This window comes from Flavobacterium sp. K5-23 (assembly GCF_023278045.1).
Classification (GTDB): Bacteria; Bacteroidota; Bacteroidia; order Flavobacteriales; family Flavobacteriaceae; genus Flavobacterium.
Map to the genome: position 1 here is coordinate 2435585 of NZ_CP056783.1, position 57671 is coordinate 2493255.

A 57671-nucleotide genomic window follows, 5' to 3' on the forward strand; every position below is an offset into this window, starting at 1 on the left:
AATAAACAGAATTAGGAATGAGTATATCCGAACGATAATTATTAAAATTCCACAAAATTCATCAATAGGAGGAACAAAAAAAACTATTCAGAAAATGCTAAATAGTTTTGATGCTGTTGCTCAGTTTAGAGCTATTAGAGTTTCGATAAATGTAGACTTCTATTAAAAAGTATTTTTATTCATATGATAATGCTTTTACGAGGTCTTCTTTTTTATTTCTGCTTAATGGGATTTTTGTTGGTCCTATCTCAGCAAATCTACTATTAAAACGTTCTATTTTGTCAATGTTTACAATGTATGATTTATGAACCCTAACAAATTTATTTTGAGGTAAATCATTTTCAAACGACTTCATAGTCGAAAGAACGAGGTTGCTATCGTCTTCTGTAACAACACGTACATAATCTCCAAAAGCTTCAATCCATTTGATTTTTGAAGTGAATATCTTCAATTTTTTCAGATTGCTTTTGATGAAAATATGCTCTCCTTCATCCTCTTTGTTGTCTTTCTTGTACAAGTGTATGTCAACGGCTCTTTTTACTGAGGCATTAAAACGATCAACGGCAATAGGTTTTTGTAAATAATCTGTTGCATCATAATCAAAAGCCTTCATGGCATATTCTGCTTTAGAGGTGATGAATATAATTTGGGGTTTTACTTTTAAACCGTCAAGAAAATCAAAACCACTTATAACTGGCATTTCTATGTCCAGAAAAATCAAGTCTACATTTTGGATAGACATACAGCTTTTGGCTTCGATTGCGTTAGAAAAATCACCAATTAGATGTAGATTGGGATGATTATTAACTAACTTTGCGATGATCATTCTTTGAATAGAACTATCATCTACTACTACACAATTTAGTTTCATATCATTTGCATTTAAAGATTTCAGGTAAGTAAAAGTAAAGTATATTTTTTAGTTTGACTAAAATTATATCGTTTTTTTTTGCAGTACGTCGAATAAAGCGTATTTATACTTGGTCGTTTGAAAAAAATGATTACTTTTGCATCCAATTTAACAATAAAATATATTTTTATGAATCATTATGAAACTGTTTTCATTTTAAATCCCGTTTTATCTGAGGTTCAGGTAAAGGAAACAGTAAGCAAATTTGAAGATTTTCTTACTAGTAGAGGAGCTGAAATGGTATCTAAAGAGGATTGGGGCCTGAAAAAAATGGCTTACGAAATCCAAAACAAAAAAAGTGGTTTTTATCACTTATTCGAATTCAAAGTAGCAGGAGAAGTTCTTATTGCTTTTGAAACAGAATTTAGACGTGACGAGAGAATTATGCGTTTCTTGACTGTAAGTCTTGATAAACATGCTATTTCTTGGGCTGAAAGAAGAAGAACTAAACTTAAATCTACAAAAGCTTAATTATCATGGCTACATTACAACAATCTGCTTCAGGAAAAAAAGACGGGGATATCAGATATCTTACGCCTTTAAATATAGAGACTAACAAACAAAAGAAATACTGTCGTTTCAAAAAATCAGGTATCAAATATATTGATTATAAAGATGCTGATTTCTTATTGAAATTCGTTAACGAACAAGGGAAAATTCTTCCTCGTCGTTTAACTGGAACTTCATTGAAATACCAAAGAAAAGTTTCTGTTGCTGTGAAAAGAGCACGTCACTTAGCTTTTATGCCATATGTGGCTGATTTACTAAAATAATATTTTAACTCAGTTGTTGGTTTTCTGAAACATGAAACCTAACTTCTATAATAAAGGACAACAACATGGAACTTATTTTAAAACAAGACGTTCAAAATTTAGGATTTAAAGATGATATTGTATCTGTGAAAAATGGTTACGGTCGTAACTTTTTAATTCCACAAGGTCACGCTCATTTAGCTACTTCTTCTGCAAAGAAAGTGTTAGCTGAAAACCTAAAACAAAGAGCACATAAAGAAGCTAAAGTTGTAGCAGATGCACAAGCATTAGCTGAAACTATTAAAGCTATCGAAATTAAAATTACTGCAAAAGCAGGTGGAGAAAAATTATTCGGTTCAATTACTAATATTGATATCGCTGATGCATTAGCAAAAGGTGGTCAAGTAATTGATAGAAAATTCATCACTAGCGGAATTGTTAAACGTACTGGTAAATATACTGCAAACGTACGTTTACACAGAGATGTAATAGTTGAATTAGCTTACGAAATCATAGCTGAATAATAAGATTTAGTTAACGTTTTGTTAAAAAAAAATGAAAATCACTCCTCGGAGTGATTTTTTTTTGCTTAATTTTGCACCAAATTAATTCATAATCAAACAAATGAAAAAAATTATCGCTTTATTGTTTATTGTATTTGGAACCCATATTATGATGGGACAAACGACAACTTCTAGCATTAAGGGAATTGTAAAAAGTTCGGATGCTGAATTACTGCCAGGCGCAAATGTACTGGCTATTCATACACCAACAGGATCTAAATATTCCGCATTATCAAATGCTGATGGTAGATTTAATATGTTGAACATGAGAATAGGTGGGCCATACAAGGTCGTGGTTTCATTTATTGGTTTTCAAGATCAAGAATTCAACGATGTATATCTTGAATTAGGAAAAGCTTTTAGTTTAGACGTTCTTTTAAAAGATTCAAGTCAAGAACTTAAAGAAGTTAAAATTACAACTTCTAAAAACAAAGTATTTGAAAGCGGCCGTACTGGTGCAGAAACTACTATTGGAAGAAGAGAATTAGCTGCTTTGCCAACTATTTCCAGATCTGCTGAAGATTTTACACGTATGGAGCCAAGCGCAAGTGGTGGTTCTTTTGGTGGTAGAAATGATCAATACAATAGCTACTCTTTAAATGGTGCTGTTTTTAATAATCCTTTCGGATTAGATGCTGCAACTCCAGGAGGACAAACGGGGTCTCAACCTATTTCATTAGATGCTATCGACCAAATTCAGGTTGCTACTGCTCCTTATGATGTTACCTTGTCTGGTTTTACAGGTGCTTCGGTAAATGCTGTTACTAAATCAGGTACAAATGAATTTCACGGAACTGCTTATAGCTTTTTTAGAAATCAAGATTTAACTGGTAGTAAGATTAAAGGAGAAAAAATATTTGTTCCTTCATTAGAACAAACTCAAGCAGGTGTAAGTTTTGGTGGTCCAATTATCAAAGATAAATTGTTCTTTTTCGCCAATTATGAAATCGACAAAAGAAGTGATTTAGGATCTAATTTTGTTGCTAATAATAATAATGGTTCAACTGACGTAAATGAATCAAGAGTTTTAGAATCAGATTTAATGGCTGTTTCTAATGCGTTAAATTTATTAGGATACAACCCAGGTGCTTACCAAGGTTTTACTCATAACTCTGATTCTAATAAAGGAGTTATTAAGATTGACTGGAATATTAATGATGATCATAAACTAGCAGTTATTTATAATTTCTTGAATGCATCTAAAGACAAACCTGCTCACCCAACAGCTTTAGGGTTTAGAGGGCCAAATTCTTCTATTCTTCAATTTGAAAAATCGGGATATCAAATAAACAATGAATTAGATTCATTTTTAGTTGAATTAAATTCGAAATTCAGTGAAACTGTTTCGAATAAATTACAAGCAGGTTATACTCATTTTAATGACTATAGAAGACCTTTCTCAACTCCAGCTCCAATTATTAATATTCAGGATGGATCAGGTTCTAATTATATAATTGCAGGACACGAACCATTTTCTATTAACAATACATTAGATCAAAAGGTTCTTCAAATTACAAATAATTTGAATTATGTTACCGGAGATCATACTTTTACTTTTGGTACTTCATTTGAGAAATATCAATTTAAGAATTCATTTAACTTAACAGCTTTTGAAAATTTCGGAACTTTCGGAACTTTAGGAAATTATAAAGGTTTATTCAGCCCTTATTCAAGTGTTAATGAATTTTTATTAGATGCTGCAGCTCCTTTAGCTACAAGTTTTATTAAACAAAATCTTATTTATGCTCAAAACCAGTCTAATTCATTAAATTCTTTTGGAGTTGGTGAGGATAAAGGTTTTAAATTAGCTGAATTAAATGTTGGACAATTAGCATTTTATGTTCAAGACGATTGGAATATCACAGAAGATTTTAAATTATCTTTAGGTTTAAGAGCTGATAAGCCGTTGTATTTTGATACAGCTGATTTAATCCAAAAGTATATCAATACAGATAATGGTGCTTCAAGAGACAATCTAAAAGACTATTTTGATCCTGAAACTAATGCTGCGGTTAAATTAATTTCTACAACTTTACCAAGTAAAAGTATTCTATGGTCTCCAAGATTAGGATTCAATTGGGATGTTAAAGGGGATAGAACTTTACAAGTACGTGGTGGTACAGGTATCTTTACTGGGAAACTACCATTTGTATGGTTAGGTAATCAGGTAAGTGGTTCAGATGATGGTTTTTTCCAAATTATGGATAAAGATTTCAAATGGCCACAAGTTTGGAGAACAAGTTTAGGATTGGATAAAAAGTTGGCTGATAACTATATTGTTACTCTTGACTTATCATACAATAAAGATATTAACGGAGTTCACGTTCAAAACTGGGGATTAAGAGTTCCAACAAGTACTTTGGTTGGATCTGATTCAAGAGCTATTTACAGAGCTTCTGATAAAGGAACAAACAGTGCTTATGTAATGACAAATTCTAATAAAGGAAGTGTTTTCAATACTTCTGTTAAAGTTCAAAAGAACTTTGATAATGGTTTGTATGCTAGTTTAGCTTATAACTTTTTAGTTGCAAAAGATGTGAATTCTATTGAAGCTGAAATTACTGGTGATGCTTTTGCTTTTAATCCAGCTGTTGGAAATGTAAATAATGCAGTATTGTCTAATTCTAAATATGGAGACAGAAACCGTTTTATTGGTATTGCTTCTAAAAAATGGAAATACGGTACTAATGATAAATGGGCGACTACAGTTTCTACATTCTTTGAATATGCTCAAGGAGGTCGTTTTAATTATATTTATGGTGGAGACATCAATAATGATGGTTCTGGAACAAATGACTTAATTTATGTTCCAACAACTGCACAAATTGCTGGAATGACATTTACTGGAGGTCCAAGTCAAGGTGTTGCTTATGATAAATTCATTAGTCAAGATGATTATTTAAGTGGAAGAAGAGGACAGTATGCTGAGCGTTACGGAGCTTTATCTCCTTGGAGAGGAAAATGGGATTTTAAATTTATGCAAGATTATAACTTTAAAATATCTTCATCTTCTGAGAAAAAGAATACTATTCAATTCAGTATTGATGTGTTAAACTTAGGAAACTTACTTAACTCTGACTGGGGTATAGTGCAAGTACCTACAAATGTACAGCCAATAGGTGTTTCTGTTGATCCAAATACAAATATACCAACATATACATTTAACGGTACGCAGACTAAGACCTTTAATTATGACGCTAGTTTATTGTCAAGATGGCAAGCGCAATTTGGAATTAGATATATTTTCTAATCATAAAATACAATAGGGAAAGCCTTCTTGAAAAAGAAGGCTTTTTTTTGGTTAAATTTTTTTAAATTAGCGGCTTCTAAATCTTTTATTATTCAAATGGATAATATCAGGTGATAGATGAAATAAGCATTAATCAACAAATTATAATGAAATACTCAAGATTAACAAAAGAACAGTTTGAGGAATTGAATCAGGAATTCAGTAACTTTTTAGCTACTCAGGCTATTGATAAAGGGGAATGGGATAAAATTAAAGCAGAGAAACCTGAAGTTGCTGAACAAGAATTAGATGTTTTTTCAGATTTGATTTGGGAAGGTGTTTTAACAAAAACCGAATATTTAGAACATTTTTCTAAGAACCATATATTTTTGTTTCAAAGTTTTGATACACATGTTCAATCAATTGTTCTTAAATCTTTAGACACTGATGTTGACTTTTTGTCTAAGGATGGATTGCAATGGTTGAGTGATAATATGTTCACAGATACCATTGAAATGAAAGTTGGAAAAAAGGAATTTACTGAAGAACGCAATAGTTCTCTTTTTGCATTAATTCAACAAGGCGCTTTTTTAAGTGATGGTCAATTATTCAAACAAATAAATTCAATTATTGAAGCTTAAATTTAATGATCTTTCTTAAAAATTGGTTATTTTAGTACGCGAAATTCAAGTACTAAAATAGCCAATTTTTATTTTCTATGGATATTAAACAAACCATCCAAAACTTAAGAGAAGAACTTAATCTTCATAATTATAATTATTACGTCTTAGATAATCCTACGATATCTGATTATGAGTTTGATATGAAATTGAAGGAGCTTCAAGGTTTGGAATATAAGCATCCTGAATATTTTGACGCTAATTCTCCTTCACAGCGTGTTGGAGGTACTATTACTAAAAATTTTCAAACTATTCCTCATGAATACCGAATGTATTCATTGGATAATTCCTACTCTAAAGTGGATTTGCTAGATTGGGAAATAAAAATTCAAAAAGTACTGGGAGATGTTCCCTTAGAATATACCTGTGAATTAAAATACGATGGAGCATCAATTAGCATAACCTATGAAAATGGGGAGCTAAAACGTGCCCTTACTAGAGGAGATGGTTTTCAGGGTGATGATGTAACTAATAATGTAAAAACAATTAGATCCATTCCATTAAAGCTTAAGGGAAACTTTCCTGAAAAATTTGATGTGCGCGGTGAAATTATTTTGCCTTTCGCTGGATTCGAAAAAATGAATCAAGAATTAATTGAAATAGGGGAAACTCCTTATTCTAATCCAAGAAATACAGCTTCTGGAAGTTTGAAATTACAAAACAGCGCGGAGGTTTCCAAGAGACCTTTAGATTGTTTATTGTATTTTCTAGTAGGTACTAATTTGCCTTTTAATTCCCAGTTTGAAGGTTTGGATAATGCACGGAAATGGGGTTTTAAAGTTCCTAAAGAGGCTAAACTTGCTAATAATATGCAAGAAGTTTTTGAGTTTGTTGATTATTGGGATGTACATCGTCATACACTTCCTTATGAAACCGATGGTGTTGTTGTAAAAGTAAATCAGCTACAGTATCAAGATGAATTGGGATATACCGCTAAATCACCTCGATGGGCAATTGCTTATAAATTCAAATCAGAACAAGTTTCTACAAAACTTAATTCCATTTCTTATCAAGTAGGAAGAACGGGTGCTATTACTCCAGTAGCTAATTTGGAACCAGTTCAATTAGCAGGAACCATTGTTAAAAGAGCGTCTTTGCATAATGCAGACCAAATTGAGAAATTAGATATCCGAGTAGGTGATGAAGTTTTTGTAGAAAAAGGAGGTGAAATTATACCCAAAATTATTGCTGTAGATTTAACTAAACGCCCTGAGAATTCACAAAAAACCATATATATTACGCATTGTCCAGAATGCCAGTCGGAATTAATACGCAATGAAGGGGAAGCGAATCATTATTGCCCTAATTTTTACGGCTGTCCTCCACAAATTATTGGTAGGATTCAACATTATATCTCGCGTAAAGCAATGGATATAGAAGGCCTTGGCGGGGAAACTGTTGCCTTGCTTTATAATAACGGATTGGTTCAAAACTATGCTGATTTGTATGATTTAAGAGTTGAACAAATTCTTCCTTTAGAAAGAATGGCGCAAAAATCAGCCGAAAATTTAGTCAATGGTGTCGAAGTTTCTAAAAACATTCCTTTCGAACGTGTATTGTATGCCCTTGGAATTCGTTTTGTAGGGGAAACAGTTGCTAAAAAATTAGCCAAGCATTACAAAAATATTGATGCATTAAGTAAGGCTACTTTTATGGATTTAGTATTAGTTGACGAAATAGGAGAGAGGATAGCCCAAAGCTTAATCGAATTTTTCGAAAATATTGAAAACAGAATAATTATAGAAAGGTTAAAAGGTTACGGACTACAGTTTGAAGTTGTTGAAGTAATTAATTTGAATGCCACTGATAAACTTTTAGGGAAGACCCTCGTTGTTTCAGGTGTTTTTGAGCAGTATTCAAGAGATGATTTAAAAAAAGCAATCGAAGATAATGGTGGGAAAGTGGGGAGTTCTATTTCTGCTAAAACGGATTATGTTGTAGCCGGAGAAAATATGGGTCCTGCAAAATTAGAAAAAGCAAAAAAACTAAATATCCCTATTATTTCTGAAACTGAATTTATGGAACTTATTTATGAAAACTAAATATACGCTCAAATGAATATTTTGAAAAGCGAAAATGTTTTGGGAAAATGGTTGACTACCTGTTATTTTGTATTTGCTTTTGTGGAAGTAATTGCAGAATATTATTTCTGTAAACCTATTCTTTTTATTTTTAAACCATTAATGTTTGTACCATTAGTGATTCTTTATTGGAAGAATTCAAAAGAGAGAAGTTATATTTTTTTTGGAATTATTTTCTTTTTGTTAATTACAAATGTTTTTTTTATTCCCAATACAGAAGGTATGCTTTACATAGGCGCTGTTGCTTATCTGTTTCATCGTGTTTTGATGATTCTCTATATTATAAGACTAAGTAAGCTCAGGGATTATTTCCCAGTGTTAATTGGGGTTATTCCCTTTTTGTTTTTTTTCTTTTATTTATTGAGTATTTCAGGCGAATTACCTAAAGATAGCTTGGTTGTGTTAGTTCTTCAAAACATTTTAATGTCTATTCTCGGTGGCATGATTCTGTCTTTTTATATGATGAAGGGAAGTCTATATAACTCATGGATTTTGATATTTGGTTTATTATCTGTATCTGTTTATTTTGTTGTATTTGTGGAAAAAGTGTATCTCAATCATTTATCTCTTATAGTTTTTAGGCCTTTAGCAATGATTTTAAATACGATGGTATATTACACTTTTTATCGATTTGTTATGGAATTTGAAAATAAAAATGCAGGTTCTAAGGAATTATTCGTCAATTGATTTTAACTTTTGTTTTCTAATAAAAGCTATGTCGTTGTTATTTATATTGTTAATGATCTTTAGTAAGTTTGAAAACACAAATAAATGTTAAGGATATAACAAATAGTTTAAAAAATCCCTTTTACTTTTTTAGATTTACCATTTTAAATGCAACCTAAATATCTAATTTTGCAAACAATTAAATAGCTATGTTTTTAAATTATTTAAAAAATATTTCTGTAAAGAGATCTTTAAAAAACCGTTTGCATAATGTAGCTAACAACGGTCTTTCGGGGCCTGTTGAAACTATAGGTGTTCTTATTGATGAAAGTTTATTTAAAGAAAAAGAAGCTTTAGTGCAAGAGTTAATTAAATCTGGTTTTTTAGAGAGCAATATAAAAGTTATAGTTTACAGTGATAAGTTTAAAAAAAACAGGATTTATTCCCAGCCTACTTTTGGCTTGGCACATCTAAATTGGAGAGCTGAAATTACAAATGTGGCAATAAATAGTTTTATCAATGAGAATTTTGATTTATTGATTAGTTATTATGATGTTGAAAAAGCAATTTTGTTGCTAGTCACTAATAATTCCAAAGCAAAATTTAAAATTGGATTTTCATCTATAGACAAGAGATTAAATCATTTGGTAATCGATACGAATGTTGGGAATTACAAAGTTTTCGTTCATGAATTATTTAAGTATTTAAAAATATTAAACAAAATATAAATTTATTATGCAATCATTAATAGGAACTGGTGTTGCCCTTGTAACTCCATTTAAAGAAGATTTTTCAATAGATACTGAGGCATTGACAAGAATTGTTAATTTTTCAGTAGATGGTGGAATTGAATATTTGGTAATATTAGGTACAACGGCAGAAAACGCCACTTTATCACAAGCAGAAAAAGAATTAGTGATAAAGACGGTTGTAGATAGTAACAAAGGGAGATTGCCTTTAGTACTTGGGGTAGGTGGTAATAACACAATGAAAGTAGTTGAAGAACTTAAAACAAGGGATTTATCTGCATTTGAAGCAATTCTTTCAGTTTCGCCATATTATAATAAACCAACACAGGAAGGGATTTATCAACATTTTAAAGCGGTATCCGAAGCTTCTCCAATTCCAGTTATAATATACAATGTGCCTGGTAGAACAGCGAGTAATATGTTGCCTGCAACCGTTTTGCGCCTAGCTAATGATTTCAAGAATATTGTTGCTATAAAAGAAGCTGCCGGTGACATTGTACAAGCAATGCAAATTATAAAAGACAAACCAAAAGATTTTCTTGTAATTTCAGGGGATGATATGATTGCTTTACCAATGGTTTTAGCAGGTGGTTCGGGTGTTATTTCCGTAATTGGACAGGGATTTCCAAAAGAATTTTCTGAAATGATTCGTTTAGGATTAAATCACAAGGTGGTTGATGCCTATAAAATTCACTATCTTTTAGCTGATAGCATTGACATGATTTTTGAGCAGGGGAATCCTGCAGGAATCAAACAGTTGTTTCAGGCATTGGGTATAGCGGAAAACACAGTGCGTTTGCCTTTGGTAAAAGTAGATGAATCTTTGGCCAATAGATTAAGTGAATTCGTTGAGAAAATATATAAATAAGCATCAAAAACACTGCTTTTTTTTAAGCAAATAAATATTTTGTAGTAGCTAAATTAATGACTAAATTTGTCACCGAAACTTCGGTATGATTTTTTGTTGCTATTTAGTAAGCAATTAATCATAAAAAAAGAAAAAAATGAAAAAAATAATATCTCTATTGTTTGTTGTTGCCCTTTTTTGTTCTTGTAATGAATACCAAAAAGCAATTAAGAACGACGATGTTGCCGTTAAATTTGCAACAGCAACTACATTATACGAGGCAGGGAAATATTCAAAAGCGATTCGTCTTTTTGAACAAATTGCACCAAGTTATAGAGGTAAACCTCAGGCTGAAAAATTATTTTACATGTTTGCACAGTCTTACTATAATACAAAACAGTATACTTTATCAGGATACCAGTTTGAGAGTTTTGCTTCCGGTTACCCAAAAAGCGAAAAGATACAGGAAGCATCTTATTTAGGTGCCAAAAGTTACTCCATGTTATCTCCAGAATACAGTTTAGATCAAACAGACACGCACAAAGCGATTGATAAATTACAAATTTTTATTGATAAATATCCTAATTCAGAGTATTTAAAAGAAGCGAATGAGTCAGTAAAAACGCTACGTGAGAAATTAGAGAAAAAAGTGTATGAAAATGCAAAGGGATACAATACCATATCAGATTATAAATCGGCATTAGTTGCTTTTGATAATTTTATTGCTGACTATCCTGGAACACCTTTCAAAGAAGACGCTTTATATTATAAATTAGATTCAGCTTATAAACTGGCAATCAACAGTATTCCTTCAAAAATTGAAGAAAGATTGATTGTCGCTAAATCAGCACATTCGAATTTAATAAAATTTAATGAGAATTCCCAATACAAAGAAAAAGCGAGCCAAATGTTGGTTCGAATTGAAAATGATCTACAAAAAATTACTAAATAAATAAAGTCATGGATTTAAAAAAGACGAATGCTCCAGTAAACACAATAACTTACAATAAAACAGTTATTGAAGAACCTACTGGTAATGTGTATGAAGCGATAACCATTATGGCTAAAAGAGCAAATCAAATCAATTCTGAAATCAAAAAAGAATTGACTGAAAAATTAGAAGAATTTGCTACATATAATGACAGTCTTGAAGAAGTTTTTGAAAATAAAGAACAAATTGAAGTTTCAAAATTCTATGAAAAATTGCCTAAGCCTCACGCTTTAGCAGTTCAAGAATGGTTAGACGGTAAAATTTACCATAGAGATTCAAATAAATAATACTACGATGTCAGTTTTAAGCGGTAAGAAAATTTTACTTGGGGTTTCCGGTGGGATTGCCGCCTATAAAACGGCTGCATTAGTACGACTTTTTATAAAAGCAGGTGCACATGTCCAAGTGATAATGACACCTGCTTCTAAGGATTTTGTAACCCCTCTTACATTATCCACCCTTTCCAAAAACGCGGTGCATTCTTCTTTTTTTAATGAAGATGGAGAGAATGAGCAGTGGAATAACCACGTTGAATTAGGTCTTTGGGCTGATTTAATGCTAGTTGCCCCGGCTACGGCAAATACCATGTCAAAAATGGCCAATGGTACTTGCGACAATCTTTTGGTAGCAACTTATTTGTCTGCTAAATGTCCCGTGTATTTTGCTCCGGCAATGGATTTGGATATGTACAAACATCCTTCTACAATTTTAAGTTTTAACGCGCTTCAGCAATTTGGGAATACAATAATTCCTGCCGAAAGCGGTGAGCTTGCTAGTGGTCTTTCAGGTGAAGGTAGAATGGCTGAACCGGAAAACATCGTTGCTTTTATTGAAGCCGATTTAGAAAGCAAATTACCTTTAAAAGGAAAAAAAATACTAATTACGGCTGGTCCCACATACGAAGCTATAGATCCAGTACGTTTTATAGGAAATCATTCCTCTGGAAAAATGGGTTTTGATATTGCAAAAAGTGCTGCTAATTTAGGTGCTTCCGTAATATTAGTTTCAGGACCAACAAATTTTAAAGTAAATCATTCTTTAATACAAGTGATTAATGTGGTTTCGGCTCAGGATATGTATGAAGCTTGTCACGAATATTTTGATAAAGTAGATGTCGCTATAGCTGCAGCAGCAGTTGCCGATTACAGGCCTAAACATGTAGCTACTCAAAAAATTAAAAAAAACGAGGATAGTTTTAATATTGAATTAGAAAGAACAAAAGATATTTTAGCTTCTTTAGGACAAATCAAAAAAAATCAGTTTTTAATAGGGTTTGCGCTAGAAACGGAAAATGAAATTGAAAATGCAAAGCTTAAAATCCAGAAAAAAAACTTAGATTTGATAGTTCTCAATTCATTACAGGATTCGGGAGCAGGTTTTGGTAAAAAAACCAATAAGATTACTTTTATCGATAAGAACTTCAATATGGAGCCAATGGAGCTAAAATTGAAAGAAGCTGTAGCCGATGATATTTTAAACAAAGTAATAGCGCATTTTTATGAATAAGATATTTACGTTTTTATTGCTGTTTACTTTTGGGCTTTCTCAAGCGCAACAACTAAATTGTACCGTTACTGTAAATTCACAAAAACTAAGTAATTCGAATCAACAGGTTTTCAAAACCCTTGAAACGGCATTAACTGAATTTGTAAATAAGACGGACTGGACTGGACAGGCATTTAAACAACAAGAGAAAATTAATTGCTCTATGTTCATTACTATTTCATCTAATAACGCTGATCAATTTGTTGCTACTTTACAAGTGCAGTCTTCAAGACCTATTTATAATTCCTCTTATTCATCTCCGGTATTAAACTATAATGATAAAGACTTTAGTTTTAATTATTCGGAATTCGAGAATTTGACTTTTAATCCTACTGCATTCGATTCTAATCTAGTTTCTGTAATAGCTTTTTATAGTTATGTGATTTTAGGAATGGATAATGATAGTTTTGTTTTAAAATCAGGTAACACTTATTTAGAAACAGCACAAAACATTGCGAATGTAGCCCAACAGGGAAGTTATAAAGGTTGGAGTCAGATTGATGGAAATCAAAATCGTTTCTTTTTAATTAACGATTTATTGTCACCAAAATTTTCCGAAATTAGGCAAGCTATATATAATTACCATACTGGTTTAGATTTAATGTCGAAAGATTTAAAATCCGCTAAGGAAAAAATTAAAACGGCATTATTGAATTTAGGTAAACTAAATGCTTCTAGACCTAATGCTTTTTTAACTCGTGTATTTTTTGATGCTAAATCAGATGAAATTGTTTCTATATTCACGGGAGGGCCTAGTATTACTATTAGTGATCTAGTAGAAAGTCTAAGTAAAACTTCCCCTTTAAATTCTAGTAAATGGATAACGATAAAATACTAAATATTTAGTATTTTTAGATTATTACATTCTTTTCCTCATTTCAAATATTATATAAATGATAAGTTCACTTTCAATAAAAAACTATGCTCTTATAGAAAAATTGAGTATCGATTTTTCAAATGGATTTTCAATTATTACCGGAGAAACTGGTGCGGGAAAATCAATAATTTTGGGAGCTTTAGGTTTGGTTTTAGGAAAAAGAGCCGACTTATCTTCTTTAAAAAATAAAGAGGAGAAATGTGTTATCGAAGCTAATTTTGAAATCTCAAAATACAATTTACTTCCTTTTTTTGAAGCCAATGATTTAGATTATGAAAATGATACTATCATCAGGCGTGAAATTTTACCTTCGGGTAAGTCTAGGGCTTTTATAAATGACAGTCCTGTTAATCTTCAGGAACTTCAGGAATTAGGAGTCCATTTAATAGATATTCATTCGCAACATCAAACTCAGGAGCTTTCTGATGAAAATGTACAGTTTGAAATTATAGATGCAATTGCAAATAATCAATCTGCCATTTTAGATTTCCAGGCGCTATTAAAAAGCTATAAGTCTGATAAAACCAAATTGAATTCGCTTCTTAAAAAACAAAGTGATTCTGCAAAAGAGCAGGAATACAATACTTTTTTACTTGATGAATTAGTTTCGGCTCAATTAAAATCAGGGGAACAGGAATTGCTTGAATCTGATTTTGAAAAGTTAAATAATGTTGAAATAATAAAAGAATCCATTGATAAATCTTTGGCTATTGCCAATGAAGAGCAAATTGGAGTTCTGTATAATTTGAATGAGATTAAAGTCTCTTTACAAAAAATCGCCGCTTTTTCACCAGATTATCAATCCTTGTTGGAAAGAACAACAAGCTTGAAAATTGAGCTAGATGATATTTCTGAGGAGTTAAACCGTTGTTCTGAAAAGTTGGTTAATGATCCCGAACAATTAGAACTAATCAGCCAGAAACTACAGTTAATTTATAATTTACAAAAGAAACATCAGGTTTCTACAGTAGATGAATTGATCGAAATCCAAACTAATCTTGAAAATTCTGTTTTGGAATTAGGGAATATTGAAGGGGAAATTAAGGAACTGACGTTTTCAATAGTACAAAAAGGGACTGCTTTAGACTTGATTTCTGAGGAAATTCATAAAAATCGTGAGGTTTCTATTCCGGTTTTATCTAATCAATTAATCAGTATTTTAGATACATTAGGAATGCCTAATGCGCGTTTTAAGATTGCTATAAATGAAACTTCATCTTATTTTGCAAATGGTAAAGATGAACTTCAGTTTTTGTTTTCGGCCAATAAAGGGACTGATTTCGGAATACTGAAGAAAGTGGCTTCAGGAGGAGAGATGTCTAGAATTATGCTTGCCGTTAAAGCTATTTTAGCGCAATATTCAAAATTACCAACATTGATTTTTGACGAAATTGACACAGGGGTTTCCGGCGAAATTGCTAATAAAATGGGTGAAATAATGAAAGAAATGAGTCGCAATATGCAAATTTTTGCCATTACTCATTTACCCCAAATCGCAGCCAAAGGGAATGCTCATTTTAAAGTGTCTAAATCCACTGTTAATGAAGATACTCAATCTGAATTAAAGTTACTTTCAGAGGAGGAACGAGTTGTGGAAATTGCCCAAATGTTATCCGGAACTATTGTTTCGGATTCAGCCTTAAATCACGCAAAAGCCTTGCTGAACTAAAAAAATGCCTTATATTTGTCGATTAAATTGATGCTTTTTACGTATTAAAAACATTGTTTCAGTTGACTTCTTTTAGATAAAAATAAAAAATAATATTTTCAAAATTATGATCATAGAACCTAGAATGAGAGGATTTATTTGTTTGACATCACACCCAACAGGATGCGAGCAAAATGTTAAGAATCAAATCGAATATGTAAAATCAAAAGGCGCTATCAATGGAGCCAAAAAAGTATTAGTTATTGGTGCGTCAACCGGTTTTGGTTTGGCTTCAAGAATATCAAGTGCTTTTGGATCAGATGCAGCAACTATTGGTGTATTTTTTGAAAAACCCCCTACAGCTGGAAAGACAGCTTCTCCGGGTTGGTACAATTCTGCCGCTTTTGAAAAAGAAGCGAAAAATGCAGGATTATATGCAAAAAGTGTAAATGGAGATGCATTTTCGAATGAAGTAAAACAACAAACATTAGACCTTATAAAAGCTGATTTAGGTCAGGTGGATATGGTTATCTACAGTTTGGCTTCTCCTGTTCGTATGCATCCTACAACAGGTGTATTGCACCGTTCAGTATTGAAACCTATTGGAAGTACTTTTACTAATAAAACAGTTGATTTTCACACTGGAAAAGTTTCTGAAATTTCTATCGAGCCTTGTGGTGGTGATGATATTGAAAATACAGTTGCAGTAATGGGTGGTGAAGACTGGGCTATGTGGATAGATGCTTTGAAAGCTGAAAATCTATTAGCTCCTGGAGCAACGACTGTTGCTTATTCTTATATTGGGCCATCATTAACTGAGGCTGTTTATAGAAAAGGAACTATCGGTCGTGCCAAAGACCATCTTGAAGCTACTGCTTTTTCTATCACTGACAGCTTAGCTGATATTCAGGGTAAAGCGTATGTTTCTGTAAATAAAGCTTTGGTTACACAAGCAAGTTCAGCAATTCCAGTTATTCCATTGTATATTTCTTTATTGTATAAAATAATGAAAGAAGAAGGAATTCACGAAGGATGTATTGAGCAAATTCAACGTTTGTATCAAGACAGACTTTTCTCTGGTGCTGCAGTTCCTACGGATGAGAAAGGAAGAATTCGTATCGACGATTTAGAGATGCGTGCTGATGTTCAAGAAAAAATCGGCAAATTATGGCTAGAAGCTACTACTGAAAATTTAGCCGAATTAGGAGATTTAGAAGGATATAGAAGTGATTTCCATAATCTTTTTGGTTTTGGATTTGATGGAGTTGATTACAAAGCTGACACTGACGAAATGGTAAATGTAGAGAGTATCGCATAATCATATAAGGCTAAGATTAATATTTAGTTTTAGTAATGCATCTTAATTTCATAATGGTTTATTCCTTTAGAAATTAAGGTGCATTAGTTTTTTATAAAAATGAGTAAAAATTAATTTCATTTATTATGTATAACTTATTAAAAGGTAAAAGAGGAATCATATTTGGTGCCTTAGATGAAAATTCTATTGCTTGGAAAACTGCCGAACGAGTTCATGAAGAAGGTGGCGTTTTTGTATTGTCGAATGCTCCAGCGGCTATGCGATTAGGAGATATTGATGTTCTTGCCAAAAAGACAAATTCACAAATCATTCCTGCTGATGCTACTTCGGTTGCTGATTTAGAGCTTTTAGTTGATCAGGCAGTGGAGATTCTTGGAGGTAAAATTGATTTTGTTTTGCATTCCATCGGAATGTCCGTAAATGTTAGAAAAGGAAATCATTATACAAACCAAAACTATGATTATACGGAGAAAGGATGGAACGTATCCGCCCTTTCATTTCATAAAGTAATGCAAGTATTGTATAAAAAAGACGCGATGAATGAATGGGGAAGTATCGTGGCTTTGTCTTATATGGCTGCGCAACGCGTATTTCCAGATTATAATGACATGGCTGATAATAAAGCCTACTTAGAGTCAATTGCCCGTAGTTTTGGGTATTTCTTTGGAAGAGATAAAAAGGTAAGAGTAAATACAATTTCGCAATCTCCAACAGATACAAGAGCTGGTAAGGGAGTTAAAGGGTTTGGCGGTTTTATTGCCTTTTCTGAAAAAATGTCTCCTTTAGGAAATGCATCTGCTTTAGATTGCGCTAATTACACCGTGACTTTATTCTCTGATTTGACCAGAAAAGTGACGCTTCAAAATTTGTTGCATGACGGTGGATTTTCTAATATGGGAGTCAGTCAAGGTGTGATGGAAATGTTTGAATAATCAAGAAAATATATTAAGGAATACTAAGAAACATCAATTTATATTGGTGTTTTTTTTAGCGATATAGTATATCTTTGTTAATTAAAATCTTGTTATTATATAATTAATACCACTTTCAAAAATATGTTGTTTTCTTTAATTATACCCGTTTACAATCGTCCTGATGAAGTAGATGAACTTTTGGATAGTTTGTCGAAATCCGATTATAATGAAAAATTTGAAATTGTAATTGTCGAAGACGGATCTTCTCTAAAATGTGAAGATGTGGTAAACAAATACCAAGATAAATTAGATATTTCCTATTATTTCAAGGAAAATTCGGGTCCTGGTGATTCGAGAAATTACGGAATGAAGAAGGCCAAAGGTGATTATTTTATCATCTTTGATTCGGATTGTATTATTCCTGATTCTTATTTAACTGAAGTTGACAAAGCTTTAAAATTGGATTATGTAGATTGTTTTGGGGGTCCTGATAAGGCTTTAGACAGTTTTTCGGATATACAAAAAGCAATTAATTTTGCCATGACTTCTTTTCTTACAACTGGAGGTATTAGAGGAGGTTCAGAAAAAATAGGTAAGTTTCAGCCCAGAAGTTTCAATATGGGATTGTCTAGAGAAGCTTTTATAGCCTCAAATGGTTTTGGAAATATTCATCCTGGAGAAGATCCGGATTTGTCGATACGTTTGTGGAATTTAGGTTTTGAAACTAGATTGTTTTCTAATGCTTATGTGTATCATAAAAGACGTATTGATTGGGATAAATTTTCCGTTCAGGTAAATAAGTTTGGGAAAGCAAGACCAATTTTGAATAGTTGGTACCCAGAATACAACAAGCTTACATTTTTCTTTCCGTCGTTTTTTATTATAGGATTTGCTATAGCGGTGCTTCTGTTAATTTTAACATATGATTTATTACTTAAATTGTATTTTGTTTATTTCTTGGTATTGTTTTTGGTGTCCACATATCAAAATAAAAGTGTTAAAATTGGGTATTTGTCTGTAATTGCGGTTTGGAAACAATTTTATGGATATGGCATTGGTTTTATGGAATCATACATAAAAATTATTATTCAAAAACAGAAGCCAGAAATAGCTTTTCCTGAATTGTTTTTCAAAAAATAATATGACAAAAATAATAGGTTTAACGGGTGGTATTGGAAGCGGTAAAACTACTGTTGCTAATCATTTTCTATCTTTAGGGGTACCTGTGTATATTGCAGATGATCAAGCTAGAAAAATTATGCAAACGGAAGCAGTCAAGAATGCAATTAAAAATGTATTTGGAGTTGTTGTTTTTGATAATGACGTTTTAAATAGGGAAAAGCTGGCAGGAATCGTCTTTAACAATCCTGAAAAATTAGCACTTTTAAATTCCATTGTGCATCCTGCTGTTAAAGAACATTTTGAAAAATGGTTGACTAAACATAAAGATACCCCTTTTATAATATATGAAGCTGCAATATTATTTGAAAGCGGTGGTTTTAAAAATTGCGATTATATTATTACAGTTACGGCTCCCGTAGAGCTAAGAATACAGCGTGTAATGCAAAGAGACAATACAACTAGAGAACTTGTCTTAAAAAGGGTTAATGCACAATGGGATGATGAACAACGCATTACTAAAAGTGATTTTGTCATAAATAACATAAATCCAGGAATTACAAAAGAAGAAGTTGTTAAAATTCTTAAAATTTTAGAGATTAAACAAGTTGAAAGTTGAATGTTAATGTTTGGTTAATGTATTGTCATTTATATTGTTAAAATGTTAAATTTGTGCTGATGAATAAACTTTTTTTTAGGCTTTTGGTTTTGTTAATGAGTTTGTCCCTGATAGGGATAATTCTGGTTCAAGTGTATTGGTTCAATACTTCATTTAAAAATAATGACGAGCAATTTAAATTTCACGTTAAACAAGTTATAGGTAATGTAGCTGATAAACTTCAAAAAAAGGAGTTTTATAGTTTTTTTAATAAGTACAATCAAATAAAAGACAGTACTGGGAAAATCCCTAAAAAAGAGGATTTACTGGAGTTTTATTATGTTCAAAGGAATACCAAAACCAATAAAACGATTGTGTATTCTAATAGTATAATTGCTGAGGATTACAGTATTTCATCATCATCGTTTAACAAAAAATTTAACAATGACAGGTTTAAAAATTTCAGTTCAAGACGTACCACTGAAATTTATAACAATAATGCTATTGATAAATCCAATATGCAGCAAAGCTTATTACCGGATGTAACGATTGAAAAATCAGGAAATTTGGAGGTTTTAGATAAAGCGCAAATGGAAATCTCATACAAAGACCTTGCTTCGGCGACTCCTTTGGATGAGCGGGTTTCAAATGAAGATTTACAAAAATTATTAAAAAGCGAATTAGAAAGCTATGGCGTAAAGACAAAATTTGAGTTTGGTATCTATGGAAATGGTTTATCTACAAAAATTAAGTCAAACGGATTTAAATATGACAAAGAAAACACATACTCGATTCCGATATTTGCTGATAATGAAGGGAATAACAAATATGAATTATTAGTTACATTTCCACATAAAAAGAAATTTTTATTGTCTGAACTGGTTAGTATTACGATACTTTCAATAGTTTTTACTTTAATTATTTTGATTGCCTATTCTAGTGCTTTGAATCAATTGATACGTCAACGTCATATATCAGAGATTAAAACGGATTTCATTAATAATATGACTCATGAGTTTAAAACGCCTATTGCTACTATTAATTTAGCATTGGATGCTATAAAAAACCCAAAAATTATTGATGACAAAGAAAAGGTTTTTAAATACCTGCAAATGATACGGGACGAGAATAAACGGATGCATGCCCAGGTAGAAAATGTGTTGCGAATTTCTAAACTCGAGAAAAAAGAGTTAGATATAGAAAAGGAATCTAGCAATGTTGAAGAGGTAATTAATGATGCTATTGAGCATGTTAATCTTATTTTAGAAGACAGAGAAGGTACTATTACAAGTCATTTTAATGCCAATAGAACCAGTGTATTAATAAACGAAGTTCACTTTACAAATGTGATTGTGAATGTTTTAGAAAATGCCATTAAATATTCTCCGGATATTCCTGAAATTGATGTTTATACTGAGAATGTAAAAGATATGATTCTCATCAAAGTGGTCGACAAGGGTTCAGGAATGAGTAAAGTGGCTCAAAAAAGAGTGTTTGAAAAATTTTATAGAGAACATACCGGTGACCTTCACAATGTTAAAGGACATGGTTTAGGATTAGCGTACGTAAAAAGAATTGTTGAAGACCATCATGGTCAAGTATATGTAGAAAGTGAAAAAGGGAAAGGAAGTACCTTTATAATAAAAATACCACTAATAAATTAATTTATGGAAAATATAAATAAAAGAATCCTTTTAGTTGAAGATGATCTTAATTTTGGAGCAGTGCTTAAAGATTATTTAATGCTGAATGACTTTGATGTAACATTAGCTAAAAACGGAATGGAAGGTTTTGAAAAATTCAAAAAAGAAACCTACGATTTATGTATTCTAGATGTTATGATGCCTTATAAAGATGGATACACTTTAGCCAAGGAAATTAGAGAGAAAAACAGTGAAGTGCCTATCATTTTTCTAACAGCAAAATCGATGAAAGAAGATGTGCTGAAAGGGTATAAGGCAGGAGCTGATGACTACTTGAACAAGCCTTTTGACTCTGAAGTATTGTTGATGAAAATTAAAGCAATTATTCAAAGAAAATCATCTGATTCAAAATCAGAGCAAGTTCAGTTTGAATTCAATATTGGTAAATTTCACCTTAATTCAAAATTGAGATTCTTGACTTTCAATAATGAAGAACCTATCAAATTGTCTCCAAAAGAGAACGAATTGTTAAAGATGTTAATTCTTCATGAAAATGATTTAATGCCTAGAGAATTGGCTCTGACAAAAATATGGAGAGACGATAACTATTTTACTTCAAGAAGTATGGATGTGTATATCGCTAAACTTAGAAAATACCTTAAGCCAGACGAGAATGTGGAAATCCTGAATATTCACGGTGAAGGATTTAGACTGGTTGTTAAAAATAAAACCGTTTAAATATAATAAGGCTCCAAGAAATTGGAGCCTTTGTTTTTTTACTTATTTCAAATTCAATTGCAGTGCAAAACAGTTTTTGTCTTCTTTTGAAATACTAAAAATAACTGATTCTTCGGATGTATTTTCATGAATGATAACCTTGTCCTTCAAAGAAAGCTCTTTCATAAAATTCATTTCGAAACTTTGAATTTCTTGCTTTACAATGATGTTTTCATCAATTAAATCCAAACACCATTCCAGGTATTTTACGTTATTGACATGGTTGACAATATCTAAATCAGATACGAAAACTGTTTTTTCAAAAACAACTTCCTTTGCGGGATTGAGGTTTATTTTTGAAAAAGCTTCAAGTGTAGCTTTGTTTTCAGGGTACAACTCAAAATGTTCGTATGGCAAAGCCAAAGCTTCAGGACGTCTTTTTTCAGTGTTGAAGACTGCCCAAAAAGTTTCGGAACCCACAATTTTTTTTCCATTTAAATACATTTCCAAGGCACGAACAGAACGGGAATTTTCTAATGTATTAATCCAGGTTTTTACAGTAACAATATCTCTCCATTTTGGCAATGCTGTAATTTCAACACGCATTCTACTTAACACCCAAGCTTGATTGAATTCCTGCATATCCGTAAAACTAATACCACCCAGATCAGAGTGTGCAGCTGCAGTCAATTGTAAAAGATTGCATAAATCGGTGTGTTTTAAATAGCCATTAGGGGAACATTGGGTAAAGTTGATTTCCCAATCTTTGCTTAATATGGAGGTGAAATTTGGCGCTATTGGCATATAAATAATTATGAATTATGAATTTTAGTTTTTATATAATTGAAAATAGTTTGGTACGGTGTTTCATAATCAAACCATTTTGTAGATTCGTTTCGTTTGAACCAGGTAAGCTGTCTTTTGGCAAAACGTCTCGTGTTTTTCTTAATTTCTTCTATGGCAAATTCTAATGTGAAATCACCATCAAAATAACTAAACAATTCCCTATAACCCACAGTTTGCAAGGCATTCAGTTCTTTATGTTGATAAACACTTTTGGCCTCAGCTAATAAACCTTCATTCTTCATAGTATCCACACGTTGATTGATGCGGTCGTACATAATGCTTCTTTCGGCTTCAAGACCGATAAGAATAGGAGTAAAGGTTCGCTCATTTTTCTTTTGGTTTAAAAAAGAAGAATAGGGTAATCCTGTACCTATACATACTTCCACAAAACGCATCATTCGTTGTGGGTTTTGTAATGTTTGAGGATTTTCGGTTGTTATTTTTTCAAAATAACCGAAATCAAGTGCTTTCAATTGCTCTTGTAAGTAGGGTATGCCTAATTTTTCATAATTATCATTTACAGCTGTGCGAACAGCAGGATCTATTTCAGGAAATTCATCAAATCCTCTTAAAATAGCATCTACATATAATCCTGAACCACCCACGAGTACAACGTAATCGTTAGATTGATATAATTCATCCAGTTTTGCTAAGGCTTCTTTTTCAAAATCACCAACGGTATAATTTTTAAATACCGATTTGTTTTGGATAAAATGATGGGGTGCTGCGTTTAATTCATCTCGGCTGGGAACTGCCGTTCCTATTGTCATTTCCTTGAAGAATTGTCGACTGTCACAAGAGATAATCTCGCATTTAAAATGATTAGCCACAGCAATGCTTAAGGATGTTTTTCCAATTGCTGTAGGTCCGATAATGGTAATTAGATGTTTCATATTGTATTTTAGCCCTGATGGAAACGAAAACCCCGGACGATTGCAAGTTAGTATTTCTTGATGTAAAAGAGCGACAATAGAAGCTCCTTTTATGTCTTAGAAATACAAATTGAAAGAGGAGGAGTTGTAGTGTACAGCGGGATTAAGCTTCTAATTCTATTTGTTTTCTAAAGTATGTCCACACAGATGACAAAATTTAGCATCCTCAGGATAATCTTCGGTACCGCATCCTTTACACGGATTTTGTGATTCTATAGGAGGATTATTTATTGTTCTTTTTGCGATTTCGGCTGAAACAATTCCCGTTGGTACGGCAATAATTCCATACCCCAATATCATTACAAAAGAAGCGATAAACTGTCCTAAAGGTGTTTGAGGAGAAATATCCCCGTAACCTACTGTTGTCAAAGTTACAATTGTCCAATAAATCGAAGCAGGAATACTTGTAAATCCGCTTTCTTTTCCTTCAACAACATACATAACCGATCCAATAATAATGGTGCTGATAAGTACAAAATAGATAAATACAATGATTTTTCCTTTACTGGCATGTAGAGCTTGTCTAAGTTGTACGGATTGACTAGTAAACTGCGGGTGGTTTAAAATTTTAAACAAACGCAATAATCTCAGTGAACGAACAATAGTTAAAATACTGGTTCCTGTCATAAATAACGATAAATACATAGGTAGTGTGGCAAGCAGATCTATCAGTCCGTAGAAACTAAAAATGTATTTAAAAGGTTTATTGATGGTAAGGATTCTCAATATGTATTCGATGGTAAAAAATGCGGTTATTACCCATTCGAAAAAAAGCAAATAAGCGTGGTATTTTTTATCAAAACCTTCTACGGTTTCCATCATTACCAAAAAAACACTTAATAATATTAAACCTAATAGAATAAGGTCAAATAAACGGCCTGCCTTTGTAGATGTACCATAAATAATGATATATGTTTTATGCTTGAAAAGGTCGTATTTCGATCTTATTTTGTTCATAAATAAGGGATATAATTAAAATCACTCTATAAATTTATAATCTTAAAGCCTTTGTTTTTTCTAAGATGTCCTTGAATAATATTTCGAGCATCACGGTTATTTGGCATTGGGATAATAATGTTTTTTAGTACTTCGATATTATTAATCTGATAATTTAAATCATAAAAACAATAGCCTTTATAGATTCCGTCTTCAATTAATATCGCACTTCGCTCATTAATGGTCCTTCCTTTGTCTACAATGATCATACTTTTATTATCGATTCCGTTGTTATCTATAAAAGTTTGGATGCGGGAATTATATTCGGTAACAGAAATTTTTCCAACACATGCTCCATCACATTCACTGATTGTATGCTGAAAACAATGTGTTTTGGACTGGTATAAACCGGTTAATTTTTGGCAAAGTTTAAAATCAGTGGTAATTCTATATAAAGCATTTTGACCTTCCAGGGCGTTTAGATAAGACGTGATTTCTTTCTTTCTACCGTCAGATTTTTGAAGTTTTAAATTAATATAACCATTGACATCTTTTTCAGAATAAACAGACCAAGAAAAATTACTCTTGCGTGACATTCTATTATAGACAGGTTTATTGACTTTTATTTCTTCGGTTTCTTTTAAAAAGGCAATCAATTCCGTCCCAGTTTCTTCATAGGTAACCGTAAACACTTCTTTTTGAATTTTTTTGGCACTAGTTGTAATGCCGGTAAAATGTTGATTGACTCTTTTTTTTATGTTTTTACTTTTTCCTATAAATATTATTATACCTGCTTCATTATGAATATAATATGTGCCTGTTCTTGAAGGTAAACTTTCGATAATGGTAGTTAGCTTAGGTGCTATTCCCTTTTCAATTCCGGATTTAATAAGATCTGTTACAATAACTTTTTCTAAATCTTTATCAAGTAGCATTTTGAAAAGCTTTACAGTTGCCATAGCATCACCGCTAGCACGGTGTCTGTCAGCCATAGGAATTCCCAAGGCGCGAACTAACTTTCCTAAGCTGTGTGATGTTTGTTCCGGTAATAATTTTTTAGACAATTCAACAGTACACAACGTTTTTTGGCAAAAATCATAACCCAAACGACGAAATTCAGTTCGTAGAATCCTATAATCAAAATCGGCGTTGTGTGCTACAAGTACACAATCATTAGTCATTTCTATAATTCGCTTAGCTACTTCAAAAAACTTAGGAGCAGATGTTAACATAGCATTATTAATACCTGTTAGTTTTACAACGAAAGGTTGAATTGGAATTTCGGGATTAACTAAACTGATAAATTGATCCACGACTTCGTGACCATCAAATTTATAGATGGCGATTTCAGTGATTCCTTCTTCGTTGAATTGACCCCCAGTGGTTTCTATGTCAAGTATTGCGTACAAAATAAGTATTCAGTTTACAGTTTAAAGTGTTCAGTTTTTAGTTCAGTTTTCATATCTGAAATGCTTTACCAGTTCGCTATCGTTAAGATTAACAAACGTCAATCATCAATCGCTATCTCGTTCCAAAGATACTACTTCCTATTCGAACCATTGTACTGCCACATTCAATTGCTAATTTATAGTCTCCAGACATTCCCATAGATAATGTAGAGAAATGACTATTTGTATTTAAAACATTTGATTCTGTTTTTTTCGAATTAGACACGGGATAAATCGCTTCAATACGGTCAAAAATAGATTTCAAATGCATGAATTCTTTTTTAATTTGGTTTTGATTGTCGGTAAATGTCGCCATTCCCATTAATCCTATTATTCGAATGTTTTTCAATTGTTGAAATTCAGTTGATGCAAGTAACTCATTAAGTTCTTTTTCATCAAGTCCAAATTTAGATTCTTCCTCAGCAATGTATATTTGTAGCAAACAATCGATTACTCGGTTGTTTTTTAATGCCTGTTTGTTAATTTCCTGTAATAGCTTCAAACTATCCACTCCGTGAATTAAGCTCACAAATGGTGCCATAAATTTAACCTTGTTCGTTTGAACATGTCCTATCATATGCCATTGGATATTTTTGGGCATTTGTTCCCATTTCTCAACCATTTCTTGGATTTTATTTTCTCCAAAAATACGCTGACCGGCATCATAGGCTTCCATTAAATCAGGAATAGGTTTTGTTTTAGAAACGGCAACCAGGGTTACATTCTCAGTTAAAGTTAATTTTATTTCTTTTAAATTTCCTGCTATTGCCATTTTTTATTTTTTAGGCTGATTTAAAGCTCGTAAACGATAATTCCGCTTCTGAACTTTGGTTCAATATAAGTACTCTTTGGAGGCATAATTAAATTAGCATCTGCCAAAGCTTTTATTTCATTTATTGTGGAAGGGAATAGTATAAAACCAACTTCAAATTCTCCTTCATCAATTGTTTGTTTCAATTCCAGTATCGAATGTTTTCCGGAAATGTACTCAATGCGTTCGTCATTTCGTAAGTCATTAATTCCCAATAGAGGAAACAACACTGTTTGATAGAGTATTTGGGCATCTAGACTTTCTAAAGAGGTATTAAAATCACAAAATTCGCTTCTTAAAATCAAACTATAGAATTCATTATCAAGGTACATCCCAAATTGATGTTTTTCAGAAGGTTGAAAAGGCTGTTGATCCTTATTTTCGATAATAAAAACAGAATTCAATTTATGGATAAAATCATTTTTTTGAAGCCCATTTAAATCTTTTATAAGTCTGTTATACTCGTAAATCTTGATGTTATTTTCAGGAATTAAATAGCTCAACAAGAAATTTTTAGCTTTGTTTTCTGGATTGTCATTTTCTTCTAACAATTGTTTTGATGCTTCAGAACGGTGATGACCATCAGCTATATAAAGGGCGCCTATGTTTTCAAAGATTGTCTGAATCCAGCTAATTTCTTTGGGGTCTTCAATTTTCCAAAAATAATTAATTTCTTTTTTTGTTGTAGAAAACTCAAAATCAGCTAAGTTTTGTGTGCGATTAATGATCCAGTTTTCAATATCTTTATTATCAGGATAAGTCATCAATACGGGTTCCGTATTGAACTCCGAATATTTCATGTAATCCTTAAGAAGCTGTACCCTGAAATCAATTGTGTCTTCATGTTTCTTTATGACATCATTGCAATAATCGGCAATACTAGTACCAACAATTAATCCTGTAAAGGATTGCGTTTTAGTTACAATTTTATGAATGTAAATTGCTGGAATTTTATCTTTTACCAATATATTTTCAGCCTTGAAATCTTGGTATTTTTGATGAACCTGTCGGTATCTTTTTTCAGAAGAAACCTTTTCCTGATTTGTATATGCAGGTTTAAGAACATGTAAAAAAGACAAAGGATTAAAGTCTAATTGTGCTGCTAATTCAGCAGTGGTGTATTCTTCAAATGAACGACAGCTAACCAGACTGACTTTATCTCTAGTGGGACGTACTGCTTTGAAAGGAACTATTTTAGCCATATCGTTAAAGTAAGCAGTGTTCAGTTTTTAGTATTCAGTTTCAGGTACTGAACACTAAAAACTGAACACTGAACACTATTTATATAAATTGTTTGGAAACTTTTTCTGCTTTTCTGCTTTCGCTATAATCATAAAAACCTTCGCCTGATTTCACTCCAAGTTTCCCTGCACGAACCATATTAACTAACAATGGGCAAGGGGCATATTTTGGGTTTTTGAATCCGTCATACATTACATTTAAAATGGCTAAACATACATCAAGACCGATAAAATCTGCTAGTTGTAAAGGCCCCATAGGGTGTCCCATACCTAATTTCATAACAGTGTCAATTTCATAAACTCCTGCAACTCCATTGTATAATGTTTCGATAGCTTCGTTTATCATTGGCATCAAAATTCTATTAGCAACAAAACCTGGGTAGTCATTTACTTCTACCGGTGTTTTTCCTAATTTTTCAGATAATGACATAATAGTTTTCGTCACTTCATCACTCGTATTGTATCCACGAATGATTTCAACCAATTTCATAATAGGCACAGGATTCATAAAGTGCATCCCAATCACTCTTTCAGGATGTGCTACAACAGCCCCTATTTGAGTAATTGAAATTGATGAAGTATTTGTTGCCAAAATTGTATTGTGAGAACAGGCTTCGTTTAATTGTTTGAAAATATTAAGTTTTAAATCCACGTTTTCTGTAGCAGCTTCTACAACTAGATCCACTCCTACAACACCATCTTTTATGTCAGTGTAGGTGATGATATTTGTGATTGTTTTTGCTTTGTCTTCTTGAGTAATGGTTCCTTTAGCAACCATTCTGTCAAGATTAGCAGCAATTGTTGCCATTCCTTTATCTAAAGATTTTTCAGATACGTCAATTAATTTTACGGTAAAACCACTTTGAGCAAAAGTGTGAGCAATTCCATTACCCATTGTTCCTGCTCCTATTACAGCTATTATTTTCATTTTTTTTTGTTTTTTTATTTTAAAGTTTTCTCGTCTAACTTTTAAATCCGAATGCTTGTTTTACTTTTTAAAACAGTCTATAATTTGGTAAGCTACTCTTAAAGCTTCTGTTGCTTGTTCTAATGTAACAACAGGAGTTGAATTTGTATTTATAGCATCTGCAAAAGTTTCTAATTCTTCTAAGATGGCATTGTTTTGTTCAACCTCAGGATTTGAGAAATAGATTTGTTTTTTAGCACCTTCCGCGTTTTGTAGAATCATATCAAAATCACCAGGAACTTCTGGAGCATCTTTCATCTTTACAACTTCACATTTTTTCTCTAAAAAATCCACTGATATATAGGCATCTTTCTGGAAGAAACGTGTCTTACGCATATTTTTCATCGAAATTCTACTAGCTGTTAAATTAGCTACACATCCATTTTCAAATTCGATTCGGGCATTTGCAATATCTGGAGTGTCACTAATTACAGAAACGCCACTTGCACTTATATTTTTCACTTTAGATTTAACTACACTTAATATAACATCAATATCATGAATCATTAAGTCTAATACTACTGGAACATCGGTACCACGAGGATTAAACTCGGCCAAACGGTGCGTTTCAATAAACATAGGATTCTCAATCATGTTTTTAGTGGCAATGAAAGCAGGATTAAAGCGTTCTACATGGCCCACTTGCCCTTTCACATTATATTCATTAGCTAAAGCAATAATTTCTTCGGCTTCTTCAACGGTATTTGAAATGGGTTTTTCTATAAAAACATGTTTTCCAGATTTGATGGCTACTTTAGCACATTTATAATGGGAAAGAGTAGGAGTAACGATATCGATGACATCAACTGCATGAATTAGAGTTGCAATTGTACTAAAGTGTTTATAACCAAATTCCTTAGAAATCTTTTCAGCATTCTCTTGATTTGGGTCGTAAAAACCAACTAATTCATATTTTTCAGATTGTTGTAATAATCGTAAATGTATTTTCCCAAGATGACCAGCACCTAATACTCCAATTTTCAGCATAATGATGTTATTTCCACAAAAATAGGAATAAAATGATTAAATAATCAGTGTTAAGGGACAATTATTTGAGATATTAAAAATTAAAATTAGATAATTATAATTAGAATTTCTTTTCTACTTTTACCAAAATTAAATTTAAAAACATTGATAGATAAAGCCAAACATCAAGGACTTCGTAATCAATTAGTAAGTACTTTGCAGAAGAAAGGAATTACTGATTTGAATGTTCTGGATGCTATAAAAAAAATACCAAGGCACCTGTTTTTGAATTCTAGTTTTGAAGATTATGCTTATCAGGACAAAGCATTTCCTATTGGAGCAGGACAAACCATTTCACAACCCTACACTGTTGCTTTCCAATCACAATTATTGGAAATTAAGAAAGACCACAAAGTTTTGGAAATTGGAACCGGTTCCGGATATCAAACAGCTGTACTTTATATGATGGGAGCAAAAGTGTATAGTGTTGAACGTCAGAATGAGTTGTTCAAACAAACTTCTGCGTTATTACCAAAATTAAATATTCGCCCTAAACATTTATCCTTTGGAGATGGATATAAAGGGTTACCAAGTTATGCTCCTTTTGACAGTATCATTGTAACTGCTGGGGCGCCATTTATTCCGCAACCATTAATGGCTCAATTAAAAATAGGAGGTAGGCTTGTTATCCCATTAGGAGAAGATGTACAAATTATGACATTGCTGATCCGAAAAAATGAAACGCAATTTGAAAAACATGAATTGGGAGAATTTAGATTTGTCCCTTTATTAGAAGATAAAAATTAATATAAAAACCCACATTTAAGTGGGTTTTTTATTGGGCAATATTTTTTATATAATGTTGCATACTTTCTTTTACTATTTGGATTGTAAAAAGAACAAAAGCATCTTTGTTTTTAGATAGTGCTAATTCAAGAGCTTGTTTGTATTGGTTTTCATTGCTCGTTTTTATGGTTGTTATTGGATATCCATATTGCAATAAAATTAGGTTTTTTAATATACGGGAAGCTTTTTCATTACCATATAAAAAAGGATGGATTTTTATTAACCGTTCCTGCATTTCGGCAGCTAAAACAATTGGGTGCAGACTGTTTTTATTGGTTTCATACCAAATAAAATAATCACCCATTTCTTTAGTTATTTTTAAATGTTGCGGGGGGGTGTAATTGAAACCTTCTATACTTATATCTTGCTTTCTATAACGACCTGCATCTTCTGGATAAATTCCTCTTAGTATTAAATTATGAATAGATAGCAACTCCCTTTCATTTAACGGAGTGCTTTTCTTAACCATATTCTTAATATAAACAATCGCTTCCTGATGATTAATTGCTTCGAGATGTTCCCGCATACTTTTTCCGGGTATGGTAAGTCCTTTATTAATAATTAAAGTAGTTTCTTCGAGTGTAAGCGTATTTCCTTCTGCACGATTGCTTTCAAAAGTGTATTCAATTTCAAATGTTTTAGAAATAGTATTATTATCAAATTGACGAAAATGGTCTAATTTGAATTTTAAATTATTTATTTCTTCTAAAATTTTTTGTAATGATGCCGAAATGTCATTTGTTGTAGAATTTCTTAAAAGTTTAATTTCTTCTTCAGCAATTTTTAAGGCTTTTAAAGCAAATTCTTCTTGGCCAATTTCGTTAATGATTTTTTCTTTTAACCAAGTTACAATCAATGTCTCTAAATCTATTTCAAGAAGTGTCGCTAGTTTTATGATTTGTTCTCTAGTGGGTTTTCTTGTACCGCTTTCGAACTTACTCACAAGTGCCTGATCAATTCCTAATAACTGAGATACTTCTCTAGTTTTTAGGCCTTTATTTTCTCGAGCATTTTTAAGTATTTCTTTCATTAGAAAAGATTAGTTGTGATTTGTCTTGACTATAAATGTCATCAATTTGTAATAAAAAAAAGGTTAGTTGCCTAACCTTGATTTTATTTGTATTCTTTTTTTATACGGGCTAAGTCGCGTTTTGTATCTTGTTCTTTTAAAGATTCTCTTTTGTCATAGGTTTTCTTACCTCTACAAAGACCAATCTCCAGTTTAGCCATTCCCTTTTCATTTGTAAACAACTTCAAGGGAACAATGGTTAATCCTTTGGCTTGCACACTTCGTTCTAAGCTTTTTAGCTCGCGTTTATTTAAAAGAAGTTTTCTTTCACTTCGTGCTTTATGATTGAATTGATTCCCAAAAGTATACTCTTCAATATAGGTATTGATAGCAAAAAGTTCGTTGTTACTAAATTCACAAAAACTCTCCGTTATATTAGCCTTCCCTAAACGAATGGATTTAATTTCGGTTCCCGCCAAAACAATTCCAGCAGTGAATTTTTCGATTATTTCATAATCAAATCGAGCTCTCTTATTAAGTATGTTGACTGTTTTTAGCATAGGATTGCAAATGTAGGAACAATTCAATAAATCAGCACTATTTTTTGTAAAATTGATATAAATTTGCATTATGGAAAAGCAAAAATCTAAAGATCCGCTTCACGGGATCACTCTAAAAACAATTTTAGAACAATTAGTCGAATATTATGGCTTTGATACATTAGGGGAAATAGTTAAAATAAAATGTTTTAACGAAAATCCAAGTATAAAATCAAGCTTGACGTTTTTAAGAAAAACCGACTGGGCAAGGTTAAAAGTAGAGGAATTGTATATAGACTCCTTATCTAAATTTATTAAAGAATAAAAAAAGCTCAAATAGTACTATTTGAGCTTTTTAGGGCAGTCATAATTTTATTTATCTAAAAATGAATTTTGGCTCCAATATAGATATTTCTACCTGAAGCATTTATTCCAGATGCGAATGTTCTATATTGAGTATCTAGAATATTTTCAATTCCACTATATAAAGTTAGATTTTTCACAACGGTTGTAGCACCTTTCAAGTTGAAAGTTTGCCAAGCTGGCATTCCCTCAACAGGAGCATATTGTTCATTGTCTTCTCCATTTAGAAAGTAATCTGAAATGTCTTTCTTTCCATTATAGAGCATATAAAAATCAAGATTGAAATTTTTGTTTTCGTATTTCAATCCCGTTTTCCCATAAAAAGGGGGGATATGATCGAGTGGTCGATCACTATTGTTATTTACAATTCGCCCATTTGTAAAATTAAAACTACCGTAAAATTGTAACGGTTTTGTGATTGTAATTTTTAATGTTGAAGTCACACCCGTGACATTCGCCGTCCCCATATTTTGATTTGCAAAAACAGTACTAGGTTGGCCAGCGTAGTTAACTACACTTTGTCCATTAAAAAGGAATTTGTCTGTTATAATTGCGTCAAATAAACGGGTATAAAAAAGAGTGTTTTCAAACTCAATTGTTTTTCCTTTAAATAAGGTGATGCTTAATTCTGCCGAAACTGATTTTTCAGGTTTTATATTTTGATTTGGTACAATTAATATGCCACTTGCCGAGTCAAATAGTTTCCCTAAGTCATCAATATTAGGTACTCTAAAACCAGTAGCTAAATTAAAAGCAATTCTGGTGGTCGAATTATTATTGACTATTCCGGCTGCTCCGCTATAAGTAAAATTACTTTGGTTTATTTCATCAAATGGGAAACTGAAAATTGAATTATCAGCAATTGTGCTTTTTAAAGTAACATATCCCGCTCTTGCTCCAAAATTATATGCTGTTTTATCATTGATATTTGAACTATAGGTAGCAAATACATCAGTTCTTAAGGTATGATTAATGCCGTTAGGGTATCTTGAATCAGTAACAGTTACTGCTCCTGTTTTTCTATTTGAATTTGTTGCACTAGAGTTTAAATCATCATAAAACATTTCAGCACCATATAGGAAATCGCCTTTTCCAATTTTTGTTTCAAAGTCGGCATTAATAGAATAAACATTTATTTTTTCTAGTTGAGTTTTGGTGTTATCATTGTTGAATTTCCTGGTGATTCGGCTTTCTTCTACATTTTGATAGTTGAATCCTAAACTCATGTCACTATTTAAAAAAACATTTTCTTTGGTAAGTTTATAGGCTGCTAAAAACCTTTTTTGAGGACCATAATCCCATCTGACATTTTTTAATTTAGTTCCATTTTGGTCGGTTAAACGATCATATCTGGGTACATCTGAAGTAGTGGATAACTGTAAATTCAAACTGTGCTGGGCAGTTTCGTTTTGCTGAAAAACAACTTTCTGCATTGCATTGTATTGGGTGTAGCCACTAAATTTTTGGACAAGTTTATCTGAATTTGGAACTAATTGATCATTTCCATTTATAGTTTCAACATAAAAGGGACGCTCACCAAAGAAATCATTCTTTCCGTTTTTCTTACTTCCCATTCTTAAATCTCCAAAATCATTATATGAAAATGCGGATAATGAACCCCATTTTTTTCCTGCAAAATTTAAATCTAAATAACCTGACTTTTCTTCATTTGAAGAACTGTATCTTGTAGATGCATTACCGGAAAAAGTAGTGTTTATTTCCGAAAGTAATTTAGCGTCTTTGGTCTTTAAATTAATCGCACCTCCCATAGCATCACTACCGAAAATAGTTGATGAAGGGCCAAATAATACATCAACCTGTTCCAGCATATTTTCATCTACTGTAATCACATTTTGCAAATGACCGGATCTAAAAATTAAGTTGTTCATTCGGATACCATCTACTAGGAGCAGTATTCTGTTGGCTTCAAACCCACGAATTACCGGACTTCCTCCACCTTGTTGTGATTTCTGAACTGTTAACGTACCACTATTAGAAAGTAAATCTGCGGTGTTTTGAAAATTTTGTTGCTCTATTTCTTTTTGAGAAATAGTTTCAATTTTTTGTGTTGTTTTTTTTGAGGATTTTGTATAACGTTGTAAAGGAAGTTTAATTTCTTTTAATTGAATTGGTTTTATAGTATCCAATACTTTTTGAGAATGACCGGTCATTGTAATTAAAAGAACCAGAATTAAAAAAGTTTTTTTCATAATTAAATTCAATATGCTTATATAATATTCATCAATAGTAAGTCCTATGATATTTTCACAATTGCTTAGAATTGAATGATTATGGTTTTTTTTAATTCAGCTTATAAGATACCATAACACCGCCTCTGTAAGGCAGCCATTCCCCGCTTTTATTATAGTTTTTAACAAACTCGTATCGTTCATTTGTACCAATATAATACCCCTTATAGAAGCCTTGATGATTTCCTCCACCCACAAAACAATCCAACATAAACTTATCGTTTATTTTTGCTTTAAATCCTACTGTTACACCCATAACATAACCAAGGCCTTTTTCGTAAAGGTTTGTATTTAAATAATTCCATTTTTGAAAATTAAAAAAAGTAGCCCCCATATGTCCTCCTACGTATAAACCATTTTCTGTGTCCTTAAAATGGTAACGATATTCGGGAATTAAAATGTAAAATTGTCTAGGCTTGCCATTTACAGATTTCCATGGTGATGCCATTGCATCAAACTGAAAAGTTGATTTTTTTCCAATACTTGTTTCAATAGCTACTTGTGGTAATGTAAATATCGTGGTAAGTGCATTAACTTTTATATATGTTTGACTTTGTGAATGAATTGAAAAAAAAAGAACGATAATAATAAGTAACTTTTTCATGTAATTGTTTCCTATGTGTTTCTATTTATAAAAACACAATTTAAATTTTAATAATTTTTGTGCAAATATAGAAGTTAATGATAGAAAAATCTTAAATTTTAACCATAATAATTTTGGTCAAAATTTATTGTGTTTTTAATTAATACCCTTGGTATTAAGGCTTCTTTAATAGCGAATAAATAACAGTATCTATAAAACGACCATTAAAGCATTCATTTTGTTTAAAATAAGCTTCTTTAATAAAACCATTTTTTTGCAACACTTTCTCAGAGGCTAAATTATCAGGAGAAATAATTGCTTCAATTGAATGTAAATTCATCGTGTTAAAGCCATAGTTTACAACTTCATTTACAGCTTCAGTAACAATCCCTTTTCCATTATATTCCGGTAATAACATATAGCCAATTTCGGCACGGAAATGTTCCGGCTTTATCCTGTAGTGACCTATAATTCCAATAAGCCTTGTATCATTCTTGAGTGTAATTGCCCAATTGATGCCTTCATTGGCTTTAATTTTTTCATCGATGTTAGCAATATGTTCTAAAGCTTCTTCGATTGACTTCACTATTGGTCTGGGAATATATTTCATTGTTTCGATATTAGAACGTAATTCGAATATTTCGTTTACATCCTTTTTATCAACACGTCTTAATAGGAGTCGTTCCGTTTCAATATTTGGAAAAGGAGAGAAATTAAGGGATAACATATTTTATAATTAAAGAATATTTATACTGAATTTTGCTTCAAAGGATTCACTACTGTCTAATAGCTGTATTCCTTCTTTTTCAAATAGATCTCCTGAACTCTCTATCGTATTTGAATACCCAAACCATGGTTCGATACACAGGAATGGTGCATTTTCTAATGTCCATATGCCTAAGTTTGGAAAATCTTCGAAATTTACTCTGAGTATAGGACTATTGTTTTCTAATATAGTTACAGTTTTAGATTCTAATTTTTTAAAGACCAATGCATCGTCTTTGAATAGTTGGTACTTTAATGGAATCATTCTGTCCTTAAGGTTAATCTTTTTTATTTGGTTTGTGATTAATCCATTTTCCAAAAGATGGTACTCTAAAGTTTCCTCTTTTTCAAATTGAAGCGAATAATCGTCAAAAGTACCAGCTAATGAAAAAGCAGGATGTGCCCCAATAGAAAAAGGCATCTTTGAATTAGTGTTGTTTATGACCTTATATTGGATGCATAAACTACTTTGCTGTAATGTATATATGATTAGTAACTCAAATTCAAAAGGGTACTGTTTTAAAGTTATTTCATTTGATTTCAATGAAAATGTGGCGCTATTTTCTTTATGATCAACTCTTTCGAATAGCATATCCCTAGCAAATCCATGGCGGGATAAATGATATTCCGTTTCATTATAAGAATAAGTGTTATCTTTTAATGTTCCAACAATAGGGAATAATACAGGAGAATGTTTAGCCCAAAATTCAGGATTTCCATTCCAGATATATTCTTTACTATTTTTTTTAAAAGAAATTAATTCGGCGCCCTTATGGTTTATTACTGCTGAAAATTTTCCTTGTGTTAGTGTTGTGTTCAATATGAATATAAGTTATGTTTTTTTTTGATTTGTAAATATATTTCATTAAATTCACTAAGACAAATGCTAGAGGTAAACTAAAAAAAATATTATTATGATAGCAAATTTTCAAATTATAGAAAAAGAAAACATTTATGCTTTGAAATTTCCTTCTGAAGAGGTTTTAGAAGATACAGATGCTATTATACAAAGGCGGGTTGACTTAAATCGCGCACAAACTTTGGGTAATATTGAGCATATGAAAATTAAAATATACTTTGAAGATGATGAATCTAAAAAAGTCGTAGAAACTACTGTATGGGCTGTAACTGATAACAGTGTTGTCCTTAAAAAAGGAGTAGGAATACCTATAAATAGAATCATTAAATTGATCTAAATTTTTTAAAAAAAATCAACTTTCCAGTTGGTTTTTTTTTTGCCCTTTTTTAAAATAAGCTACTTAAGTTTATGAAATTATTAAAAATTAGCTAAATTCGTTGCCTATACATTAAAATCAGAAATTAAAGTATTTAGATTTTGGACTTATAAGTAAGCTCCTGAAACTTCTCTTAAATTAAAAAAACTAAATTTATGAAAATTAATTGTTTTAAAGGCCTATTTCAGATGGCTTTGTTATTAGGGATTTCGTCCCTTTCGGCACAACAAGTCCCTGTCACAGCAGCAAAGAATACCCCAATTTCAAATTATGATTACCATGATGCATTTGGACCTTTGTTTTACACTAAAAATGCAACAAGCACGCGTTCTGCAAGTGGACAACCCGGTGCGGAATATTGGCAAAATAGAGCTGACTATCAGATAACTGCAAAGTTGAATGAAAAGAACAATGAAATTATCGGTACTGATATTATTACTTACACTAATAATAGCCCTGATAAAATGTCTTTTTTATGGATGAATGTAGATCAAAATCTATTCAAAGAAGATTCACGTGGTAATGCTATTGTTCCTTTAACTGGAAGTCGTAATGGTGCGCAAGGACAAGTTTTTGACGGAGGTCATAAAATAAAATCGGTTAAGGTTGTTTCTATTTCTAATGGAAAAACTACTGAAGCTAATGCGAAGTTCATCATAACTGATACAAGAATGCAAGTTTTTCTTCCTCAAGAATTAAAAGCTAAAGGAGGTTCCGTTAAAATAAAAATTGATTTCTCATATATTTCTCCAGAAGAAGGTTCAGACAGAACAGGAGTTCTTGAAACTAAGAATGGAAAGATTTTTACAATTGCTCAATGGTATCCACGTATGTGTGTGTATGATGATGTGAGAGGTTGGAACACGAATCCTTATTTAGGTGCTTCTGAGTTTTATCTTGAATACGGAGATTTTGATGTAAATATTACAGCACCTTCTAATCATATAGTTGTCTGTTCAGGAGAGCTGTTGAATCCAACAGCAGTTTATTCAACTGTAGAACAAAATAGATTGGCACAAGCCAAACAAAGCGACAAAACGGTTTTCATACGTACAGCAGATGAAGTTGCTATTTCTTCTAAAAACGTATCAACTACAACAAAAACGTGGCATTATAATATTAAAAATGCGAGAGACGTTTCTTGGGCATCTTCGGCAGCATTTATTTTAGATGGTGCCAAAATTAATTTACCAAGCGGTAAAAAATCACTTGCATTATCAGTTTACCCTGTTGAAAGTGAAGGGAATGATGCTTGGGGACGTTCTACTGAATATACTAAAGCTTCTATCGAAAACTATTCTAAAAGATGGTTAGAATATCCTTATCCTTCAGCTACAAACGTGGCTGGAAATGAGGGAGGAATGGAATATCCTGGAATTGTTTTTTGCAGTTGGGAGTCTAAAGGAGCTGATTTATGGGGAGTTACAGACCACGAATTTGGACATATTTGGTTTCCAATGATTGTAGGTTCTAATGAGCGTTTATTTGCGTGGATGGATGAAGGTTTCAATACTTTTATTAATTCATTGAGTGGAGCTGATTTTAACAATGGAGAATTCAAAGAAGAAGCTGCTGATTTACATCAAAGAGCTGAAACTTATACAAGTCCTAATTTAGAGACTATTATGAGTTCACCTGATAATATGAAAGAAGGAAACATAGGTCTTTTGTGTTATTCAAAGCCCAGTTCAGGTTTAGTTATATTACGGGAACAAGTATTAGGACCAGAGCGTTTTGATTTGGCTTTCCGTACTTATATTGATCGTTGGGCTTATAAGCATCCTACTCCAGATGATTTCTTCAGAACTATGGAGAATGTTGCTGGTGAAGATTTAAGTTGGTTTTGGAGAGGTTGGATCGTTAATAATTGGAGATTAGATCAAGGGATTAATTCGATTAAATATGTGAAAAATGACCCTAAGCAAGGTGTTGTTATCACTATAGAGAACTTCGAGAAAATGGTTATGCCAGTAATTCTGGATGTAAAAACTAAAAGCGGAAAGGTAAATAGAGTAAAATTGCCGGTTGAAGTATGGCAAAGAAATAAGGAATGGTCTTTTAAACATAATTCTACTGAAGAGATTGAAAGTATTACTTTAGATCCAGATCACGTTTTCCCGGATAGTAATGAAGGGAATAACATTTGGACTGCTGATAAGGGTACAATTGAAAAAGACATCATTTTAGATGGTTATTTAGGAATTTATTCCAATCCGAATGCTCCAATAAAAATTGAGTTTACTGAGAAAAACAATGTTCTAAATGTGGAAATGACAGGTTATCCAAAAATTTCTGTGGAGCCAATAGGTAAAAATCTATTTGAATCTAAAAGAGCAGGTGTTAAATTTCAGTTCAATGAAAATCAGTCAGGTTTTGAATTGATTATAAGTGATTCTCAAAAGATTCCTTTTACAAAAGAAAAATAATAAATTCGACATAAACAAAAAACACCAGCTTGATGCTGGTGTTTTTTTATATAATAAAATGGGAATATAATATTATGCTGGAATTTGTTGACTCAAGCAATGCAAGGTTCCAAAACCCCATATCAAATCAATGGCACTGATTCCGATGATTTCTCTTTCAGGAAAACATTCCGCAAGTATGTTAAGCGCTTTACGATCATTAGGATCGTTGAATGTAGGTACTAAAACACATTTGTTCAATATCAAGAAATTTGCGTAACTCGCAGGCAATCTTAAATCTTCAAAATCAATTCTTTTAGGCATTGGTAAAGCCACAATTATGGGTGACTTTCCATTTTCTAATTTTGCATTTTGCAATCTTTTCAAATTGTCTTGTAACGGAGCGTAGTTACTGTCTTTTGGATCCGTTTCTACAATAGTTACAATCGTATCTTCATTTATAAAACGACATAAATCATCAATGTGTCCGTGAGTATCATCGCCTTCAACACCATCACCAAGCCAAATCACATTGGTGATTCCAAGGTATTCCTTGAAAACAGCTTCGTAATCCTCTTTGGTGAAATTGGGGTTGCGAACCTGAATATCGGGATGCATCAAGCATTCTTCCGATGTCAATAATGTTCCTTTTCCGTTGCTGTCTATAGCTCCACCTTCAACTATTACAGGCTTTCCTTTGTACATCACTTGTGTTAGTGGTACATCTAGAAAATTTGCTACTGTTGCAGGAACGTGTTTGTCCAGTTGGAAATTTTTATATTTTGCCCAACCGTTAAAATTGAAATTCAACGCTTCTCTTTTCTCACCGTTTTTAATTACAATAGGACCAGAATCACGCATCCAGCTTCTATTTGTTTTTTGGATTATAAACGAAATGTTATCAAGGTCAACGTGTGCCATTTCAAGCATTCCATTAACTTTCTCTTTTAACTTTTCATCGGCAACAACCAAAAATACGGTTTCGTAAGTGGCTATTTTTTTTATAAATTCGACAAAAGCCCATTGAATAGCATCGTATTTTCCAGGCCAGTCTTTCCCGTTATGAGGGAAACAAAGTAAAATCCCTTGTTGGTTTTCCCATTCAGCAGGGAATCTTCTATTATTTGTGCTCATAATTAGTCGATTGCTCTTTTTGTAATATCACCAAAAGCATCAATTCTTCTATCTCTAAAAAAGGGCCAGTTCTGACGTACATTTTCTTGAAGATCTAAGTCAACTTCGGCAATTAAAATTTCTTCTTTATCGTGTGAGGCTTGCGCCAAAATTTCCCCTTGTGGTCCCGCAATAAATGAAGATCCCCAAAACTGGATTCCAGCCGTATCAGGTAAGTATTGCTCCAGTCCGATTCTATTTGCAGCAGCGACATACACACCATTTGCCACAGCGTGTCCTTTCATTACGCTCATCCAAGCTCCGTGTTGGTTTTCACCATATTCGTCTTTTTCTGCTGGATGCCATCCAATAGCTGTAGGGTAAAATAAAACATCAGCACCTTGAAGGGCCGTTAAACGAGCTGCTTCTGGATACCATTGATCCCAACAGATTAATGTTCCAATTTTTCCTTTTTGTGTTGGAATTGTTTTGAACCCTAAATCTCCTGGAGTAAAATAGAATTTTTCATAGAAATGAGGATCATCCGGTATGTGCATTTTACGGTACAATCCCGCTTCTGAACCGTCAGTGTCAATAATGTAAGCACTATTGTGATAAATTCCAGCCATTCTTTTTTCAAAGAAAGGAACAATGATTACCACGCCTAATTCTTTTGCCAAAGCACTAAATGCGATAAACGAAGTACTGTATAAAGGTTCTGCTAATGCAAAATTATCTACATCTTCACTTTGACAGAAATAATGACTGCTGTATAATTCCGGTAAAGAGATAACCTCAGCACCTTGACTGGCCGCATCACGTACCCAACTCAAACATTTTTTAAGGTTGTTTTCGGCAACATCATTAAGGTTCAATTGGATAACGGCTATTTTATATTTTTTATTTGGCATGACATAAATTTTAGACTGCAAAAATAGGGAATTTTATAAAGAGTAGAAAATAGGGGTAAAGGAAAAGTTTTGTTCTATGTAATCTATTCTTTCTTATGTGTCACTTGTCATCTCGACGAAGGAGAGATCACATCAAGAAATTGTTCTTAATTCATTTTTAAACCAATATTTCTCTATAACAATAACGATAACGAGACCAATGACATACATTAGTAAATCAATCCAAGAGAAGGAAGTTCCAATGATAGTTCGAGCTATTTTTGAATTTTCTAAATGAAGTGTGTTGACAATATTCACATATTGAAGAAACTCAATAGAGAAAGCGAAAATCAATACTATTACCGCTGCTGTTATAACAGGTAATCTTAAAAAAGATTTAATAAAACAATAGATCAATATCACAACCAAAATATCCCCGAGATAAGGTCTGACAAAGACATCGTGTACAAAAAGGGCAATTATAACTTCAATCACAAAGATTAAAAACGCTATTGCAAAGTAGTTTTTATTGAATGTTAACATATGTTTTTTTAATGTTCTGACGAATATATTCCCAGCGTTACATGCTTTATTATTTATTTTCTAATTTAAGATACTCTTCTCAGATGAGCATCAGAAAACAATAAAAATAAGTACAAATATGAATAGCAATTGCTTTGAAAAGATTATACCAAAGAAGTTCTCAATTCTTTACAAATGCATAAATCTTATTTATTCCGTTACTGTCTTAAACGTCTTTTACATTTTTGTTATAACAAATTTTTTAATAAGGTGGGAGGCGTATGCTCCTATTATTGCTGGAATTGTAAAAAGACCATAAAAAATAAATTCAAATGGAAACATATTATGAGAAGAAGAATCGGCAATCATTTCACAGAAAGTAGCTAAGGGAAATAAAAACATACTCATTAATCCAATTATCCAAAATGGAACGTTACTAAATAGCTTTACACTAAAACCTGATATGAAAAGGAAGAGTAAACTATATTTTGAAATTCCTTCAATTCCAGTTCTAATTAGTGGAAATAAAGGTGATTCATAGGGTTTCAAATCATCCAAAATAAATACAGGAAGTATTATCGATAACATACCTAGAATTGATACGACTATTAAGGCTGAAGCAATTTTTAAATTCATAATATTTATTATTTAATTTGTTTTTTCTAATAAGTTTAGCCGCTTGAATTATAAAAAATCGAATTTGTTCTACTAAATTTATTATAATAAAAAAGGAAAATTACACTAATTAAGATACAATTTTATTATCTTTCTTTGTTAATGGCAAGTTGGTCATTTGGCATTTCCATTTCGTATAAATCAAGTCCTAGTCCCCAAAAATCCTTTTCAATTTTTGAAAGTTTGTAGCCAAATTTCTCAAAAAAATTATAAGCTAATTGTGAAGTAGTTACAACCAATTTTTCCACTTTAGGATTATTCTTTAATTTTGTCAAACAATGCTCTACTGCTTGTTTCCCTAAACCAAATCCTGAATAGTTAGGATGAAAAAATATCCAAGTTATTCGACCTGAATTATCTGAATAATTTACATAGTATCCTGTTCCACCAACAATTTTGTCTTCGTGTTCAATTGTTAAATAGGTATCGCTGTAATTATCTAAATATTCTATAAAATCAGCTACTTCTTTCTTGTCGAAATACTGAGGAGTGTTAAGATTGAATATTTCTATTAAAGTATCTTTGTCCGAATCGTTATATGATCTTATCATATTTATATAAAGTAAATTGTTATTGAATATTGAGTTTATTTGAATTATTTCTTAACTTTTTGAAATTTAATTTTACTTAATAGTAACTTGTTTATCGTAGCTATAATACAGCAAATATTCTACCAATTCAGTTGGCATTAAGCAATAAACATCTTGTTTTGCTAATATATACATAAAATATACAAGTAGTATTGAGAATTATTCTCTTACTTGTTATCAAGTTACAGTTGGGTCAATATAATTCTTGTAATTTCATTTATCCCTTACACATAAAAATAGCGCAATTATTTAAACAATTGCGCTATAGTTTACCTCTAATAAAGAGATAAGTATATATTAACTTTCTTCGTTAAGTTCGTCTTCGGCTGAGTTAAATGCTTCTAATCCTTTAGCGGGGATAAGTTTTTCCTGATTGTAATTGTGTGATACATCTACAATTTGTTGGTGAATGTCACTAAAAGAAGAATTGATTGTACCTAAAAATTTTTCAAGGTCATTGTCGGGATTGTTAAATAAATCCACTTGCAATTGACCTATTTTTTGAATTAAACTTGAACAAGAATTACTGATATCTTCAATCTTGTTATAATTGTTTTCAATAGCTTCTACTTTAGAATTTTCCATAGGAATAAATATTTAAGTTAATAATTATTTTAAAGCTAATAAGGATAATGAAATGAAATTCAATTGTATATAAAATCTGTCTTTAGCTTAAAATCTTCTTTATTTTTAGTTATGGTTACCATTAAAGATACAATTTTTGTTTGTTTTATTAAAATTTTGATAAAATATTACTTTGTTAATTATTTGTAAATGAATGACATACATTGTTTTTACCACATATAAACATAGTTTTATTACTCTTATAAAGAATCAGATAGTTGTTTTACAATTCACGTATATAAACAAGGTGTTTAATTCCATTAGAATAGTACTTTGTCTTTGCTGAAATCAGGACTGCAGATATTATGAAAACGTTTTGTTGTTTTTAGCCCTGATGGGAGCAAGTATCCCACGCTTTTGGGCGTGGATACTGCGGACAGCAGGAGGGAAGTTGATGAAAAAACGGCAATTTATGCTCCAAAAAAAACACCAGTCTTACAACTGATGTTTTATATAATTCTATTTACTGTGTATTTACTCTGCGGCTTCCGTTTGATTTCTAAATACCAATTCTCCGTCAAAAGCATCCAAAAGAATGATGCTGTCCGTGGCGATATTACCTCCCAAAATTTCTTTAGACAGTTTATTCAGCACGTCTCTTTGTATCACTCTTTTTACTGGTCGGGCTCCAAATTGCGGGTCATATCCTTTTTCAGACAAATAACCAATAGCTTCCGGTGTGGCATCCATTGTGATGCCTTGAAGTGCCAGCATTTTGGTCACGTTTTTCAGTTGCAAGCCTACAATTTTAGTAATGTTAGCATTGGTAAGCGGTGTAAACATCACGATTTCGTCAATACGATTGATGAATTCCGGGCGTACGGTTTGTTTCAATAAACCAAGGACTTCCACTTTTGCGGCTTCGGTAGCGGCTTCCATACTTCCTTTTAGATTTTCGAATTTTTCCTGTATGATCTGGCTTCCCATATTAGAAGTCATAATGATAATGGTATTTTTAAAGTCGGCCAAGCGCCCTTTATTATCCGTTAATCGTCCTTCATCCAAAACTTGTAAAAGTATATTGAAAGTATCAGGATGCGCCTTTTCGATTTCATCCAATAAAATAACTGAATACGGTTTTCTACGTACAGCTTCAGTCAATTGCCCGCCTTCATCATAACCCACATATCCCGGAGGTGCCCCCACTAATCTACTCACACTGTGTCGTTCCTGGTATTCACTCATATCGATACGCGTCATGGCGTTTTCATCGTCAAAAAGATATTCGGCTAAGGCTTTCGCCAATTCGGTTTTTCCAACTCCTGTTGTTCCAAGGAAAAGGAAGGTTCCCACCGGTTTTTTCATATCTTGTAATCCAGCACGGCTTCTACGCACGGCATCACTCACGGCTTCAATAGCTTCTTCTTGACCTACGACACGTTTATGCAATTCGTCTTCCAGAAGCAATAATTTTTCTCGTTCTCCTTGTAGCATTTTCATAACTGGAATTCCGGTCCATTTGGCTACAACTTCGGCAATGTCTTCGCGGGTCACTTCTTCTTTTATCAAAGAACTTCCGCCAGATTGATTTTCAACCAATTCTTTGTGTAAAACATCGAGACGCTCTTGAGCTTCTTTGATTTTTCCATAACGGATCTCGGCTACTTTTCCATAATCACCATCACGCTCGGCGCGTTCGGCTTCGTATTTAAAATCCTCTATTTCGGTTTTGATGCCTTGAATATTATCAACTACATCTTTTTCCGATTTCCATTTGGCATATATCTTGTTTCGATCTTCTTTTAGATTGGCTAAATCCATTCCTAAAGTTTTGAGTTTGCTCTCGTCTTTTTCTCTTTTTATGGCTTCGATTTCAATTTCGAGTTGCATCACTTTTCGGTCCAAAACATCAAGTTCTTCTGGTTTTGAATTGATTTCCATTCGGATTTTTGAAGCTGCCTCATCCATTAAATCAATTGCTTTGTCTGGAAGGAAACGATTCGTAATATAACGTTGTGAAAGCTCTACAGCGGCAATAATGGCTTCATCTTTTATCTGTACTTTATGATGTGTTTCGTATTTATCCTTTATACCACGCAAAATTGAAATGGCGCTTTCGGTATCGGGTTCTTCGATTATAATTTTCTGGAAACGTCTTTCGAGCGCTTTGTCTTTTTCGAAATATTTTTGGTATTCGTCCAAAGTAGTTGCCCCAATAGCTCTCAATTCTCCACGAGCCAAGGCTGGTTTCAGAATATTTGCCGCATCCATCGCGCCTTCACCACCACCTGCGCCTACAAGGGTATGGATTTCGTCAATGAAAAGTACAATATCACCTTCGGCAGAAGTTACTTCTTTAACCACGGCTTTTAGACGCTCTTCAAATTCCCCTTTGTATTTGGCTCCCGCAATAAGTGCTCCCATATCAAGGGAAAAAACGATTTTGTTTTTCAGGTTGTCGGGAACATCACCATCAACTATTCTATGTGCTAAACCTTCGGCGATGGCGGTTTTACCCACACCCGGTTCACCCACAAGCATTGGGTTGTTTTTTGTTCTACGCGTTAATATTTGCAAAACACGACGTATTTCCTCGTCACGGCCAATAACCGGATCTAGTTTTCCGTTTTTGGCTAATTCGTTCAGGTTTTTGGCGTATTTGTTTAAGGAATTATAGGTTTCCTCTGCTGAGGCTGAAGTTACTCTTTCTCCTTTTCGTAGTTCGTCAATTGCTGCTTTCAGTCCTTTTTCGGTTACGCCTTGGTCTTTTAGAATTTGTGCCACTTTGCTTTTGGACGCAAAAATGGCCAAAATTAAATGCTCGATGGAAACAAATTCATCGTTCATTTTTTTTGCAATAATCTCAGCTTCATTCAAGGTGGAATTTGCGGTTCTGGAAAGCATTATTTCTCCACCGGAAACTTTAGGAAAACTTTCAATGGTACTGTCAAGTATTTGAATGAACAAAGAGACATTTACATTTAGTTTCTTTAAAATAAAAGGCGCTACATTTTCGTCGACTTCAAATATCGCTTTGAAAATATGTTCGTTCTCTATTTGTTGTTGTCCAAAGCCTTGAGCCAATTGTTGTGATTGCTGAATGGCTTCCTGTGATTTTATTGTAAATTTATTTATGTTCATGATTTTACTATTTTGTAGTTATATAATTGTAGTTAATTGATAACTTTGCGAACAGATCTTCAATTTATATTCCATTACAATATTAGAGACAAAATGGCGTATAAAATATGATTTTCATCATAAAAACCAGTCAAAATGACTGAATTAACGACAAATTATGAGTTTTTTTAAAAATATATTTAGTGGTTCAGAGAACCAAAATGATTCTAGTAGTAAAATGGACTGGAATAACTTAACTGATTTGGGACAGTTAAACGAAATAATAACACTTTCAAATGATAAGCCAGTTGCTATTTTCAAACACAGCACACGCTGTAGTATAAGCAGAATGGCATTAAGACAATTTGAAAACGAGTTTGATTTATCAGATAAAGTTACGCCTTATTTTTTAGATTTAATAGCGTATCGTGATGTTTCAAATGAAATAGCAACGCGTTTTGGTGTTATGCATCAATCACCGCAATTAATACTTATTAAAGATGGTAAAGCCGTTTATAACGCTTCACATAGTGATATTGATGCTGGACAATTAGGGAAAAAGCTTTAGATTTCACTTTTAAATTTAATATTATAAAAATCCATTCGTGTAAACGAATGGATTTTTGATTTAAAAAAAGTTACCTTAGTTGAAATTATTTTGTAGATAAAAATCATAATAACTTTTTTAAAATTTATCTCTAAATATGGGTTCAATTCAAGATTGTAAAAATGAAAAGTTTCTATTTTTTAGATTTGACGGTAAATTATCAAATTTTAATATTAACTAAAATATGATTATTTTCTTTGACTTAAAGGATAATCATTTGGATAATTAAGTGAACAACTAACAATTAAATAAATGCAATTAAAAAAAGAAACATTCATAGGCATAGACAATCATTTTGATGATTTTAATTTTTTTTATAAAGAATATTACGAAAATGGTTTGCTTAAATCTAAGCAGACATTTGGGTATTTATCGGAATTTGAATATACTGAGGATGGGAAAAAACTAGTTGAAAAAATAAAATCAGATAACGGTGGCGGTGATAATTTTTTTAAAGATGAATACAAATATGAAGGATTAACAACACGCATTTTTCGATATAAAACGGGATATTCGGATTTAAATGATCAATTTGTATCTGTATACCCTTATCAAAATTTAGGAGAACCTCGTGTTGGTCAATTACCAATTTATCCTTTAAGTGAATTATTAAGCATTGAAGAACTTGTTTTCAATGAAAATAAAGAAATAATTTCACAAAAGAAAACTGATTTAAAAAACAATTCTTTTTCAGAAGAAAAAAGGGTGCTTGATGATTTAGGTAATTTGATTAATCGTGTTTATTCAATAAACAATAAAATACAGAGTAATTTCACATACAAATATAAGGATAATGTATTAGAATCAATTTTAGTTAATAATGCTATTACATATTTTAATTACAATGATGATGGAAATATTATTGAAATTAATTGTTTTGAAATAATTGATGACCTTGAAGTTTTTTATTCCAATACTGTTTTAGAATATTTGGATAATAGACTTATTGGTGTAAGTTTTAATGCTTCAAATGAAGATGGTTTTAGTTTTGATGATGAGCTTGGATTTTCAGGATGGGAAAGTTTATTTAACAAAGAAAGAAAATCTACTTTAAGAATGGATTGTCTACTAAATCCTTATTATGATTATAATCAAAAAAAATATGAAGTCAAATTTATATATGGTTTAAACAATGAAATCAAACAATCTACTGTTATAAATTCACAAAATAATTGGAAAGAAGAATTGGATTCTGAAGGTTATGAAAAGACTATGCTTTTTGAGGAAAAGACAGAAGAAAATAGATTTTTCATTTATAAATATAATGAGAATTTATTAATTAATAAAAACTCTGAAAATTATATGATAAAGAATAATCCGATTGAATATATTGATGGGTTTATTATCAAAGACAATCAGATTGAACACCTGTTTACCCACAAATTTGCATATTATGAATAAAATAAAGACCTATGATCTTTACCGCAGACTAAATCTAATTACTACAACTCCAATTAGGAGAATTTAAAATGTTAATTGAAGAAAGTAAGATTAAGACATTATCGTAGAAACAGAGGGGCAATATCCAAAGAAAATATGCGTGAGCATTTAGGGAGACAAAATAAATAAAAGTAAATTGCAAGTTGGTAATTCTCTTATCATATCCTATGAATTGGATAGTCGTGAATTCAATAACAAATGGTACACTGATGTAAAAGAATGGAAAATAGAATTAGCAGACGCTAAAGTGGCAATTGTTGAAAACAGTATTTTTATTGCTCCAGATTCTATTTCAGAAGTCGATGAAGACTTGCCTTTTTAGTTAAACTACTATAATTATTTCCTTTAATTCAAATATCAAATAAAATCAAAAATGGACGAATATACTAAGTATATAATCTTAATGCATTTGCATTGGATAAAAATAGGATTTACTAAAGAAGACATTAGGAGAGTTCATAACGAGGTTACTGATGAGTATATGTTTGAAAATGTAACGATGAAAAGAATGCAGTATAAAACAAGAGGTCAAATTGAAAACAAAAATGTCATACAAGCTTCTGATTTTGAAAAAATAACATGTCTATATTTGAATTATTCTGAACATATTCTCGATTTGTCTTTCTTGAAGTATTGTGTAAACTTGGAAGAAATTACTATAAGAAATCAAAAATTAAAAAATCTAGATGTATTAGAAAATTTGGAAAAAATCAGAAAAATTGATGCAAGTTCTAATGAAATCGAAAACATTAATGTTCTTTATACATTCAAAAACTTAGAAGAAATCGACCTAGAAAGTAATCCTATAAGATCTTTAAAAGCTATTACGCATCTTAAAAAATTGAGAAAAGTAAATATTAACGAAATTAACAATGAAAATGAGGTTATAGAAATGCTCAAGAATAATAAAATTTGTTCCATAAATTACATTTTAAAAGGGAATGATATTGATTTTGAAAATTTTATTTTTCCTAAATACCATATTATACTCTCGAAAAAAGAGAGTAATATTTCAATCTATTTGGAAGCTACAACTAACGAACTTAAAATAGGTAAAACAATAGATTTCCCTAAAGAACTGGAAAATAAACTAGATTTCAAGGATAGATATTTTGCTAAAATTAAATATGAAACTACAGAACGATTGGAAAAAATTACAGGAAACTCAATTCTAATAAATGGTAAACAAATGTTTTATGATATGGATTGTTATTCGTTTCAGTACAAACATAATTTGTCTCAATAAACACTCACAAAAATGAGTATAAAATTAAATAATCAATTAGTTTAAGTTTAGAATATAATAAAATCCATTCATAGAACCGAATGGATTTTATTGTGAAAATTATTTTGGTTTTTAATTAATAAGAACTGTTCATCTTTTCCTTTATATCATTTAAACAAAGGTTATTGATACTTCCTTCGTGGGTATGTTTGGTTTCTTTTGGAGATTCGAATGTTCCGTTTTCCAATTGTTCAGCAACCGCTTTGTAAGCATCTCTAAAAGGCATTCCTGCAACCACCATTTCGTTTAACGTATCCACAGTGAATAAATAGTCGTATTTTTTATCGGTCAAGATGTTGTCTTTTACTTTGATGTCTTTTATTGAGAAAATAGCAATATCCAGACAGGCTTTTAAATTTTGTATTGCAGGAAATAATCCTTCTTTCAAAAGCTGTAAGTCTCTGTGGTATCCACTTGGTAGATTATTAGTAATCAAAGTAATTTCGTACGGCAAGGCTTGAATTTTGTTGCATTTTCCACGGATTAACTCAAATACATCTGGGTTTTTCTTGTGAGGCATAATACTCGATCCCGTTGTAAGATGGGCGGGCAAACTGATGAAATCAAAATTTTGACTCATATACAAACAAACATCCATAGAAAATTTCGATAGAGTAGCGGCAACACTGCTCATTGCAAAAGCCAAAGTTTTCTCTGATTTTCCACGGCTCATTTGGGCAGCAACGGCATTGTATTTTAGGGTTTCAAATCCCAATTCCTTTGTAGTAAATGTTCTGTCGATTGGAAATGAACTACCATATCCCGCAGCGGATCCCAACGGATTTTGGTCGACAATTTTCAAGGCGGCGTTCAACATGGTGATATCGTCAATCAAACTCTCGGCATAAGCGGAAAACCACATTCCGAAAGAAGAAGGCATTGCGATTTGTAAATGTGTATAACCTGGAAGTAAAACATTTTGGTGTTTCTCTGCCGATTCCATCATCAAGTCAAAAAGCATTTTCACTTGCTCTTTCAGTTCGATAATTACATCTTTTAAGTACAAATGCACATCGACCAACACTTGGTCGTTACGGGAACGCGCGGTGTGGATTTTTTTTCCGGCATCACCGAGTTTTACCGTTAACAAATATTCGATTTTGGAATGTACGTCTTCAAAAGTATCTTCGATTATGAAGTTTCCGTTTTCGACATCTGCAATAATTTCATTTAATGCTAAAACTAAGGAATCTGTTTCAGTATCGGTCAGAAGTCCGATTTGTCCCAACATCTTAGCGTGAGCAATAGAACCCAAAGCATCATATTTAGCTAGGACTAAATCCAAATCCCTGTCGTTTCCAACGGTGAATTGTTCTATTTGTTTATCTGTAGGTATTCCTTTTTCCCAAAGTTTCATAGTTTTTATTTTTGTTTCGCAAAGATTCTCCAAGTTTACTCAAAGATTCACAAAGTTTTTATTTTTGATATTTCTAGCCTCGATAGAAGCGGTATCCTCTTGTGGCGGTGTTCGCCATAAGAGATATAGCGAATAGCGGGATTAGCTCCTAATTATTTTACTGCTTCAAGAAATCTTTTAATATTTTTATATACAACTGGATTCCTTCTTCGATTTCGTTTAAATAGATAAATTCGTCAGCAGAGTGTGACCGGAGTGTTTCTCCAGGTCCTAATTTCAATGATTTACAACTCAAAACAGATTGGTCCGAAAGGGTAGGAGAGCCATAAGTTGTCCTTCCCAACGCGATTCCTGCTTGAACTAATCCGTGTGTTTCAGGTATTGAAGAGGCGCTTAAATTCATAGAACGCGGAGTTACCTCAGCGGTACAATTTTCTTTGACGATTTGTAAAATTGCTTGATTTGAATAACAATCGTTAACTCTAATATCGATAACCAAATCACAATCGGATGGTACCACATTGTGTTGTTTTCCCGCATTGATTTGGGTTACGGTCATTTTTACAGGGCCTAATTGCTCCGATATTTTATCGAATCTATAATTTCTAAACCACTCCATCACTGGAATAGCGTTGTAAATTGAATTGTCTTCGTTTTGATGTGCAGCGTGACTTGGTGTCCCTTTTACTTTGACATCCAAAACCAATAATCCTTTTTCGGCTATGGCCAATTGCATTAAAGTAGGTTCACCCACAATGGCGCAATCAAGTTCTGGTAAACTTTTAAGTACACTGTTTAAACCCTTTTTTCCGCTGCTTTCTTCCTCAGCTGAGGCAACAACAACGATGTTGTAAAGTAAAGTTTCATTGGCATAAAAATAAACAAAAGTGGCCAAAAGAGAAACCAAACAACCTCCTGCATCATTGCTTCCCAAACCGAATAATTTACCGTCTTTAACGATTGCTTTGAAAGGGTCGTTAGTATAGGCTTGATTAGGCCTAACGGTATCATGGTGTGAATTCAGTAAAAGTGTTGGTTTGTTTTTGTCGAAAAACTTGTTGTATGCCCAAACATTATTGTTCTCTCTCTCAAAGGGAATCTCGTTATGTATAAACCATTTTTCGATTAAAGCCGCCGTTTGTTCTTCTTCGCTTGAAAAAGAAGGGGTTTCAATCAGATTTTTTAATAAAGTTATAGCTTCTTGAGTAAGTGTTTCTATGTTTTTCATAATTTTTTTATGTCGAATCCTAAAACTGAAATTTTCAGTTGTAAACTAACCATTAAGATATTTAGTTAATTAAGCTTAAAACCTTAATTTCTTAATGGTTCAATTTTTAATCGTACGTTTTATAATTCTATAGTTGTACAAATAGCTTTTGCGTTTTGTAACATACGGTGATGACCAATTTTTATTTTTTGAACTCCTTTGGACAAACTATTGAAACAGTTATCCAGTTTTGGAATCATTCCGGAATGAATTGCTTTTTCTTTTTTTAATTTGGCGTACAATTCGGGATTAATTTTTTCAATAACGGAAGAATCGTCTTCGGCATCGAATAATACACCCGGTTTTTCGAAGCAATAATTCAAGGAAACTTTATATATTTCAGACAAAGCGATGGCTAATTCACTCGCAATAGTATCCGCATTTGTATTCAATAATTGCCCTTTTTTATTATGCGTAATTGCACAAAATACGGGAGTAATTCCGCTTGAAATCAAGGTTTCTAAAAGAGAAGTATTCACTTTTATAACATCGCCAACATAACCATAATCTATTGTTGGGTGGTTTCTTTTTTCGGATAGGATTAAATTTCCGTCTGCACCTGAAAAACCCATTGCATTTGTGTCATTGGCTTGTAATTGTGCAACAATGTTTTTATTGATTTGCCCGGCATAAATCATCACAACAACATCAAGCATTGCAGCATCAGTAATGCGACGACCCTCAATCATTTGAGGAACAAGACCAATGCTTTCCGCCATTTTAGTGGCTGATTTTCCACCGCCGTGAACGAGTATTTTATTCCCCTCAATTTTAGAGAAATCAGACAGGAACGATGACAATTCGGCGGGGTCATCGATGATGTTTCCGCCAATTTTCACAATTGTTAAAGGAGTTTTACTGTCCATTTTTTAATATTTTTTGCAAAACCAATTGGGCTGCATAAGTTCTGTTATTCGCTTGTTCAATTACGATTGAATTTTCGCTATCCAAAACTTCGTCAGATACAATTACATTACGTCTTACTGGAAGACAATGCATGAATTTGGCATTATTAGTCAATTTCATTTTATCGGCTGTAACGGTCCAGTTTGGATCAGAATTGGTTATTTTACCGTAGTCATTGTAGTTACTCCAGTTTTTGGCATAAATAAAATCGGCGTTTTCAAAAGCTTTATCTTGATTGTATTCAATTTTTGAGTCTTTGGTAATTAAAGGATTTAGTTCATACCCTTCGGGATGTGTAATGATAAATTCGGCATCTTGTAACTGCATCATTTCGATAAAAGAATTGACAACAGCCTGAGGTAAAGCTTTAGGGTGAGGAGCCCACGACAAGACAATTTTAGGTCTGTGTGTTGTTTTATACTCTTCCATAGTTATTGCGTCAGCAAGAGCCTGTAAAGGGTGACCTGTTGCTCCTTCCATATTCACGATGGGAACCGTAGCGTATTTAAGGAAACCAGACATAACAATCTCAGCATTGTCTTTTTCTTTGTCTACTAATCCTGCAAAGGCTCTTACGGCAATAATATCACAATACTGGGATATTACTTCGGCAGCTTCTTTGATGTGTTCTGAAGCACCAGAATTCATGATTGCTCCATCTTCAAACTCCAGAGTCCATCCTTCATTAGTAAAATTCATCACCATAACGTTCATACCTAAGTTTAAAGCTGCTTTTTGAGTGCTCAAACGAGTCCTTAAACTTGGATTAAAAAACAGCATTCCCAAGGTTTTGTTTTTACCCAGTTTTTTGTTTTTCAACGGGTTTTTTTTGATTTTTATTGCCGATTTCACCCATTTTGAGAGCGAATCGATGTCTTTTATTGAAGTGTAGTTCATCTTTTTAATTTGTTTATTCGATTATTTATTTAATCGATTAACCGAATTAACGATTAATCAAACCAACAATCTGATTATTTAATCTTCGTAAAAGGGATATTATTTTTTAATGCATCCAAAATAAAATTGTCTTTTAAACCATTGACAATCCAAGTCTCAATATTGGCTTCTTTTGCAATGGCGGAGGCTTCAATTTTTGATTTCATACCACCCGTTCCGTGGGATGATTTTGAATCGCCAATTTCTTTTTCCAATAGTTGTAAATCATTCACCAATGGTATCGTTTCCGGAATTTCATTGTGAATAGACTCTTTAGTGTAAATTGCATTAGTGTTTGTGGCGATAATTAATAGATCCACTTTCAATAAAACAGCGGTTAAAGCGGCTAATTTATCGTTGTCACCAAACTGTATTTCATCTGTTGCCACCGTATCATTTTCATTGATGATTGGAATGTAATTATTCTCAACCAATATATTTATGGTGTTTACAATATTGACTTTGGACTGTTCTTTTTCAAAATCAGAATAAGACAATAAACATTGCGAGGTAAGCAATCCCAAATCGCTGAAGTTTTCATGGAAAATCCGCATTAAATGGGGCTGACCAATAGAAGCCAACGCTTGTTTGACTATAATTTCTTTGCCATTACTCTCCAGTTTTACAAATTGTTTTGCCGCTGCAATAGCTCCAGAACTTACAATTATAAATTCATATTTATCGTTTAAAGCGGCTATTTGCATGCCTATATCTTCAATTTTTCCTCTGGAAATATGATTGGTTTCCTTGGTTAAAGTATTACTGCCTATTTTTAATAAAATTCTTTTTTTTGCCATTATTTTTTAATTTAAAAATTGAAAGATTTAATAATTTAAAAATTTCGTTGTCCAAATCTTTTAATACTTCAATCTTTTAATCTTTCAATTTTTATCGAATCTGTCCATCTCCGTAAATATACCATTTATTAGTGACTAGGTGTTGCAACCCAATTGGTCCTCTTTGGTGCAATTTGTCAGTGCTTATGGCGAGTTCTCCACCCAAACCAAACTGGCCTCCATCGGTAAACCGCGTTGAAGCGTTTTGATATACCGCAGCAGTATCAACATTATCCATGAACTCCTGGGCAATGGTATCATTTTTAGTGATTATAGAAGCCGAATGACCACCACAATACTTGTTTATTTTTTCTATCGCTTCCTGATCAGAATTGGTTGTTCCAATTACAATTTTATAATCTAAAAATTCTTCGTACCAAATCAAATCATTTTCGATACAAGCAACTTGCGTTGCATTTGAAACCGAATCGTCCCCCAAAACGTTTACATTGAACAATTGTAATTTGGATACTAATTGTTTTGCAAAAATTTCCCAGTTTGGAAGATTCGTATCAATTAATACTTTATCTAAAGCATTGCATACTGATATGTTTGAAGTCTTTCCGTTGATGATGATAGCAAGTGCCTGATCTAAATCGGCTGCCTTATTTACATATACAAAGTTGTTTCCTCTGCCGCTCACAATTACCGGACATGTAGCATGTTTTTTTACAAAATTGATAAGATTTTCACCGCCTCTAGGGACAATTAAGTCCACTTTTTGTGTTGGTTTTTCCAAGAATTCTTGGGTTTCAGTCCTGTCATAATTCAGGTATTCAACCCAAGAAGTAGTCACTTCATTGTCTGTTAAGGCTTGGTGCCAAAGACTCACAATTTTTTGATTTGAAAGCAACGATTCTTTTCCGCCTTTCAATAGTATTCTGTTCCCCGACTTGAAGGCGATTCCTCCCGCCTCAACAGTCACGTCTGGGCGAGATTCATATATGATTAATATGGTGCCAAAAGCAGCTGTTTTATTACTTATTTTCAGTCCGTTATCGTGTGTGAAGTCAAAACGAACTTTACCCAAAGGATCTTCTTGACTTGCTAATTGTTGCAAGGATAAGATCATCCCGTCAATTTTGGAGTCATCTACAACTAATCTTTTTTCCATAGCAAGGTCATCGCCTGAATAATTGGCAAGATCTTGTTGATTGATGCTTTTGACAGTAGCTCTTTCTTGTTCCAAAAGTGTTGCCATTCGGTTTAAAACAGCATTTCTTTTTTCTATGGATAAAATACGACTCATAACTAAGATTTTAATTGATTCGCCAGTTCGCTAACGCTCAGCTCGGCTAAAGTTTCTTTTAAAGCCACAATAAAGGTATCGATATCCTTTTTCTGTATGGTCAAAGGAGGAAGAATTCTTAGTAAGTTTTTATTATTTGCAGCACCAGTAAAGATGTGTTTGTCCATTATCATTTTCTTTCTAAGTTCGCTTACATCAAAATCAAATTCGACACCTAACATTAGTCCTTTACCTTTTACTTTTTTTATTTGTGGGACTTGTTGGATTGCTTCCAAAAAATATTTAGAAACAGCATTTACATTGTCTTGCAATTTCAAACTTTCGAA

58 protein-coding genes (2 of these 58 running past the window's edge) are annotated in these 57671 nt (G+C 32.3%); 29 read left to right on the forward strand and 29 right to left on the reverse strand.

Features of this window, described 5'->3' with window-relative positions; all coding sequences use genetic code 11:
• Positions 1-166 carry the end of a primosomal protein N' gene (priA, locus tag FLAK523_RS10615; protein WP_248903295.1) on the forward strand. 2285 nt of this gene lie to the left of the window's left edge, so 166 of the gene's 2451 nt are visible here — the last part of the coding sequence; its start codon lies off the left edge, out of view; the stop codon is at positions 164-166.
• Positions 167-175: 9 nt separating this feature from the next.
• On the opposite strand, the gene FLAK523_RS10620 is transcribed toward priA, so the two are convergent.
• Positions 176-871 (reverse strand): LytTR family DNA-binding domain-containing protein, encoded by a 696-nt coding sequence (locus tag FLAK523_RS10620; RefSeq protein WP_248903297.1) that lies wholly within the window; start codon positions 869-871, stop codon positions 176-178.
• Positions 872-1039: 168 nt separating this feature from the next.
• Here FLAK523_RS10620 and rpsF point away from each other — a divergent pair, with 168 nt between their 5' ends.
• The 20 genes from rpsF to FLAK523_RS10720 all read left to right on the forward strand — a co-directional run bounded on the left by rpsF (position 1040) and on the right by FLAK523_RS10720 (position 21868).
• Complete coding sequence (rpsF, locus tag FLAK523_RS10625; protein WP_248903299.1) at positions 1040-1381, forward strand: 30S ribosomal protein S6; 342 nt, start codon at positions 1040-1042, stop codon at positions 1379-1381.
• 5 nt (positions 1382-1386) lie between these two features.
• The gene (rpsR, locus tag FLAK523_RS10630) at positions 1387-1683 is read left to right on the forward strand and encodes a 30S ribosomal protein S18 (RefSeq protein ID WP_248903300.1); all 297 of its coding nucleotides are present in this window, start codon (positions 1387-1389) and stop codon (positions 1681-1683) included.
• 65 nt (positions 1684-1748) lie between these two features.
• Complete coding sequence (rplI, locus tag FLAK523_RS10635) at positions 1749-2186, forward strand: 50S ribosomal protein L9 (RefSeq protein WP_248903301.1); 438 nt, start codon at positions 1749-1751, stop codon at positions 2184-2186.
• A gap of 100 nt (positions 2187-2286) precedes the next feature.
• The gene (locus FLAK523_RS10640; RefSeq protein ID WP_248903302.1) at positions 2287-5475 is read left to right on the forward strand and encodes a carboxypeptidase regulatory-like domain-containing protein; all 3189 of its coding nucleotides are present in this window, start codon (positions 2287-2289) and stop codon (positions 5473-5475) included.
• Positions 5476-5621: 146 nt separating this feature from the next.
• A complete protein-coding gene (locus FLAK523_RS10645; RefSeq protein ID WP_248903303.1) occupies positions 5622-6095 on the forward strand; it encodes a DUF6495 family protein in 474 nt (157 codons plus the stop codon).
• Between the two features lie 77 nt (positions 6096-6172).
• Positions 6173-8176, forward strand: coding sequence for an NAD-dependent DNA ligase LigA (gene ligA / locus FLAK523_RS10650; RefSeq protein WP_248903304.1), 2004 nt, complete (start codon positions 6173-6175; stop codon positions 8174-8176).
• A gap of 12 nt (positions 8177-8188) precedes the next feature.
• Positions 8189-8902 (forward strand): hypothetical protein, encoded by a 714-nt coding sequence (locus FLAK523_RS10655; RefSeq protein ID WP_248903305.1) that lies wholly within the window; start codon positions 8189-8191, stop codon positions 8900-8902.
• 188 nt (positions 8903-9090) lie between these two features.
• Positions 9091-9609: a hypothetical protein gene (locus tag FLAK523_RS10660; RefSeq protein ID WP_248903306.1), complete on the forward strand. Its 519-nt coding sequence runs from the start codon at positions 9091-9093 to the stop codon at positions 9607-9609.
• A 7-nt stretch (positions 9610-9616) separates the two neighbouring features.
• Entirely contained in the window at positions 9617-10498 is an 882-nt protein-coding gene (dapA, locus tag FLAK523_RS10665; protein WP_248903307.1) for a 4-hydroxy-tetrahydrodipicolinate synthase, read from the forward strand.
• 136 nt (positions 10499-10634) lie between these two features.
• Complete coding sequence (locus tag FLAK523_RS10670) at positions 10635-11429, forward strand: outer membrane protein assembly factor BamD (protein WP_248903308.1); 795 nt, start codon at positions 10635-10637, stop codon at positions 11427-11429.
• 8 nt (positions 11430-11437) lie between these two features.
• A complete protein-coding gene (locus FLAK523_RS10675) occupies positions 11438-11755 on the forward strand; it encodes a DNA-directed RNA polymerase subunit omega (RefSeq protein WP_026709525.1) in 318 nt (105 codons plus the stop codon).
• Positions 11756-11762: 7 nt separating this feature from the next.
• Positions 11763-12974 carry a bifunctional phosphopantothenoylcysteine decarboxylase/phosphopantothenate--cysteine ligase CoaBC gene (gene coaBC / locus FLAK523_RS10680; RefSeq protein ID WP_248903309.1) on the forward strand — a complete coding sequence of 404 codons (1212 nt, stop codon included), beginning with the start codon at positions 11763-11765 and terminating at the stop codon, positions 12972-12974.
• Positions 12967-13851: a DUF4835 family protein gene (locus tag FLAK523_RS10685; RefSeq protein ID WP_248903310.1), complete on the forward strand. Its 885-nt coding sequence runs from the start codon at positions 12967-12969 to the stop codon at positions 13849-13851. The genes coaBC and FLAK523_RS10685 overlap by 8 nt, the downstream gene beginning before the upstream one ends.
• Positions 13852-13906: 55 nt before the next feature.
• Entirely contained in the window at positions 13907-15559 is a 1653-nt protein-coding gene (gene recN / locus FLAK523_RS10690) for a DNA repair protein RecN (RefSeq protein ID WP_248903311.1), read from the forward strand.
• 106 nt (positions 15560-15665) lie between these two features.
• On the forward strand, positions 15666-16856 hold the full coding sequence (gene fabV, locus FLAK523_RS10695) for an enoyl-ACP reductase FabV (protein ID WP_248903312.1): 1191 nt from the start codon (positions 15666-15668) through the stop codon (positions 16854-16856).
• Between the two features lie 122 nt (positions 16857-16978).
• Positions 16979-17788: an enoyl-ACP reductase gene (locus FLAK523_RS10700; RefSeq protein ID WP_248908086.1), complete on the forward strand. Its 810-nt coding sequence runs from the start codon at positions 16979-16981 to the stop codon at positions 17786-17788.
• A 123-nt stretch (positions 17789-17911) separates the two neighbouring features.
• The gene (locus FLAK523_RS10705) at positions 17912-18910 is read left to right on the forward strand and encodes a glycosyltransferase family 2 protein (protein WP_248903313.1); all 999 of its coding nucleotides are present in this window, start codon (positions 17912-17914) and stop codon (positions 18908-18910) included.
• Position 18911: 1 nt separating this feature from the next.
• Positions 18912-19508, forward strand: coding sequence for a dephospho-CoA kinase (coaE, locus tag FLAK523_RS10710; RefSeq protein ID WP_248903314.1), 597 nt, complete (start codon positions 18912-18914; stop codon positions 19506-19508).
• 59 nt (positions 19509-19567) lie between these two features.
• A complete protein-coding gene (locus tag FLAK523_RS10715; protein WP_248903315.1) occupies positions 19568-21151 on the forward strand; it encodes a sensor histidine kinase KdpD in 1584 nt (527 codons plus the stop codon).
• 3 nt (positions 21152-21154) lie between these two features.
• Positions 21155-21868 carry a response regulator transcription factor gene (locus tag FLAK523_RS10720; protein WP_248903316.1) on the forward strand — a complete coding sequence of 238 codons (714 nt, stop codon included), beginning with the start codon at positions 21155-21157 and terminating at the stop codon, positions 21866-21868.
• Positions 21869-21910: 42 nt separating this feature from the next.
• On the opposite strand, the gene FLAK523_RS10725 is transcribed toward FLAK523_RS10720, so the two are convergent.
• From FLAK523_RS10725 to FLAK523_RS10760, 8 genes are all read right to left on the reverse strand, one after another.
• Positions 21911-22651: an acyl-[acyl-carrier-protein] thioesterase gene (locus FLAK523_RS10725; RefSeq protein ID WP_248903317.1), complete on the reverse strand. Its 741-nt coding sequence runs from the start codon at positions 22649-22651 to the stop codon at positions 21911-21913.
• An 8-nt stretch (positions 22652-22659) separates the two neighbouring features.
• Complete coding sequence (miaA, locus tag FLAK523_RS10730) at positions 22660-23586, reverse strand: tRNA (adenosine(37)-N6)-dimethylallyltransferase MiaA (protein ID WP_248903318.1); 927 nt, start codon at positions 23584-23586, stop codon at positions 22660-22662.
• A gap of 156 nt (positions 23587-23742) precedes the next feature.
• Positions 23743-24582 (reverse strand): ion transporter, encoded by an 840-nt coding sequence (locus tag FLAK523_RS10735; protein ID WP_248903319.1) that lies wholly within the window; start codon positions 24580-24582, stop codon positions 23743-23745.
• Between the two features lie 26 nt (positions 24583-24608).
• Positions 24609-25970 carry an exonuclease domain-containing protein gene (locus FLAK523_RS10740; protein WP_248903320.1) on the reverse strand — a complete coding sequence of 454 codons (1362 nt, stop codon included), beginning with the start codon at positions 25968-25970 and terminating at the stop codon, positions 24609-24611.
• A gap of 112 nt (positions 25971-26082) precedes the next feature.
• The gene (locus FLAK523_RS10745; protein ID WP_248903321.1) at positions 26083-26781 is read right to left on the reverse strand and encodes a YggS family pyridoxal phosphate-dependent enzyme; all 699 of its coding nucleotides are present in this window, start codon (positions 26779-26781) and stop codon (positions 26083-26085) included.
• A 20-nt stretch (positions 26782-26801) separates the two neighbouring features.
• The gene (locus FLAK523_RS10750; RefSeq protein WP_248903322.1) at positions 26802-28022 is read right to left on the reverse strand and encodes a DUF1015 domain-containing protein; all 1221 of its coding nucleotides are present in this window, start codon (positions 28020-28022) and stop codon (positions 26802-26804) included.
• Between the two features lie 79 nt (positions 28023-28101).
• Positions 28102-28989 carry a 3-hydroxyacyl-CoA dehydrogenase family protein gene (locus FLAK523_RS10755; RefSeq protein WP_248903323.1) on the reverse strand — a complete coding sequence of 296 codons (888 nt, stop codon included), beginning with the start codon at positions 28987-28989 and terminating at the stop codon, positions 28102-28104.
• Positions 28990-29049: 60 nt separating this feature from the next.
• Positions 29050-30015: a Gfo/Idh/MocA family protein gene (locus tag FLAK523_RS10760; protein ID WP_248903324.1), complete on the reverse strand. Its 966-nt coding sequence runs from the start codon at positions 30013-30015 to the stop codon at positions 29050-29052.
• A 144-nt stretch (positions 30016-30159) separates the two neighbouring features.
• On the opposite strand from FLAK523_RS10760, the gene FLAK523_RS10765 reads away from it, so the two are divergent.
• Positions 30160-30801, forward strand: coding sequence for a protein-L-isoaspartate(D-aspartate) O-methyltransferase (locus FLAK523_RS10765; RefSeq protein WP_248903325.1), 642 nt, complete (start codon positions 30160-30162; stop codon positions 30799-30801).
• Positions 30802-30829: 28 nt separating this feature from the next.
• On the opposite strand, the gene FLAK523_RS10770 is transcribed toward FLAK523_RS10765, so the two are convergent.
• Positions 30830-31870 carry a Fic family protein gene (locus FLAK523_RS10770; protein WP_248903326.1) on the reverse strand — a complete coding sequence of 347 codons (1041 nt, stop codon included), beginning with the start codon at positions 31868-31870 and terminating at the stop codon, positions 30830-30832.
• Between the two features lie 83 nt (positions 31871-31953).
• Entirely contained in the window at positions 31954-32409 is a 456-nt protein-coding gene (gene smpB / locus FLAK523_RS10775; protein WP_248903327.1) for an SsrA-binding protein SmpB, read from the reverse strand.
• A 70-nt stretch (positions 32410-32479) separates the two neighbouring features.
• Here smpB and FLAK523_RS10780 point away from each other — a divergent pair, with 70 nt between their 5' ends.
• Positions 32480-32713, forward strand: a complete 234-nt coding sequence (locus FLAK523_RS10780) for a VF530 family DNA-binding protein (RefSeq protein ID WP_248903328.1) — start codon at positions 32480-32482, stop codon at positions 32711-32713.
• Positions 32714-32768: 55 nt separating this feature from the next.
• On the opposite strand, the gene FLAK523_RS10785 is transcribed toward FLAK523_RS10780, so the two are convergent.
• The 4 genes from FLAK523_RS10785 to FLAK523_RS10800 form a co-directional block, all read right to left on the reverse strand.
• A complete protein-coding gene (locus tag FLAK523_RS10785) occupies positions 32769-34961 on the reverse strand; it encodes a TonB-dependent siderophore receptor (protein ID WP_248903329.1) in 2193 nt (730 codons plus the stop codon).
• A 91-nt stretch (positions 34962-35052) separates the two neighbouring features.
• A complete protein-coding gene (locus FLAK523_RS10790) occupies positions 35053-35604 on the reverse strand; it encodes a DUF3575 domain-containing protein (RefSeq protein WP_248903330.1) in 552 nt (183 codons plus the stop codon).
• A gap of 154 nt (positions 35605-35758) precedes the next feature.
• On the reverse strand, positions 35759-36310 hold the full coding sequence (locus FLAK523_RS10795; protein ID WP_248903331.1) for a GNAT family N-acetyltransferase: 552 nt from the start codon (positions 36308-36310) through the stop codon (positions 35759-35761).
• Positions 36311-36319: 9 nt separating this feature from the next.
• Entirely contained in the window at positions 36320-37168 is an 849-nt protein-coding gene (locus FLAK523_RS10800; RefSeq protein ID WP_248903332.1) for an aldose 1-epimerase family protein, read from the reverse strand.
• A 94-nt stretch (positions 37169-37262) separates the two neighbouring features.
• On the opposite strand from FLAK523_RS10800, the gene FLAK523_RS10805 reads away from it, so the two are divergent.
• Together FLAK523_RS10805 and FLAK523_RS10810 are read left to right on the forward strand one after the other, a co-directional pair.
• Positions 37263-37544: a hypothetical protein gene (locus tag FLAK523_RS10805; RefSeq protein ID WP_248903333.1), complete on the forward strand. Its 282-nt coding sequence runs from the start codon at positions 37263-37265 to the stop codon at positions 37542-37544.
• A 194-nt stretch (positions 37545-37738) separates the two neighbouring features.
• Positions 37739-40009 carry a M1 family metallopeptidase gene (locus tag FLAK523_RS10810; RefSeq protein WP_248903334.1) on the forward strand — a complete coding sequence of 757 codons (2271 nt, stop codon included), beginning with the start codon at positions 37739-37741 and terminating at the stop codon, positions 40007-40009.
• A 72-nt stretch (positions 40010-40081) separates the two neighbouring features.
• Here the strand turns inward: FLAK523_RS10810 and FLAK523_RS10815 are convergent, their stop codons facing one another.
• From FLAK523_RS10815 to clpB, 7 genes are all read right to left on the reverse strand, one after another.
• Positions 40082-41122, reverse strand: a complete 1041-nt coding sequence (locus FLAK523_RS10815; RefSeq protein ID WP_248903335.1) for an agmatine/peptidylarginine deiminase — start codon at positions 41120-41122, stop codon at positions 40082-40084.
• 2 nt (positions 41123-41124) lie between these two features.
• On the reverse strand, positions 41125-42012 hold the full coding sequence (locus FLAK523_RS10820) for a carbon-nitrogen hydrolase (RefSeq protein ID WP_248903336.1): 888 nt from the start codon (positions 42010-42012) through the stop codon (positions 41125-41127).
• Positions 42013-42144: 132 nt separating this feature from the next.
• Positions 42145-42534 (reverse strand): DUF2809 domain-containing protein, encoded by a 390-nt coding sequence (locus FLAK523_RS10825; protein WP_248903337.1) that lies wholly within the window; start codon positions 42532-42534, stop codon positions 42145-42147.
• Positions 42535-42750: 216 nt separating this feature from the next.
• Positions 42751-43149: a hypothetical protein gene (locus FLAK523_RS10830; RefSeq protein ID WP_248903338.1), complete on the reverse strand. Its 399-nt coding sequence runs from the start codon at positions 43147-43149 to the stop codon at positions 42751-42753.
• Between the two features lie 125 nt (positions 43150-43274).
• A complete protein-coding gene (locus FLAK523_RS10835) occupies positions 43275-43739 on the reverse strand; it encodes a GNAT family N-acetyltransferase (RefSeq protein WP_248903339.1) in 465 nt (154 codons plus the stop codon).
• A gap of 336 nt (positions 43740-44075) precedes the next feature.
• Positions 44076-44363, reverse strand: coding sequence for a hypothetical protein (locus FLAK523_RS10840; protein WP_248903340.1), 288 nt, complete (start codon positions 44361-44363; stop codon positions 44076-44078).
• Positions 44364-44876: 513 nt separating this feature from the next.
• A complete protein-coding gene (gene clpB / locus FLAK523_RS10845; RefSeq protein WP_248903341.1) occupies positions 44877-47483 on the reverse strand; it encodes an ATP-dependent chaperone ClpB in 2607 nt (868 codons plus the stop codon).
• Positions 47484-47640: 157 nt separating this feature from the next.
• Between clpB and ytxJ the strand changes: the two genes are divergently transcribed.
• The 4 genes from ytxJ (at position 47641) to FLAK523_RS10865 (ending at position 50755) form a co-directional block, all read left to right on the forward strand.
• Positions 47641-48030, forward strand: a complete 390-nt coding sequence (ytxJ, locus tag FLAK523_RS10850; RefSeq protein WP_248903342.1) for a bacillithiol system redox-active protein YtxJ — start codon at positions 47641-47643, stop codon at positions 48028-48030.
• A gap of 291 nt (positions 48031-48321) precedes the next feature.
• Positions 48322-49470 (forward strand): hypothetical protein, encoded by a 1149-nt coding sequence (locus tag FLAK523_RS10855; RefSeq protein WP_248903343.1) that lies wholly within the window; start codon positions 48322-48324, stop codon positions 49468-49470.
• A gap of 175 nt (positions 49471-49645) precedes the next feature.
• The gene (locus FLAK523_RS10860; protein WP_248903344.1) at positions 49646-49831 is read left to right on the forward strand and encodes a DUF3127 domain-containing protein; all 186 of its coding nucleotides are present in this window, start codon (positions 49646-49648) and stop codon (positions 49829-49831) included.
• Positions 49832-49882: 51 nt separating this feature from the next.
• Entirely contained in the window at positions 49883-50755 is an 873-nt protein-coding gene (locus FLAK523_RS10865) for a hypothetical protein (RefSeq protein ID WP_248903345.1), read from the forward strand.
• 115 nt (positions 50756-50870) lie between these two features.
• On the opposite strand, the gene argH is transcribed toward FLAK523_RS10865, so the two are convergent.
• The 7 genes from argH to FLAK523_RS10900 all read right to left on the reverse strand — a co-directional run.
• Positions 50871-52151: an argininosuccinate lyase gene (argH, locus tag FLAK523_RS10870; protein WP_248903346.1), complete on the reverse strand. Its 1281-nt coding sequence runs from the start codon at positions 52149-52151 to the stop codon at positions 50871-50873.
• 157 nt (positions 52152-52308) lie between these two features.
• Entirely contained in the window at positions 52309-53379 is a 1071-nt protein-coding gene (locus tag FLAK523_RS10875) for a M20 family metallo-hydrolase (protein ID WP_248903347.1), read from the reverse strand.
• Between the two features lie 119 nt (positions 53380-53498).
• Complete coding sequence (gene argB / locus FLAK523_RS10880; protein ID WP_248903348.1) at positions 53499-54284, reverse strand: acetylglutamate kinase; 786 nt, start codon at positions 54282-54284, stop codon at positions 53499-53501.
• Positions 54274-55221 carry an N-acetylornithine carbamoyltransferase gene (locus FLAK523_RS10885; RefSeq protein ID WP_248903349.1) on the reverse strand — a complete coding sequence of 316 codons (948 nt, stop codon included), beginning with the start codon at positions 55219-55221 and terminating at the stop codon, positions 54274-54276. Before FLAK523_RS10885 ends, argB begins: the two co-directional genes overlap by 11 nt.
• Positions 55222-55295: 74 nt before the next feature.
• Positions 55296-56057, reverse strand: a complete 762-nt coding sequence (proB, locus tag FLAK523_RS10890) for a glutamate 5-kinase (protein ID WP_248903350.1) — start codon at positions 56055-56057, stop codon at positions 55296-55298.
• 91 nt (positions 56058-56148) lie between these two features.
• Complete coding sequence (locus tag FLAK523_RS10895; protein ID WP_248903351.1) at positions 56149-57345, reverse strand: glutamate-5-semialdehyde dehydrogenase; 1197 nt, start codon at positions 57343-57345, stop codon at positions 56149-56151.
• A gap of 2 nt (positions 57346-57347) precedes the next feature.
• A protein-coding gene (locus tag FLAK523_RS10900; RefSeq protein WP_248903352.1) for an aspartate aminotransferase family protein crosses the window boundary here: on the reverse strand, positions 57348-57671 show its 3' end. 843 nt of this gene lie beyond the right edge of the window; 324 of the gene's 1167 nt are visible here — the last part of the coding sequence; its start codon lies beyond the right edge, outside the window — the gene reads right to left on this strand; its stop codon occupies positions 57348-57350.

Bases quoted from the DNA above. Each gene is read 5' to 3' on its own strand.
- FLAK523_RS10620 (WP_248903297.1), bottom strand. From the start codon at position 871: ATGAAACTAAATTGTGTAGTAGTAGATGATAGTTCTATTCAAAGAATG.
- rpsF (WP_248903299.1), top strand. From the start codon at position 1,040: ATGAATCATTATGAAACTGTTTTCATTTTAAATCCCGTTTTATCTGAG.
- rpsR (WP_248903300.1), top strand. From the start codon at position 1,387: ATGGCTACATTACAACAATCTGCTTCAGGAAAAAAAGACGGGGATATC.
- rplI (WP_248903301.1), top strand. From the start codon at position 1,749: ATGGAACTTATTTTAAAACAAGACGTTCAAAATTTAGGATTTAAAGAT.
- FLAK523_RS10640 (WP_248903302.1), top strand. From the start codon at position 2,287: ATGAAAAAAATTATCGCTTTATTGTTTATTGTATTTGGAACCCATATT.
- FLAK523_RS10645 (WP_248903303.1), top strand. From the start codon at position 5,622: ATGAAATACTCAAGATTAACAAAAGAACAGTTTGAGGAATTGAATCAG.
- ligA (WP_248903304.1), top strand. From the start codon at position 6,173: ATGGATATTAAACAAACCATCCAAAACTTAAGAGAAGAACTTAATCTT.
- FLAK523_RS10655 (WP_248903305.1), top strand. From the start codon at position 8,189: ATGAATATTTTGAAAAGCGAAAATGTTTTGGGAAAATGGTTGACTACC.
- FLAK523_RS10660 (WP_248903306.1), top strand. From the start codon at position 9,091: ATGTTTTTAAATTATTTAAAAAATATTTCTGTAAAGAGATCTTTAAAA.
- dapA (WP_248903307.1), top strand. From the start codon at position 9,617: ATGCAATCATTAATAGGAACTGGTGTTGCCCTTGTAACTCCATTTAAA.
- FLAK523_RS10670 (WP_248903308.1), top strand. From the start codon at position 10,635: ATGAAAAAAATAATATCTCTATTGTTTGTTGTTGCCCTTTTTTGTTCT.
- FLAK523_RS10675 (WP_026709525.1), top strand. From the start codon at position 11,438: ATGGATTTAAAAAAGACGAATGCTCCAGTAAACACAATAACTTACAAT.
- coaBC (WP_248903309.1), top strand. From the start codon at position 11,763: ATGTCAGTTTTAAGCGGTAAGAAAATTTTACTTGGGGTTTCCGGTGGG.
- FLAK523_RS10685 (WP_248903310.1), top strand. From the start codon at position 12,967: ATGAATAAGATATTTACGTTTTTATTGCTGTTTACTTTTGGGCTTTCT.
- recN (WP_248903311.1), top strand. From the start codon at position 13,907: ATGATAAGTTCACTTTCAATAAAAAACTATGCTCTTATAGAAAAATTG.
- fabV (WP_248903312.1), top strand. From the start codon at position 15,666: ATGATCATAGAACCTAGAATGAGAGGATTTATTTGTTTGACATCACAC.
- FLAK523_RS10705 (WP_248903313.1), top strand. From the start codon at position 17,912: ATGTTGTTTTCTTTAATTATACCCGTTTACAATCGTCCTGATGAAGTA.
- coaE (WP_248903314.1), top strand. From the start codon at position 18,912: ATGACAAAAATAATAGGTTTAACGGGTGGTATTGGAAGCGGTAAAACT.
- FLAK523_RS10715 (WP_248903315.1), top strand. From the start codon at position 19,568: ATGAATAAACTTTTTTTTAGGCTTTTGGTTTTGTTAATGAGTTTGTCC.
- FLAK523_RS10720 (WP_248903316.1), top strand. From the start codon at position 21,155: ATGGAAAATATAAATAAAAGAATCCTTTTAGTTGAAGATGATCTTAAT.
- FLAK523_RS10725 (WP_248903317.1), bottom strand. From the start codon at position 22,651: ATGCCAATAGCGCCAAATTTCACCTCCATATTAAGCAAAGATTGGGAA.
- miaA (WP_248903318.1), bottom strand. From the start codon at position 23,586: ATGAAACATCTAATTACCATTATCGGACCTACAGCAATTGGAAAAACA.
- FLAK523_RS10735 (WP_248903319.1), bottom strand. From the start codon at position 24,582: ATGAACAAAATAAGATCGAAATACGACCTTTTCAAGCATAAAACATAT.
- FLAK523_RS10745 (WP_248903321.1), bottom strand. From the start codon at position 26,781: ATGGCAATAGCAGGAAATTTAAAAGAAATAAAATTAACTTTAACTGAG.
- FLAK523_RS10750 (WP_248903322.1), bottom strand. From the start codon at position 28,022: ATGGCTAAAATAGTTCCTTTCAAAGCAGTACGTCCCACTAGAGATAAA.
- FLAK523_RS10755 (WP_248903323.1), bottom strand. From the start codon at position 28,989: ATGAAAATAATAGCTGTAATAGGAGCAGGAACAATGGGTAATGGAATT.
- FLAK523_RS10760 (WP_248903324.1), bottom strand. From the start codon at position 30,015: ATGCTGAAAATTGGAGTATTAGGTGCTGGTCATCTTGGGAAAATACAT.
- FLAK523_RS10770 (WP_248903326.1), bottom strand. From the start codon at position 31,870: ATGAAAGAAATACTTAAAAATGCTCGAGAAAATAAAGGCCTAAAAACT.
- smpB (WP_248903327.1), bottom strand. From the start codon at position 32,409: ATGCTAAAAACAGTCAACATACTTAATAAGAGAGCTCGATTTGATTAT.
- FLAK523_RS10780 (WP_248903328.1), top strand. From the start codon at position 32,480: ATGGAAAAGCAAAAATCTAAAGATCCGCTTCACGGGATCACTCTAAAA.
- FLAK523_RS10785 (WP_248903329.1), bottom strand. From the start codon at position 34,961: ATGAAAAAAACTTTTTTAATTCTGGTTCTTTTAATTACAATGACCGGT.
- FLAK523_RS10790 (WP_248903330.1), bottom strand. From the start codon at position 35,604: ATGAAAAAGTTACTTATTATTATCGTTCTTTTTTTTTCAATTCATTCA.
- FLAK523_RS10795 (WP_248903331.1), bottom strand. From the start codon at position 36,310: ATGTTATCCCTTAATTTCTCTCCTTTTCCAAATATTGAAACGGAACGA.
- FLAK523_RS10805 (WP_248903333.1), top strand. From the start codon at position 37,263: ATGATAGCAAATTTTCAAATTATAGAAAAAGAAAACATTTATGCTTTG.
- FLAK523_RS10810 (WP_248903334.1), top strand. From the start codon at position 37,739: ATGAAAATTAATTGTTTTAAAGGCCTATTTCAGATGGCTTTGTTATTA.
- FLAK523_RS10815 (WP_248903335.1), bottom strand. From the start codon at position 41,122: ATGAGCACAAATAATAGAAGATTCCCTGCTGAATGGGAAAACCAACAA.
- FLAK523_RS10820 (WP_248903336.1), bottom strand. From the start codon at position 42,012: ATGCCAAATAAAAAATATAAAATAGCCGTTATCCAATTGAACCTTAAT.
- FLAK523_RS10825 (WP_248903337.1), bottom strand. From the start codon at position 42,534: ATGTTAACATTCAATAAAAACTACTTTGCAATAGCGTTTTTAATCTTT.
- FLAK523_RS10830 (WP_248903338.1), bottom strand. From the start codon at position 43,149: ATGAATTTAAAAATTGCTTCAGCCTTAATAGTCGTATCAATTCTAGGT.
- FLAK523_RS10835 (WP_248903339.1), bottom strand. From the start codon at position 43,739: ATGATAAGATCATATAACGATTCGGACAAAGATACTTTAATAGAAATA.
- FLAK523_RS10840 (WP_248903340.1), bottom strand. From the start codon at position 44,363: ATGGAAAATTCTAAAGTAGAAGCTATTGAAAACAATTATAACAAGATT.
- clpB (WP_248903341.1), bottom strand. From the start codon at position 47,483: ATGAACATAAATAAATTTACAATAAAATCACAGGAAGCCATTCAGCAA.
- ytxJ (WP_248903342.1), top strand. From the start codon at position 47,641: ATGAGTTTTTTTAAAAATATATTTAGTGGTTCAGAGAACCAAAATGAT.
- FLAK523_RS10855 (WP_248903343.1), top strand. From the start codon at position 48,322: ATGCAATTAAAAAAAGAAACATTCATAGGCATAGACAATCATTTTGAT.
- FLAK523_RS10865 (WP_248903345.1), top strand. From the start codon at position 49,883: ATGGACGAATATACTAAGTATATAATCTTAATGCATTTGCATTGGATA.
- argH (WP_248903346.1), bottom strand. From the start codon at position 52,151: ATGAAACTTTGGGAAAAAGGAATACCTACAGATAAACAAATAGAACAA.
- FLAK523_RS10875 (WP_248903347.1), bottom strand. From the start codon at position 53,379: ATGAAAAACATAGAAACACTTACTCAAGAAGCTATAACTTTATTAAAA.
- argB (WP_248903348.1), bottom strand. From the start codon at position 54,284: ATGGACAGTAAAACTCCTTTAACAATTGTGAAAATTGGCGGAAACATC.
- FLAK523_RS10885 (WP_248903349.1), bottom strand. From the start codon at position 55,221: ATGAACTACACTTCAATAAAAGACATCGATTCGCTCTCAAAATGGGTG.
- proB (WP_248903350.1), bottom strand. From the start codon at position 56,057: ATGGCAAAAAAAAGAATTTTATTAAAAATAGGCAGTAATACTTTAACC.
- FLAK523_RS10895 (WP_248903351.1), bottom strand. From the start codon at position 57,345: ATGAGTCGTATTTTATCCATAGAAAAAAGAAATGCTGTTTTAAACCGA.